Source organism: Andreprevotia sp. IGB-42, assembly GCF_009848685.1.
GTDB lineage: Bacteria > Pseudomonadota > Gammaproteobacteria > Burkholderiales > Chitinibacteraceae > Andreprevotia.
This window is the reverse complement of sequence record NZ_WXTX01000006.1, coordinates 230,686-288,356: the sequence shown is the minus strand read 5'-3', so window position 1 is coordinate 288,356 and position 57,671 is coordinate 230,686. Positions and strand designations below refer to the sequence as shown.

Genomic DNA, 57,671 nt, shown 5'->3' with positions numbered 1-57,671 from the left:
GTTTCTGCAATCCTGATGGGTATGGGCATGATGATGGTGCCACCGGTAACGATTTCGTTACCGTTGAAATTGCTGATGTTCGTCATGATTGATGGATGGAATATCGTAGTTCGTTCGCTTCTTAGCTCATTCCATTAGCCGTTCTTGCTTGGTTCCCTAGCAACGTGCCGACCAAGAATCCCCTGGCGTGGAAAGCCATTGCACCGGAGCGCGAAACAGCGCTCTGGCAAGCACGTGATCAAGCGGATGGCATAGCACGTCAGCAGCTTGCTACGCTCTATCTGCCATTTGCCAAGATGATGGCTGCGCAGATTTATGCCAAACGCATAAATAACGAAATCGAATTCAATGAATATCTGCAATTGGCGTCGTTGGGTTTGCTTGATGCCATCGACCGTTTCAAGGTAGACGCCGGCGCCCAATTCACGACTTATGCCGAATATCGGATCGTTGGCACAATACGGAACGAGCTTGAAGGATACACGGAGCATCGACGTCAGATTGCCGTTCAAAAACGCATCAGGGAGCGCATCTATTCACTCAATGCGGACGGTGCAGCAGTGGAAGGAGAGGCACTCGAACGTTTGGCACGCATCGCTATCGGCATGGCGATGGGAATGCTGCTTGAAGATGAGCGCTTGTGTGCATCTGATGATGAAGCGGCTGCTCCCGTTCTTGCATACAGCTCCCGTGAACTGGCTCAGCTCAGGCAGTGTCTGATGCAGCTACTTGAAAATTTGCCGGAGAACGAGAGGGCGGTTATCCGTTACCACTATCTGCAACAGCTCGAGTTTACAGACATTGCTGCGTTGATGAGCTTGAGCAAAGGACGTATCTCTCAATTGCACCGATCCGCCCTGGAGCACCTGCGCGAATCAGTGGCTCGGCTGAAAACTTCGGATCTGGCTTGGTAATCAATCTGATGGTGGGATGAGCTGAATAATGGCTGATTCAATGTCCGCCTGAAGTGTTGGCTCCCGCATCATTTGCTCACAGATTGTATCTACCATCTGGTGAAAACCTGCATCATTGGCCAGGGTTTCACCCAACTCAGCCAGTAGCGTAGCCTCAATGAAAGCGGCAAAGACTTTTCGCGCCTTCCTTGGATCATCGGGAGTAATGGCATCAAGCCGTGCAACCAGCTTGCGCTCAAGATCCCCCGCTTGCTTGGATGGCGCTTTGAGTTTTTTGTCACGGTTGCGCTGATGACTCGAGGCTTTGCCCGCACTGCCAGCAGATATCTGCTGGCGTAGCAAAGCCAGAATGGCTGGTAAACGACTGACTGGATCAACGCTCATTGGCAGGCCTCTTCCACGGCAGGAACAGGTCTGCCACTTTCACGTTAATGCTTGTATGAGCCATTTGACAGCAAGGCGTTACGGACGATCTGTTGTATTTGCTCTGGATTGCTGGCGTTGAGTGTGGCAAATGCGCGTTGAACAACCTGCTCCACTTCGTGCTGGTTGCCACTGGACTTGGCTTGGAGCAACGCGATGAATTGAGCTGAAAGCCCCTCGGGCGCAAGGCGATACGCACGTTTGAGCAAAGCTTCTGCATCGGCAGTACGCCCTTGCATCGTGGCCACCACAGCCATGCCGCCGTAGCTCTCACCAAAGTTGCGGTCAAGATCCAATGCCTGCTGGAAGCAGTTCTCTGCTTCGGATAGCCGCCCCTCAATTAGATGTAACCATCCGTATGCATGCCATGTGCCGATGTGGCCCGGCATGAACATGACCGCCTGTTCGAAAGCTGCTGCTGCTTTCGTCATATCACGCAGGCTGAAACTGGCAATGGCGAGCCCAGACCATGCGCGGCCATCCCTTGGACGATTGCCAAGCAGCTGTTCGAACCTTGCGCTGGCGGCTGCAGGGTTTTCAGGAATTTCCAGGGTACCCTGCACGACTTGCGCATAAACCTGTTCAGGTTGACTGGCGAGACTCAACTCACTCCAGTGGCGTGCGCCCTCAAGATCATTGTCATCGAGGCACACCAAGGCAAGCAGGCCGGCTACCTCGGCGTTATCCGGTGCTGTTGCGAGCCGCAGTTCTGCATAACTGCGCGCCTGTGCAAGCTCACCTAGTTGATGCAGCGCAAGGATCTGCAAACATGCGGCATAAGGGATATCTCCCCGTTCATTTTCTGGCAATTGCAGCAACTGGTCCAGGCATTGCTGGAACTCGCTGCTAGCGTAGTGAGCATATGCCAGGTTGTAACGCAGGGCAGGGGTGGCTTGCCCTGTTTCCAGCAAGTTCTGAAATAAAACTTTTGCCGTAGCCTCATCGTTTTGGCTCAGCGCAAGCAGCGCGCGCTCGTACATCAGCGCGGCATGTGCAGGCCACCTGGCCAATCCTTCGTCCAGCAATGTCTCCGCCTCTGGTTGCTGCCCTTCGGCCAACTGCAGCTTGACCACGTCCAGCAGCAGATTGATGTTATCCGGGTCTTGGCGGAGATAGCCAAGGTGGCGTGCTATTTTTTCAGATTCAGGAGTCATTGCAATATCAATAAATGGATGAAAATAACATCCAGATCCATGGCTTAGCTGCGGTAGGCGGACAGGAATACATGCTCATCGCTCGCGTCGCTTCCCGAGCCATCTGCAGCCCCATTCGCCTGCGTGGTCAACTGCATCTGAATGACGTTGTTCAGGATGCGCTCCATCTCGGCCTTCAGAGGGACATTGTCCACGGGGGTGGCCAATCCTTGTTTGAGCGCCGCTTCTGCATCGGCCAACGAATTCTGCTCAAGCGCCAGCAAGCCTTGGCGGAAATGTTTTAAGCAATGGTCTGCAGGCAGAAAATCCAGTCCTTGCCATGATGCTCGCGCCGCATCTGCTTTGCCGGATGTAAGTTGCAACAAGCCAAGTTGAAATACCGCGATTTCAAAGCCTGGATCCAGCTCGATGGATTGATGCATGTACTGTTCTGCATCCACATACATGCCAATTTGGGCGTACTGCGTACCCAGCAGGAACGAGGTACGTGATGCCAAATCTCCCGGGTGCGTCAGTGCCTGTTTCAGATAGCCGATCGAGAGATCGTAACGCTCGCGATTGCTCGCCTCTATTGCCAAGTGTAGTAGCTCATCTTCGGTCAACACTTGACTTGGCTGAGATTCATTCACGGTGGTAAGCCTTTTTTAACTAACTGCAAGAAATCAAAACTGCCATCGCTGCTGACAACGTATCCATTGCTAGCGGGCATAGTTTAACGAACACAACACCTAGATGCGCATTATCCACCTTAAATCAGTTCTCATCGAGACCGGGGCAGACCATTTGGGCATCCCAGTCACCTATCGTACTGCCACTACGTATCCATCAACCCGATACCAACCATCAAGCGTGATAATTCTAGATTATCACGCCTTGTTTTTCTTTAAAAATTACCACGCGTTCGGGTTTGTTTGGTATGTAATTACATATTACGTATCATGGTACGAAATTCACCGAAGGAACGAACCATGGCACGTAGCGGCGTCTATAAATCTGAAGTTCAACGGGCAAGGGATAGCCTGGTCGCCCAAGGTAGAAAGCCCTCGATTGATGCTGTGCGCGTGGCTTTGGGTAACACCGGCTCCAAAACCACGATCAGCCGCTATCTGAAAGAGTTGGATGAGGAAGAGGGGCAAGCCCTTGGTGCCACCGTTGCAGTGAATGACGCGCTGCAGGACTTGGTTGGGCGGCTGGCGACGCGCCTGCATGGCGAGGCGGACGCCAGAATCGAGGCTGCAAAAAACGAATTCATGCAGCAGCTTCATGAGCGGGATGCCGCAATCGCGCTTGGAAAGCAGGCCAATCAAGCACTGACCACCCGTTTGAACGCTGCGGAAGCTGAGTTGCAGGCCACGCAATCCGAACTGGAAATCGGCCATCAAGCCCTAATCGAATCGACCGTGCTGGTCAAGCAACTGGAGCAGCAAGTGGCCGGATTGAATGCCCGTCTGGAAGATGGCCAACAGCACCGCGAATCCTTGGAGCAGAAGCACCAACATGCGCGAGACGCCTTGGATCACTACCGCCAGTCGGTTAAAGATCAACGTGAGCAGGATCAGCGCCGGCATGAACAGCAAGTCCAGCAGTTGCACCTGGACAGCCGGCAACTACGCGATACCTTGCTCGGCAAAGGCGAAGAAATCATCGAGCTCAATCGTGAAGCTGCGCGGCTTGCGTCGGAATTGCAGCATGCGAGGGAAGCGATCCGCCAGAGTGAAGTCGCTAAACACAGCATGGCCAAGGAGCTCGATGCCCTTCAAAAACTGGCCCGTGATCGAGACGTGCTGGAAACACAATTGCAGCGATGCCATCAAGACCTGGCGAACGCACTGGAGACCGGCAAGCACCAGCAGGCCGCCATGGAAATTCTGGAAGAGCAGCTGCACGCCAAAGACCTGACGCTTGCCGACATGGGCGGCAAGTTGAGTTTTTTCGAGCGCAGCTTAGAAAAACCAAGCTCAGTTCAACATACGAGTTCTTAGTAGTGAAATTTCATAGCAGTCACAAGCCAGCTTGGTGGCGGACGGTCGGCTAAACATTGGTTGCGCGGGCAAAGCGACCGCGGCGCCGGTTGGAGTTGGAGTAAAGCGTAAAGCTGCGGCTGGCACTTTGCGTGGGCATACATTGCCTACTAGGAACAACATCATGCAAAAAAAAGTAACAACTTTATGCAAACGGACGATAGCCCCCTAAGCTTGCGTAACGCAATAAGCAACTTTACATAATATACATTATGCGAAGTTTAGAAGACGGGTTTGCGTAATCTTTACGGGGGCGCACGCCAACCCAAAGTTGACGACATACTGTTGGTGACGTAACAGGATTTTCGTAACCAAAGCACCGCATGCGTCTTGCTGTTGATGTTTCCGGCCGACCCAAGATGTCAATTTTCCGTAGGTGGGATTCCTACGGTCAATACAGTCACTTCCCCCTAAAAATTGCAATCCGCAGCGTGCAAGGTCGGGTTGATGTCCGGGTAGACCAGATGCGCGTATGTTTGCGCCGTATCGGTCTTCGCCGGTCTGGAACAGGGGAAGCACATGAAAGGTTGTTTGAAGATGATCGGCTGGGGGTTGATTGCGATTGTTGCATGCCAGCAGGTTGCGGCAAGGCCCCTGCCACGCGCTGCAAGTGCGGTGGCAAGCGCGCCAGATGCGCTCACAACAGCAGAAGCCCGTCAGGCGCTGGATGTACTGCAGAATGACAAGAAACGCGCCGAGGTCATCACCACATTGCGTGCAGTGGTCAAGGGCGCACAACTGACGCCCGGAGTGCTGGCGGAAGAAAGTGCCTCTGCTCCGGCAGCCGAAGCTGCCTCCGCGCCCGCTTCGGCACCAGTACATATCGGTGCGCTGACCAAGGACAGCCTGCTTGGCCAGGTTTTCCTGCATGTATCACAATGGCTGGATGCGGCGTCTGTGCGCGCAAAGCGCACGCTCAATACGCTGATCGAGTTGCCGCATGTGGGGCAATGGTGGCGCACCACGCTGGCGTCGCCGGCCGGCCGCCAGCTTTTCATCGATGCGCTGCAGGTCTCGGTACTGGTGTTTGGCGTGGCATGGCTGATCGAATGGCTGACTGGCTGGCTGTTGAAACGCCCCAAACGTAAGCTTGCGCAGCGGGGCCGTGGTACGCGCTATACGCTGGCAACCAGCGATCCGGCTGATCCTGCACATGTGACCGATGCCCGGGCAGCAGGCATTACCTCACTACCGCGGCCGGTGCATGCGCAGGCTACGTTTGCACAGCGCTTGCCCTACGCGCTGGGGGCATTCCTGCTCAATCTCGTACCCGTTGTAGCATTTTTTGCCGCCGGCAGCGTGCTGCTTTACTTCGTTTCGAACAATCAGCCGGCGGTACGGGAATTCGTGTTGGCATTGGGGAACGCATGGATCACGCTGATGATCATCTTTGCGGTGATCTCCCTGCTGGTCGCACCACAAACGCCGAACCTGCGGCTGCTGCATATCGGCGACGAAGGCGCACGCTACGTGCATACTTGGCTGACGCGCATTGCCCTGGTCGTGGTCGTCGGTGGTGGCGCAGTTGTCGCAGCATCAGCACTGGGCTTGGGTGATGATGCCCGTGATGCGCTGCTCAAGCTATGCACGCTGGTCGGCCATGTAATGTTGCTGGTGATGCTGCTGCGTTCGCGCATCGCCGTATCCGGCTATATCCGGGGCGACACCACCCGCCAGGGCGCGCGTGCCCTGCTGCGGGACTGGCTGGCGGATATCTGGCCCGTTGCGGCGACAGCATTGATCACCGGCATCTGGGTGGTAGGTGCGCTGGGAGTGGATAACGGGTTTGAAAAACTGCTGCATTTCCTGGCGGTGACTGCTGCCGTGCTGGTACTGGCCAGAGTCATATCGATCGCCACCATGGCCATGCTGGGGAAGGTATTCCGGGCCGGCCACGCCGAAGATGCGCCATTGCACATTGCCCGTGCCAGCCGCTACTTTCCGTTGGCACAGCGCATTGCCTACGTGATCATCGCTATCGGCACGGTGTTTGCGTTGCTGGAGGTATGGGGCTTCGAAACACTGGCCTGGCTGCATACCGGTACCATCGGACCGCGGGTGCTGTCTGCAAGCATCACCATCATCGTGTCCTTGCTGGTTGCATTGTTCGTGTGGGAAGGCGTCAATCTGATCGCGGAAAGCCGGCTGAAGCGCTGGAGCGATGCCGGTGATCGCACCCGTAGCGTGCGGCTGACCACCCTGCTGCCCATCATCCGTACAGCAGTCTTCATTGCGGTGGTGCTGGTAGTGGGGCTGACCACGCTGAATCAACTGGGCGTAAACACCGCACCTTTGCTGGCCGGGGCATCCATCGTCGGCGTGGCGTTGGGTTTCGGTTCGCAAAAGCTGGTACAGGACTTCATTACCGGCATTTTCCTCATGATGGAAAATGCCATCGAGGTGGGTGACTGGGTGACGGCTGCCAATGTATCGGGCTCGGTTGAAAAGCTGTCCATACGGACTGCCCACTTGCGCTCTGGCGATGGCTCGCTTGCCATCGTGCCATTCAGTGCGGTCACGACCGTGATCAACAACAACCGTGGCCTGGGTAATGCGGCGGTACGGGTATCGGTAGATGCACAGGAAGATCCGGATCGCGTAATCGAAGTGCTGAAGGAAATCGGCGCCGGCATGCGCAACGATGACGCCTTCAAGGATGCCATGCTGGGCGATCTGGACATCTGGGGGGTGGACGCAGCAGATGGTGCAACTTTCACTATTGCCGGGCAGATCCGCTGCCGCGACAGCAGCCGCTGGAGTGTCCAGCGCGAATTCCTGCGCCGTGTGGTGCTGCAGTTCCGGGAACAAGGCATCCAGCTAGCCAACCCCAACCGCAGCTTTATCGTCAACCCGGCTGCGCCTACCTTGCCCCAGCCGGCACCAGTTATCTCCACAGCGCCACCGCCGACGACGGTAGCGCCCTCCTAGACAACAGGCAAAAAAGAGCCGGGCCATGCATCGCATGGACCCGGCAAGTTGCTGCTGCACAACGCTTGACCTCAGTTATCTGCCATCGCCAAGGCAATGAGCAGGTTCAATATCGCTTGCAGCCCATACTGCGACCACGCCGTACGCAGGGTTGCGTCATTTTGCCGAATTAGCTTGCCACGTCCGAAATGGTTAGGGCACTTTCACCATAGTTGTAATTTGTTGGTGTTTTCCAGTAATCAGCAGTTCATTGCCCATATTCACATTTTTTGCCGGAACTATTTGCCAGCCGGCAAGAAATATGCAATCGGTATAAGCCTGTCCGCCCTTCTCCCGCCCAGAAAAAGACACACACCTACAGGCAATGAAAAATGCATGGCGCATGCTTGGACCCATGCAGATCGCAGGAGATAGCCATGCCCAAATGTCATATAAGGAAAGCATTATTTCTGGCTGCAAGCATTTATTGCATTGGCCTGCCTGCTGCCCAAGCCGATAGCCCCGAGCAATTGCGGGAACGCTATACCGCATTGGGTAGCAAACTGCAGAACAATGCTTATGGCAAGCCGATCCACATTGAATCCAGCCAATTGGATAACCGCCTGCGTGGCGATGTGTATGCAGTGCTCAATGCACGCTTCGACACCTTGAAAGAAGCACTCAAAGCGCCCAATACCTGGTGCGAGATCATGATCTTGCCGATCAATGTCAAGTATTGCCATCCTGAATCGGACAGCAACTCGACGGATCTCTCGGTATTTATCGGCAAGAAAGAGACTCAGGATCTGGATGATGCACATGAACTGGCTTTCCATTACCAGCTTGAGCAGGCCACACCCAACTACTTCAACGCGCGACTGAATGCGCCATCCGGCCCCGTCGGCACGCGGGATTACCGCATACAGCTGGAAGGCACTTCACTGCCCGATGGCAGCAGCTTCATCCACCTGTCGTATTCGTATGGCTATGGCACCACGGCCAAGCTGGCGATGAAAACCTACTTGGGCACCGTGGCAAGCAACAAGGTCGGTTTCAGCCGGGATGGCAACGACTATGTTGACGGTGTGCGCGGCCTGATCGAACGCAATACCATGCGCTACTATCTGGCTATCGAAGCTTATTTTTCCGCGCCAGATCGAAACCAGCTTGATCGTCGTCTGGAAAACTGGTTTGCCGCCACGGAAAAATATCCGCGGCAGTTGCACGAAATGGAATGGCGCGAATATCGTGACATGAAGCACGAAGAATATAGTCGCCAGCAGCGGCCCCTTGCAACGGTCAACTGAACAGCAAAGCCGGAGCCGGAGCCGGAGCCGGAGGCAAGCTGCCGCGCTTTAAGCCTGCTGCGGACAATGCTTGAGGGATCCGTCCTACATCCATAAAACTGGCCGCCGCTGATGATGTCGAAGTCTGCAGATTGGTGATAAGCAAGGTCATGTCAACATGGTCTGCGCTTTTGCTATTTTGCTGACAGGCAGCATAGGCTGCGGCCGCGCCAGCAAGCATGCTGGGCGGCCACCCCTTAAACCACAGGTCATGAACTGGCGATGCGTGCCATCGGGCCCATTCTGACGCATTGACCAAGCTGATCAACCTTTCAAGTGACAGGGCTGCAATGACCAACAAAACACTGGGTATCCTCTACGTTGAAGACAGCGAGATCTTGAGCTCCACTATCGTCGAGTACCTGCAGGAACTGGAATTTGATGTGGTTGCCGTATCAAGCGCTGAAGAAGCAACGGCCATGCTGGAGCAGCGATCGTTTGACGTGCTGTTCACCGATGTTGGCTTGCCAGGGCGTTCAGGGGCGGTATTGGCAAAAGAAGTAACTGCCATGTACCCCGGCATGCGTATCATCCTTGCATCTGGCTATGACCTGAGTCAGCAGGCATTCAGTAGTAACGTTGTTTTATTGCCCAAGCCTTTTGATCTGGATGCAATAGAGCGAGCGCTTACCCTGCCCTGCTAAGGCAACGGTTTTCCATATGCTGGCTGCACACGGGTTTTTTGCTGCGTCCTACATCAAGATGGGCATATGTCCTACAAAGAACCACTGATCCGGTAAGCGAAAATCGGTAGCTGATTTTTCATGCTTCCGAAATGGCCCCGTGCCTTTCGCACCTACTGGCACTCATATGACCTCCTCTCCCAGCCATCCAGAGCTGCACCAGAAAGCATTCCAGAACATCCTTGCCCGGAATGTAGGGTTGCCATTGATTATCGCCATGGTCTCGTCCGCGATATTCATAGCGCTGGTTTTCTATCTGATGTCGGTCAGCCGTTGGGTGGATCATGCCGATCAGGTAATAGGCCGCAGCAATCTGGCATTCAAGCTGCTGATTGACGGGGAAACCGGTTTACGCGGTTTCGTAATTACCGGCAAAGAAAACTTTCTGGAGCCATACGATAATTCAACGAAAAACTTCAGCAAAGAAATAAAGGCTTTAAAAGTCCTCGCGGGAGACAATCCTGGCCAAGTCGCACGGCTTTCCCGCGCTGAAGAGACCTATCGCAAATGGCATGTTTATGCCGAAAAACTGATCCAACTTCGCCGGCAGAACGCCGGCATCAGTCCAGCCGCTGAAGTCACGGCCGTCGTCACCTCCGAAGAAGGCAAGATGATGATGGACGAGATGCGCGGCTTTCTTGGCGATGCAATCCGGGTGGAAGAAACGCTGCGCACCCAGCGCAGCGAGCAGGCCAACTCCACCATCGTGATGCTGGTTGGCATCACCATCGCGGTGGGCTTGCTGTCGGGTATTTTCCTGGCGGTCAACGGCCGGCGGCAGATGCGGGCACTCTCCAATGTGTATGGCGAAACGCTGGACAAGCAACGCAGCCATGCGCAGGCGCTGGAGCGGGAAAGCTGGCTGAAAACCGGCGATGCACGTCTTGCAAACGCCATGATGGGTGAGCAGAGCACGCTGCTGCTCGGCGACAACCTGCTCAAGTTCCTGGTGGAATATCTGGGGGCCACCGTGGGCGCGGTGTACGAAAGCCGTGATGGCGACAACTTCGTACGCGTGGCCGACTATGCGTTCTCCGCCCACGCACAGCTGGCCAAGGCCATGTTCCGCCGCAAGGAAGGCATTACCGGGCAGGCGGTGGCGGATCAACGCGTCATCGAGCTCGATCAATTGCCCGCTGATTACATCAAGGTGGGGTCTGCACTCGGCGATACCACGCCGAGCAGCGTGCTGGTGATTCCTGCTGCGGGCACGCGCCACATTACTGCCGTCATCGAGCTCGGCTTTTTGGGCCCCCTGCCACCGCTGGCCGGCGAACTGGCGAGGCTGATCAGTGGCAATGTGGGCATGGCATTCGATTCTGCGCAATACCGCGAACGGCTGCAGGAAATCCTGACCGAAACGCAGCGCCTCAATGAAGAGCTGCAAACGCAGCAGGAAGAGCTCAAGGTTGCCAACGAGGAGCTGGAAGAACAATCGCGTTCGCTCAAGGAATCGCAGGCGCGCATGGAAAGCCAGCAGGCCGAGCTGGAACAGAATAACGACCAGCTCGAAGAGCAAACCCAGGCATTGATGCAACAGCGCGTGGAGCTGGATCAGCGCAACGATGCGCTGCGCGAAGCCCACATGACACTGGAAAGCCGCGCCGAAGAGCTGCAACGCGCCAGCCGCTACAAGAGCGAATTCCTCGCCAACATGTCGCATGAGCTGCGCACACCGCTCAATAGCTCGCTGATCCTGTCCAAGCTGCTGGCCGACAACGACGGCGGCAACCTCACGCAAGAGCAGGTGCAGTTTGCATCGTCGATCTATTCTGCCGGCAATGATCTGCTGACGCTGATCAACGACATCCTCGATCTATCCAAAGTGGAAGCGGGCAAGCTCGATATCTGGCCGGAAGATGTACCGGCAGCACGCTTGGTGGAATCACTGAAGCAGACCTTCCTGCCGCAGGCGCTGGCCAAGCGGATCGCCTTTGAAACCGAGATTGCCCCGGATGCACCGGCCACCATCCATACCGATGTGGCCCGTGCGCAGCAGGTACTGAAGAACCTGCTCTCCAACGCCGTCAAGTTTACCGAACATGGCACGGTGCGCGTGGTGGTCAGCGGCAATCCGGCGGGCGGCTACAGTTTTGCGGTCAGCGATACCGGCATCGGCATTGCGCCGGATCAGCAGGCCACCATATTCGAAGCATTCCACCAGGCCGACAGCGCCGCCAACCGCAAGTACGGCGGCACCGGGCTGGGATTGTCCATTTCCCGCGAGCTATCCACCCTGCTGGGCGGCCACATTACCGTGGAAAGTACGCCCGGCAAGGGCAGTACCTTCACGCTGGCACTGCCAGCCCGTATCGAAGTGCGCGAGCATGACGAGCAGGCGGCGGAGCCCTTGCCCAAGATCGCGGCCGTGCCTGTGGCAACACCGCCGCAGCCAGCGCCCAAGCCAGCCGAGCCGGCGCTGGAAGACGACCGTTCGGACATGAACAAGGATGCCAGAACGCTGCTGATCATCGAGGATGATGTGGCATTCGCACAGGTGCTTTACCAGATCGGCCATGAACGTGGCTTCAATTGCCTGCTGGCGCAAAACGGCACGGACGGCTTCAGGCTGGCGCAGGACTTCGTGCCCGATGCCATCCTGCTGGACATGAAACTGCCCGATCATTCCGGCCTGACGGTCTTGGAACACGCCAAGAACGACCCGCGTATCCGCCATATCCCCATCCATGTCATTTCCAGTGCGGACAGCACCAACGCCGCGATGCAGATGGGCGCGATCGGCTACGCCAGAAAGCCGACTGACCAACAGGCATTGCGCGATATCTTCGCCCGGGTCGAAGCCAAACTCTCGCAAAAGACCAAGCAGGTGCTGGTGGTCGAGGATGATGATCTGCAGCGCGAAAGCATGGTGAAGCTGATCGGCGATGATGACGTGCAGATCACAGCAGTTGCGCTGGCAGAAGACGCGCTGGTCGCGCTGCGCAATACCGTGTTCGATTGCATGGTGGTGGACTTGACCCTGCCGGACATGGCTGGCCACGAATTGCTCAAGCGCATGGCCAGCGATGAGCTGTGCGCGTTCCCGCCGGTGATCGTCTACACCGGGCGAGTGTTATCGCGCGAGGAAGAAATGGAGCTGCGCCGCTACTCGCGCTCCATCATCATCAAGGGCGCCCGCTCGCCGGAGCGCCTGCTCGATGAAGTCACGCTGTTCCTGCACCGGGTGGAAAACCAGCTGGCGCCGGAACGGCAACAGATGCTGCGCGTGGCGCGCAACCGTGATAGTGCTTTCGAAGGTCGCACCATCCTGGTGGTGGATGACGACGTCCGTAACATCTTTGCACTGACCAGCGCATTGGAGCATAAGGGCGCCAAAATCGAGATCGGCCGCAACGGGCGCGAGGCATTGGAAAAACTCGACAGCAATGCCGATATCGACCTGGTGCTGATGGACATCATGATGCCGGAAATGGACGGTTACGAAGCCATGCGCCGCATCCGCGAGCAGGCACGCTTCGTGCGTCTGCCCATCATCGCGGTAACCGCCAAGGCCATGCGTGATGATCAGGAAAAATGCCTGGAAGCGGGTGCCAACGATTACCTGACCAAGCCGATCGATCTGGACAAACTGCTGTCGCTGATCCGGGTCTGGATGCCCAAGATCGGGAGGGGGTGAGCGTGTATCCGGCCAGTGATTTCGACCTGGAAATGCGCCTGCTGATCGAAGCGATCTACGGCAAGTACAACTACGATTTCCGCAATTACTCCGGGGCATCGGTCAAGCGCCGTATCGAGCATGCATTGCTGCAGATGGAATGCCGCACGGTATCGGCGCTGCAGGAACAGATCATCCACCAGCCGGACCGTTTCGGCGTGCTGCTGCAATACCTGACGATACCGGTGAGCGAGATGTTCCGCGATCCGGCCTATTTTCTGGCCATACGGGAAAAGGTGGTGCCGCTGCTGCACACCTATCCGTCAATCAAACTGTGGATTGCAGGATGCAGCACCGGTGAAGAAGTGTATTCGATGGCCATCCTGCTCAAGGAAGAAGGCCTGCTCGAGCGCACCATCATCTACGCGACCGATATCAACCCGCGCAGCCTGCAAAAGGCCGAAGATGGCATCTTTCCGCTCGATACCATCCAGCTGTTCACCAGCAACTACCAGAAGGCGGGGGGCAAGGGTGAGTTTGCCGATTACTATACTGCCGCCTATGGCTCTGCACTATTCGACAAGAACCTGCGTCGCAACATTACTTTTGCCGACCATAGCCTGGCCACGGACAGCGTTTTTTCCGAGATGCATTTCATCTCGTGCCGCAACGTGCTGATTTACTTCAACCGGGAGCTGCAGGACCGCGCATTCGGCCTGTTCAGCAGCTCGTTGGTGCACCGCGGTTTCCTCGGGCTCGGTTCCAAGGAAACCGTGCAGTTCTCCAGTCACGCGGCGAGCTTTGAAGCGTTCGACCGGCAAGAGCGGATTTTCCGGAAAACATGATGCAGCCCGTTCAACACAATCTTCCGCAATTCGTTGTACTGATCGGTGCTTCCGCAGGTGGGCTGGAAGCATTGGGGCGCATCCTGCCGGTGCTGCCCGCGCATTACCCGGCCGCAGTGGTGGTGATGCTGCACCAGGCAGCCGGCAGCCAGAGCCTGCTGCCGGAAATCTTTGCCCACCGTGTTGCCCTGCCGGTGAAAGAGGCCGACGACAAAGAACACCTGCAGGCAGGAACGATCTACTTCGCGCCGCCCTCCTATCACCTGTTGCTGGAAAAAGACGTGAGCTTTTCACTCAGCAAGGATCCACCCGTGCATTTTTGTCGCCCCGCTATCGATATACTGTTTGATTCTGCCGCTGATGCTTTGGGGCCGCTGGCGGTCGGCGTACTGCTATCCGGTGCCAACGAGGACGGCGCTGCCGGGCTGGCCCACATCGCCCGCGAGGGTGGCGTGACCTTGGTGCAACGCCCATCCGACGCACAGATCGACACCATGCCAGCCAGCGCACTGGCCCTGTTCACGCCCGACCACCTGCTTTCCGCTGCCGATATCGGCAAGCAACTTGCCATATGCAATATTGGGGAATGCCGTGGAACCCGTTGAAAAAGTACACCTGCTGCTGGTGGACGACCTGGTAGAAAACCTGATCGCGCTGGAAGCATTGATCAAGCGCAACGATGTCATCATTCACAAGGCGACATCGGGCATCCAGGGGCTGGAACTGATGCTGGAGCACGATTTTGCGTTGGCACTGGTCGACGTGCGCATGCCGGGCATGAATGGCTTCGAGCTGGCCGAGCTGATGCGGGGTACTGAAAAAACCAAGCATATCCCTATCGTGTTCGTCAGTGCGGGTGGCAAGGAACTCAATTACGCGTTCAAGGGCTATGAGAGCGGCGCGGTGGATTTCCTGCACAAGCCGCTGGACGTGCATGCGGTACGCAGCAAAGTGAACGTATTCATCCAGCTGCATTGCCAGAAGCGCGAAATGCGCCAGCAGCTGGAAGCGCTGCAACGCAGCAAGGCCGAACAGGAGCAACTGCTGAAGGAACTGCGCAAGACGCAGGATGAGCTGGAGGAAGCCATCCGCGTGCGCGACAACTTCATGTCGATTGCGTCGCACGAGCTGAAAACGCCGCTCAGCTCGCTCAAGCTGCAGACGCAAATGCGTGCACGCCATGTGGAGCGCGGCAATGACGACGCCTTCAGCATCCCCAAGGTACGCAAGATGGTGGAGACGGACGCCCACCTGATCGACAACATCGTCAACCTGATCGACGACATGCTCGATGTCACCCGCATCCGCGGTGGCAAGCTGTCGATGCAGCCGGTGCGCTTCGATCTGGCCGAGCTGACCAAGACGGTGGTGGAGCGTTTCCATGAGCAACTGGTGTGCGCAAACGGCAGCTACGAGCTGGTGCTGGAAAGTGCCGCGTGGGGCATCTGGGATATCCAGCGTATCGAGCAGGTGATCACCAACCTGCTGACCAATGCCATGCGCTATGGCGCCCATAAACCGGTGCGTATCGAGGTACGCCGACTGCCGGATGGCGTTGCGCAGCTGCTGGTGCAGGACAATGGCATCGGCATTGCCAAAGCCAACCAAGACCGGATATTCCGTGTATTCGAACGTGCCAACAATGACAACACCGCAGGTGGCCTTGGCTTGGGTCTATATATTGTCGGACAGATCGTGGATGGGCATGGCGGCCGGATCCGGGTGGAAAGCGACGAAGGCGCTGGTGCAACCTTTATCGTCGAGCTGCCGGAAATCCCCGCGCAGACCGGGGTGGCCCGGCTATCCTGAGCAGCCTGCGGCACCACGGCGGTGGTCATTGCAGTGGCGACATTCCTGCTGTTCTCGCTGCGCTACTGTTGGGTAGCACTGAACAGAACGTGCAAGCACAAAGGCTCACCAATCTTGCAGATAGCAGGAGGGATTTTCCGGATAATTCATCCTCTGCCCCGGACCGGGGCAGCGGTAATAATGCCGGCTCCCGCAGCTCGACTTGCGATTCCGGCAACAGTTCGGATTCCAGCTGCGATTCGGGTTCATCATCTTCAGATTGGGCGCTGCATGATCCGGCAACGGGCAAACCCACTGCGGGCCTCATCCAGCGCCCGCCCGCCATGCCGGATAAGCAGCTTCTCCGCCTTGCGGCCTTTCACGCTGTCGGCATCTTCTCGAATTTCGGCACCTCCGGATCCAGGTAATCCCAAGCGTGGCCGGCATCGGTCCAGGACACCAGTTGTGGCCGGTAGCGGCCGGGGTCATCAAGACTGGCCGGCGTAACGATGAACACATCCGGCATGGCCGGGAATGTCAGATAAACCGGTGAACCGCATGTCGGGCAAAAAGCGCGCTGCTTCACGGTTCCGCCATCGCCGATGGTCTGCCAGTGGGAAGCCTCGCCTTCGACCTTTATCTGGGCCGCAACAAAAGTCAGGTGTGATTGATGCCCGGTACCGCTATCGCGCTGGCATTGCCTGCACTGGCAATCAACCATGACGGCCGGTTCGCCAGAGATCTCGTAGCGGATCGCGCCACAGGCGCAACCACCGGTATAGGATGTGCTCATGCTCTTCTCCCTGCTCTTCAATGCAACGTTGGTGTAGAAGCTGTTTCGGTAACCACCGTATCGAGTTTGCTGACCACCTTCTTCCAGCCTTCGCTCATGTTGCGATAGGCGGTGTCATTCTTCGGCAGCACAAAACCTTCATGCACCAGACGCAGGCGTGTGCCCGCGTCCGTTTGCGACAGGGTGAAGGTAACCACCGTTTCCAGCTTTGAGCCGTAGCCATCATTGCCTTCGTGACCACCCAGCCACGCATAGGACAAGCGCTCATTCGGCACGACTTCCAGCACCTCACAATGAATGATGCCGTCCCATTGACCCGCTGGCGTGGTCTGAAAAGTGAAATGGCTGCCAACCACAGCTTCGAATCCTTGCGGAGCCATCAACCAGCGCCCGATCAGCTCACCGCTGGTCAATACTTTCCAGATGAGCGCCGGCGCATGCGGAAAAATCTCGTCGACCACGATGGCCTGGGTCTGCGGCGTTACGGCTTGGTTCATGGGTCGATTTCCTTCAGCAGGTTTCTCAGGTTGGCAAAGCGTTCGCGCCAGAAAACACCATAGTGGCTCATCCAGTCAGCCAGCGGCGCCAAGCCATCCGGTTGGGCGCGGTAATAAACATTGCGGCCCTCGGGGCGCTCGCAGACAAGGCCAGCCTGTTTCAATGCCTTCAGGTGCTGCGAGATAGCCCCCTGGGTAACGCTGCTGTTACGGGTTAGCTCGACGACGGTGATTTCGTCCGAATTGACAATGCGCTCGAACACTGCCCGCCGGGTAGGGTCAGCAAGTGCACGCATGACAGCAGTGATGGTCTCTGTTTCACTCATGGAAATACAATAGTAATGACTAATCAATTAGTCAATGCTATTTGATAACTACCCGAGATGAGCCGGAAACATGATTGTCGCTGTTTTGCGTAGCCCTGATGGTTTCGGCAATGTGAATCGCATTCCGCCCTTCGCGGCCCAGTGTCGGCGCATGCCGACATGGCAGCCTGTGATCTGCCTGCACAACTTAGGCTGGTCCCCTTGCTGTTTTGATCATTTGCAGCCCACACACTCTACCCATTGTCCTACCCGGTGGAGCGCCCTATGGCCGATGGCGAACTGACATCCGCTGCATCCTGTAGCACCGTACCAACCATTGAACCCGATTCTTCCTCGCATTCCTCCTACCAGGCGCAGCGGCGCTCGCTGCTGCTGGCAGTCGCGGGGGCGGCTGCGATGACCATGCTGCCACGCTGGCTGGTGCCCATCGCCGGTGCGCAGCCACCGGCTACCGCGGTAACAGATGACCTGAACAAATTCCTCAGCCTGTCGAAACTGCTGACCGGCAGGCCGCAGCTGGATACCACCGTGGGGCAGCGGCTGTATGCGTTGCTGGGCACCACCGATCGCGGTTTTGCGCATAAGGCGGCGCAGCTGTGGCAACAGGCGCGGCTGCTCAAGCCGGCAGATGCAGCGGCACTGCAAATGGCCGTCAAGAATGATCCGGCATTGTCGGCAACGCTGATGAGCATCGTCGGTGCGTGGTATCGCGGTGGCACGCTGGGTACGCAGCCAGGGCAAAGCAGCCGGGTGGTGGCGTACGAGATGGCGCTGGGCAACAACGTGGTGCGCGATGTGGTGACCATCCCCAGCTATTGCCGCGCCGCGCCCGGCTACTGGAAAACCAATCCCGCGCTGAAGCCGGGCCAGGCCGTGGTGGCCTGAGCAACTCATGGAAGCGCATCGTGGCAAATACTGAATCTGCCGATATCGTTGTGGTTGGTTCTGGCGTGGCCGGCGCGCTGATTGCGCATCAGCTGGCCAGCAGTGGCGCATCGGTACTGTTGCTGGAAGCCGGTCCGCGACTGGAGCGCTGGCGCATTGTGGAGAACTATCGCAATACGCCGTTCAAGGATGATTATTCTTCGCCCTACCCGCCTGCCGTGCATGCACCGCACCCGCAATACGCTCCGCCTAACGATTACCTGATCCTCAAGGGCACCCACAAGTACAACTCGCAATACCTGCGGGTGGTGGGCGGTACCACCTGGCACTGGGCGGCGGCCACCTGGCGTTTCCTGCCGGTGGATTTCCGCATGCAGTCCACCTATGGCGTGGGGCGCGACTGGCCGCTGGCGTATCAGGACCTGGAATCCTTCTATGCCAAGGCCGAGATCGAGCTGGGCGTTTCCGGCCCCAACGACGGCACCGATCTGGGCTCGCCGCGCAGCCGCCCTTACCCGATGGATGCATTGCCGCTGTCGTGGAACGACCAGCGTTTTCAGGAGGTGTTGGGCGGTAACGGTTTCCGGGTGGTATCCGAGCCGGTGGCACGCAACAGCCGCCCCTACGACACCCGCCCAACCTGTTGCGGCAACAACAACTGCATGCCCATCTGCCCGATCGGCGCCATGTATGGCGGCATCGTACATGTGGAAAAAGCCGAGCGGGCCGGTGCGCGCGTGCTGGCCAACGCGGTGGTCTACAAGGTGGAGCTGGACGCCAAAGACCATGTGGCGGCTGTTCATTACAAAGACCCGGCCGGGGTATCGCACCGGGTAAGCGGCCGGCAGTTCGTGCTGGCCGCCAATGGCATCGAGATACCCAAGCTGTTGCTGATGTCCACCGACAAGTACAGCGCCGGCGTGGCCAACCGCTCTGACCAGGTGGGGCGCAACCTGATGGATCACCCGGGCACCGGTGTGACCTTCCTTGCCAACGAGGATTTATGGCCTGGCCGTGGCCCGATGGAAATGACTTCTATCGTCAACCTGCGCGATGGCGATTTCCGCAGCGGCTACGCCGGCAAGAAATTGCACCTGAACAACGGCGCGCGCGTGCGCCAAGCCACGGAAACGGCGCTGGGCATGGGCCTGGTGGGGCCGGCGCTGGATGCGGAAATCCGCCGCCGCGCGGCACGCACGGTCAATATCAACAGTTTCCATGACATCCTGCCCAACCCGTACAACCGCATCGTGCCGAGCAGCAGCCAGCGCGATGCGCTGGGCCTGGCCCGCCCCGAAATTACCTACAGCATCGATGACTACGTGCAGAAAAGCGCCGTGCATACGCATGAAGCCTACGCGCAGATTGCCCAGCTGTTTGGCGGTACGGAAATCTATTTCGATGACGAATTTGCCCCCAACAACCACATCATGGGCACCACCATCATGGGAAGCGACGGCAACAATTCGGTGGTGAATGCCGATTGTCGCACCCATGACCACGACAATCTGTGGATAGCCAGCGGCGCCGTCATGGCCAGTGCGGGCACCGTCAACTGCACGCTGACCATTGCCGCGCTGGCATTGCGCATTGCCGATGCCCTGCAGAAGGAGGCCGCATGACATCCCGCCTGCCCACGTTGCTGCTTGCGGCCTTGCTTCCCGCTTTGTCTGGCGCTGCGGCATGCGCAGCGGATGCCGATGTCGAACGGATCAAGCGCGGCGAATACCTGACCCGTGCTGCCGATTGCATTGCCTGCCACACCGCCGAAAAATCCCGCCCGTTTGCCGGTGGCTACGCACTGCAGACGCCGCTGGGCACGATTTATGGATCGAACATCACGCCAGACCAGGAAACCGGGATCGGCAGCTGGAGCGACGATGATTTTTACCGTGCGCTGCATGATGGCATCGGCAAGGACGGACGCCATCTTTATCCGGCCATGCCCTACAGCGCATATACCAAACTGAACCGCGACGATGTACTGGCCATCAAGGCCTACCTGTTCAGCCAGCCTGCGGTGCGCAACCCGGTGGCGCAAACAGGGCTATCGTTTCCATTCAACCAGCGCTGGGCCATTGCCGGGTGGAAAGCCATCAACTTCACCCCCGGCCCGCTGGCCGTACCGGCCGGCAAGGACGTGCAATGGACACGCGGTGCGTATCTGGTAGAAGCGCTGGGCCACTGCCAGGAATGCCATACGCCGCGCACTGCCACCTTCGGGCTATCCGGCAAGAAGCGCTACGCCGGCGGCGAGATCGACGGCTGGCAGGCTTACAACATCAGCAGTGATCCGCTCAGCGGGCTGGGTAGCTGGAGCGATCAGGCGGTACTCGATTACCTGCGTACCGGCAATGCCGCCAACCATGGCCAGGCAGCGGGGCCGATGGCCGAAGTGGTTGAAAACAGCCTGCGCCATCTGGAAGAAGCCGATTTGCGCGCCATGCTGCGCTACCTGCGGGAAATCCCGCCGGTACACGATAGCCGCGACAGCAAGCCGCGCATTGCCTGGGGCAACCCGGCCGGGGATGAAGCCCGCCTGCGTGGTAGCAGCGGCATCAGCCTTGGCAATACCGCAGGCAGTGCCGCCGAGCTCTTCAGCGCCAACTGTGCCAGTTGCCATGGCGCCAGCGGGCAAGGCAGCGAAGATGGCTACTACCCTGCACTGCTGCACAACAGCACTACGGGGGCACGTGACCCGTCCAACCTGATCCAGGTGCTGCTGCATGGGGTAACGCGCGACGATGGCAAGGATGTGCGCTTCATGCCCGGTTTCGGCGATACGCTGGATGATGCCGAGCTGGCGCAGCTGACCAACTATGTACGCAGCCAGTTCGGTAACGCACCGGCAGCGGTCACCGGCAAGGATATCGGCCAGCGGCGCGCCGGTAATGCCGGCAAGCCCTGGCTGCTACAGGCAGTGCTGGTAGGCGCCATCCTGCTGCTGGTGATCGTGCTGGCCTTGCTGCTGCGGCCACGCCGCAGCAAACCGGTGCGCATCGATATCGATGTATGACCTGGCAGTTGCCGCTGAGGCAACGACCGGCCAGCTTCCCCTTTCGACCCGCTCTGCGGGTCGTTTTTTTGTCCTGCGTTATCCCACAACGCCTTCAGCAGCGCGCTGATCTTCCTGCTGGCGTGCATGCCCCACAATGCGCCACTACTCTGCAACAGCGACAAGCAACATTCATGAACCCTATGATCCATTTCGACAAACCCGTACACACAGGCGAAACCGAAGCCTGGCTGCCGCAAAGCCTTGCCACGCTGGAAGCCGCACTTGATTACGTGTACGTGAAGTTCAAATCCGGTGCCAAGGTGCATCGCCCCACCTGGGCCAAGGTGCATACGCAGCTGAACCAGGCTGTAGCCAACCCCAGCACCGCAAATCTGCATGCAGCACGCGCCAGCTTGCAGGAAGCGCTGGCCACCACCGCCATCCGCGCGGAAGCGGAACTGGCGTTTCCGCTGCATGGCATGACACCGCTGTGCGGCCGGGCGATGTATCACACTGCTTGCCGTTGAACGCGGGCAACACGGTGGCCCGGCAATGAAACACCAACTGAGGGCTCACCCGGGGCCTGCAATCAGCGACTGAGATAATTGCAATCCGGGGCGACGCTGCTACGCTGCGGATCTGGCAGCCTCACCGATCCGGGTGGATCCCACATCGCTTGGCTCGCCAGCCTTGCAGGCCGCTTTATGGCCAGCGTTCGAGCGCACGATCACGGTATCCGACACCGAGCAGTTGCAGGCAAGATCCTAATCTATCCCTCCAGTTCGCAAGCGACATGCCGTTCACCAGAATTGGCCTTGTTCATGATGAAACGGCCAGCGCATCGTTTTTCGCCTGGAATCCGACAGCACTGAACCGTTTTTTGATCCGCGCCTTGTAACCTGTGGTGTCGTCCAGATGCAATGATTCGCCTGCAACCATCCAGCGATGGCGGACTGCACAAGGTGGTAACAGGCGCGGGCCGATCTGGCGCCAGTCTTCATTACTTCCGCGGAATCCGTCCGTGCAAACACCAGCATGCGCTGGCGCAAACATCAGCCTTGCACCATCTGAACAGCGCTTCGTGCTTGGGCGTATGGCCAATCGAAAGACTGCTGTGATGCGCTTCGTTGGCAGTCAACGCAATGATGCGTGCCTATGGGGAAACGACAAACTCTGCATCGATATCTGCTGGCCGGGCCACTTGGCGCAATACCCTGACGATTGTGCCTGCCACGGGTAGCCGTTAGCTTTATCCATGAAAAAACCGGACCCTGTGTCCGGTTTTTTCATATGCCCACATCGCGCGGCAGGCAATGCTATCGGGGATGCCCGCGAAGCAGCAAAGGCAACAGGCCATGCATCATTGCTTGATCAACCCGCAACGATCAACGCGCAATCACATCGTGCTCGCGTACCACCGTCACAGCCACAAGCGGCCGGGTGCCTACGAGGCCACCAACCACACCAGCAATGGCGCCCAGCAACATGGCTAGCGCCGTATACAGGGCGGTTTTTGCAGCAGCGGATGCTGCTTCGTCCGATGCCACCTTCAACTTGCCCTGGGCATTGCGATAATCTTGCTCCCATTGTGCAACGCGCTGATCGGCCTGTTGTTCGGTCAGGTGGGTGCGGCCGGCAACCAGCTGCACCAGCGCCTTACGGTCTCGTGCGTATTCGTCGCTGCCCGGTTGATCACCCACCATGCGCGCCACCGCATGGCGGATATCGGCATCCGCGACGATGAAGCGCGCAGCGCGGGTTTCGCTGGCGACATTGGCAGCAGCGATTTCGCTCTCCGATCCATCGGGCGGATTTTGCTTGAGGAACGCCTGCACTTCCCGGTGCACATCCAGCAGCGCTTGCTGCGACGGATCGATCTCGCCATAGCTGCGCCGTTCCAGCCGGCTGGCATCGATGGTGACGCCGGCAAGATTGGCACTGGCCAGCACACTGCGCGCCACGGTGGTGGAGACCGCAATCACCATGCCCACCCCCAGCACCGAAACCAGTGCCCATACCAGGAAACCACGCAGTGCACCATCACGCTTGTCGGTGGTGTGGGACAACTTGGCTGCAGTCCAGCCGCCCAAGATCAGCGCGATCAGGCTGGACAGGCCCCACCACAATGCAGTGCCCAGGCCGATCACTGCTGCGGGCGGTGCATTATTTGGTAACGTGCTGCTGGCAATACTGAACCCCAGCCCTGCGCCCAATACGGTAAAGAAAAGCTGCACGGCAAAGGTGATGATCACGCCGGCAAACACCGCGCCCCATCCGGCACGTGGTGCGCCGCGATTGGCATTGTCGTAGAGGGCTGGGTCGCTGGCGACGTCGAGGGTGATATGGCTCATGGCTGATCCTCATGGTTGGATGACGCCCGCCCTGTGGCGGTTCTGCTGCCATTTCACGCTTTTGCCGGGGATACCAATGCCGGACTGATCAACCGCCGGGTGTGAGCCTGTGACGATACTGCTGCCAGCAGCGGCCTACATGTGCGGCTGTGCTGCTGCAGACTGCTGATGGGCGGAAATGGCAACGTGGCGAATGGTTCCCCATCGGGCTTTGCCATTCGCCACTTTGTGCCACTTTCCTGCCACCGCAGCGCGGGTCAATGCAGGGTTCTGTTGCCGTGCATGATCATTGCGCCGGTGGGGCTGCGCGGTGGCAGCCTGGAAAAGTACGGTGCATCCTGGCCGGGATCTACTGCCGGATCGATGCGCTCGTCTTCACGGCGGCCCGGTGGCCGTGGCGGCACGCCCACCGGCACCGGATCTGGCGCGCCCGGCGGCAACGGGTCGGTGATCGGCGGATCAACGATAACCGGGTCGATTTCCGGTGGGCGCGGGTAACCAGGCTGCGCCGGCGGCTGGGTGGCTGGCGGCGTGGTTTGCGGTGGCGGCAGATCCGCCGGGCCGGGATAGGTACCTGGTTGCATGAACCAGGGAGCAAGGTATGGCTGTCGGGCGCACACCGGATGTTGGGCATTCATGAGGCAGCTCCTGCGTAAACGCATTTGGTGCAGCTATCGTGAACTCCTCGGCACGACGTTACCGTAGGCAGAACACCGATAAGACGGTCGGATGCGGGAGCGTGTGCATGCCCGCAGTGCGACATCCCGCTGCGGCACTGGCAGGGCTTCCGTCGCCTCACACAGAACAGGACAAACACCGGCAACACGATAGCGCCTGCCACTGACAGGCATCGCTGCGCGCCGCAATCACGATGAGATGATTCCCCCGGCATGCATCGCCTGCCGGGGAGGTTTTCAATCGAAGGAGGCGGCAATGGAACAAGGGCGGATGGAAGCGGGAGAAAGCGCATTTGCCTGGTGGCAGCGCGGCATCGTGTACGAGGTATACCCTCGCTCATTCCAGGACAGCAATGGCGACGGCATCGGCGATCTGAACGGCATCCGCCAGCGTTTGCCTTACCTGCAATGGCTGGGCGTGGATGCGTTGTGGATACCCCCGGTGTATACGTCACCGATGGCGGATTTCGGTTACGACGTCAGCAATTACTGCGACATCGAGCCCATGTTCGGCACGCTGGCCGACATGGATGCATTGATCGCAGATGCACACGAGCGCGGTATCCGCATCATTCTGGATTTCGTGCCCAACCATACTTCCGATCAGCATCCGTGGTTCGTGCAATCGCGTAGCAGCCGCGACAATCCCTATCGCGATTGGTATATCTGGCGTGATGCCAAGCCCGATGGCAGCCCGCCCAGCAATTGGTGGGCGCATCTGGGCGGCATTGCCTGGACGCTGGATGAGCCGACCGGCCAGTATTACCTGCATTCCTTCCTGCCCCAGCAGCCGGACCTCAACTGGCGCAATCCCGCCGTATTGCAGGCGCTCAAGCAGCAATTGCGCTTCTGGCTGGAGCGCGGCGTGGACGGCTTCCGCATGGATGCGCTGATGCATCTGTACAAGGATGACCAGTTCCGCGATAACCCACCCAACCCCGACTGGCTGCCGGAAAAACAGGCCGAGCATGATCAGGTGATTCCGCTGCACACGCTGAACCTGCCGGAAAACCTGCAGGCGGTTGCCGCAATGCGCAGCTTGCTGGATGAATTCGACGATGATCGCATGATGCTGGGCGAGCTCTACCTGCAGACCAAGGACCTGGTGGCGTATTACGGCGAGCGCGGCCGTGGTGTGCAGCTACCAACCAACTCCACGCTGATCCTGCATGCATTCGAACCGGCACAGATCAAGGAAGACATCCGCGATTACGAGTTGGCGCTACCCGCCTACGCATGGCCGAACTGGTCGTTCGGCAATCACGACCGGCCACGTTTTGCCACCCGCGCCGGCACCGATCATGCGCGCTTGGGCGCCATGCTGCTGCTGACGCTGCGCGGCACGCCCATCATCTACTATGGCGACGAGCTGGGCATGACCGATGTACCGGTGGCGCCGGAAAACCTGCAGGACCCGTTCGAGAAGCGCTCGCCCGGCAAGGGGTTGGGGCGTGACCCGGTACGCAGCCCCATGCGCTGGGATGATAGCGAGCACGCCGGCTTTTCCACTGCGCAGCCGTGGTTGCCGGTGGGCGACGGCTATCAGGCATTGAACGTGCACCAGGCACAGGCCGATCCGCATTCTCTCCTCAATCTGTACCAGCGGCTGATCGAGTTGCGGCGCACGCATATTGCACTGGCGGTGGGCAGCATCACGCTGCTGGAGGCCCCTGCCGATATCGTGGCTTACGTGCGCGAGCATGCCGGTCAGCGCATTGCCGTGGTGCTCAATTTCTCCCGCAAGGCGCGTGCGTATTCCCATCCGCTGTTTGCGGATACCAAAGTATTGATGACCACGGATGGCATGGAAGACCAGTTTGGCAATGCGCTGAAGCTGTCACCCCTCAATGGGGCCATCCTGCAGTTGCGTGCAGCACCGCCGATTCCGGTCTTGCTGTAGCGGCGGATTTCAGGCTTTGGAAGGCAAAGAAACGGGGTGCGATGGCACCCCGTTTTCATCTGGCCGAACCATGCCGCCAATCTAGGCCAGCCGGAGCCGATCAGAACGCCACTTCGATGATTACCCCTTCATGTGCGCGCAGTGCGAATGCCTGATCCACCTGCTCACCCTTGCGATCAAGGAAGCTGGACAGCAGTACCTTGCCAGAAATCAGGTTGTGGTGCGGCACCGGGATATCGTTTGCCGTGAAATTCAGCAACACCAGCAGGCGGGCATTGTCCTGCTCGCGCAAGAAGCCCAGCACGCCATCGGGCGTGGAGAAACCGCGATAGCTGCCGATGGCCAGCGCCGGTTGCTCGCGCCGCAATGCCAGTAGTGCGCGGTACAAGCCAAGCAGCGAATTACGCTTGGCGGCTTCGCCCGCTACGTTGGTGGAAGGATAATCCGGTGCCACCGGCAGCCACGGCGCTGCCCCGCTGAAGCCAGCATTCGCTTCATCCGACCACTGCATCGGACTGCGCTCCGGATCGCGGCCCAGGCCCTTGCCGGGCTGTTTCTTCTCGAACGGATCCTGCACCAGTTCAGGCGGTACATCGATATCGTGCATGCCGATTTCATCGCCGTAGTACATGGTGGGCGTGCCGCGCAGTGTCAGCAGCAGCATGGCGGCAACGCGTGCCTGGTGCTTGCCGATACGGGTGAGGATGCGATGATTGTCGTGGTTGCCCAGCACCCAGTTGGGCCAGCCGAACGGCGGCAATGCGGTCTCGTAATGATCGACCGCGGCACGGATTTCCTCGGCTTTCCACGGCAAGGCGATGAGCTGGAAATTGAATGGCAGGTTCACGCCATCGCCACCGGTGCCGTAATAGGTGACCAGTTTTTCCACCGGCAGATAGATTTCGCCCACCATCATGCGCTCGTCGTACTCATCCAGCAGCTGGCGCATCTTGCCAATCACCTGATGTACTTCGGGCCGGTCCGTGGTGTAGGTGGTGAGCGTCATGTTCTGCTCACCCATCGATTCGTTGTATTGCGGATTGGGCGGGTTGGCGCGGAAGTCTTCGTCCTTGATCAGGTGCCAGATCACATCCACGCGGAAACCGTCCACGCCGCGATCCAGCCAGAAGCGCATCACTTCCAGCATGGCCTGCTGCACCGCCGGGTTACGCCAGTTGAGGTCGGGCTGCTCTTTCAGGAACGCATGGTAGAAATACTGGCCGCGCTGCGCATCGTATTCCCAGCCGCTGCCGCCAAAACTGGACAGCCAGTTATTGGGTGGGCCGCCATCCGGCGCCGGGTCGCGCCAGATATACCAGTTGGCCTTGTCGTTATCGCGTGATGCACGCGATTCCGTGAACCACGGATGCGCATCCGAGGTGTGATTGGGCACGAAATCGAGCACCAGCTTCATGCCGCGGCCATGCACATCCGCAATCAGCGCATCAAAATCGGCCAAGGTGCCGAACAGCGGGTCGATGTCGATATAGTTGGAGATGTCGTAGCCGAAGTCAGCCATCGGCGACGGGTAGATCGGCGATAGCCACACCGCATCCACGCCCAGCCATTGCAGATAATCCAGCCGCTGACGGATGCCGGCCAGATCGCCGATGCCGTCATTATTGCTATCCTGGAATGATCGCGGGTAGATCTGGTAGATGATGCCTTTCTGCCACCATAGATGTTGGTCTGTCATGGGTTCACCTTGCTGTATTGAAAACGGATACCCCGCCGGCGCCGCAGGCGGGGTGTAAAGGGGGCCGGTTCAATGCACCCGGTTCAATGCACGATATGGGCAAGCCTTTTTGCCCGTCGCATGCGCGGGGCGACGGGCACGAACTGGGCAGAGAGCTGGCGGCTGAAGCGCGATAGCGCATCGCTTTGCATGGTGCTCAGCTTCATCAATCGTGCTTCGAAATCCGCAGCGGACTCGCACCAGCGCGCCAGATTGGTAAGACTGCCGCCGTAACCATCCACCAATTGCTGTGCGCATTGGCGCAGCGCCTGCAACAGTGCCAGTTCGACATGCTGGCCGGTATCCCGGGCCAGCATGGCCTGTACGCGCGCCGGCTCTGGCGTGCACAGCGCGCTGGCGAAGGCCAGACCATGGGCCTTCAACGCGCGGGCAGCCTGCACGCCGTGCTTTTTGCCGCCCTCGCCTTGCAGGAACGCGGCCAGAAAATTTTCGAAGATGGCAGCTTCATCCAGTGGATGGCTGCGCCGGGCATTGCCAGTACGGGTTTGCTGCAGGTGCTGGACGGGCATCGTGCTTCTCCTGGCTGGGCCGAATCACTCCCACTCTATGTGCTTTTGCCACGCGGGTTTGACGGACAAACACCGATAGCCTTGTCACCTTTTTGCCCCTTTTTGCCCGCATGCGTGTCACAGCAAGGCTGACAACACCGCTGTCATACAAGTGCAACGGGCAAGGAATGTCTGACATGGCCTTGAGCGACATCCACGATGGCGGCAGGGCCGCTGCCTACAGGCATCGGGTAGCGCGCTGCCTACACTGGATGCATATGATCTGGTGCACTGGCCTGGCCGCGGTTGCGGCGATGTCACCGCGCCGCAGCTGAAGGAGAACCGCCATGGCAAGCATGTATCCACAATCCCCCAATCCCGCCAACAGCCGCGCTGCGTATGCAGACGAAGTGGCAGAAAATCGCCACCGCAGCGGCGCACGCGTGATCAATGCGCCGGCATTCCAGGCTGGCGGCCCAAGCCCCAACCTGCTGCTGGCCGACGCACTGAAAGGCAACGAAGTGATCAATACCCAAGGCGAACACCTGGGCGAGATCAAAGGCATCATGCTTGACGTGGGCAGTGGTCGCATCGTGTATGCGGTACTCGCCTTCGGCGGGTTCTTTGGCTTGGGCAACAAGCTGTTCGCTGTGCCATTCAGCGCGTTCCAGATCGACATCAGCAACAACCTGCTGGTGCTCGATGAAAGCCGTGATCGGCTGAAAAACGCGCCCGGGTTCGACCAGGATCATTGGCCGAGCCTGGCGGACGAACGCTGGACCAGCGAGGTCGATGCGTTCTACGGCCTGCCCAAGCGTAATCGCTGATTGCGCGCTGGTTGATGGTAGTGAACACGGCGCCTGTGGGCGCCGTTTTGCATGGTGAAACCAGAATCGGCAGCTCGCCCACAGCAGTTGCCGGAGGAATCCGACATAGCGCATTGCCGTAGCTTCCTACAATCGCCACCAGGTCTGCAATTGGCTTACCCGCATCGAACAGAGGAGCTTCATCATGTCCCAGCCCATTGGTACTGAACGTACCGGACAAACCGCTACCCCGCAGCTGGCCCCGCAACAGGTGCGGCTGGAAGTGCTTTACTGCGGCATCTGCCATGCCGGGAACGAACGGCAAACACACGCGCAGGCTTATCCATGCATGCCCGGCCATGAGGTGGTTGGGAGGGTGTTGGCAGTGGGCTCGGCCGTGCGCCGCTTCAAGGTGGGTGATCTGGCCGGGGTGGATGAGGCGGGCATCGACGGTTTCCCGGGCCAGGCCAGCACCCTTGCAGTTGCGGAAGACGCGTTGCTGCATATCCCGGAAACGCTGGATCTGGGCCTGGTGGCCCCGCTGCTGTGCGCTGGCGTCGCCACATACTCACCGCTGCGGCACTGGAAAATCGGTCCGGGCAAAAAAGTAGGTGTGATCGGCATGGACGGGCTGGGCCACATGGCCATCCTGTTTGCCTCTGCAATGGGCGCGCATGTGGTACTGCTGACCGAGGCTGCCAATCAGTTGCAATCCGCCGTGGCACTGGGTGCGGACGAAGTATGCGTGGCCACCGACGAAGCGGCGCTGGCGGCGCACGACAGCAGCTTTGACCTGATCCTGAGCACCATCCCTGCGCGCAATGATGTACGGCCTTACGTGCGCTTGCTCAAGCGCGATGCCACGCTGGTGCTGGTGGGCGGTGGTGCCGGCACGGTGCAACAGGCAGCTGAGGCCGATCTGCAACGCCGGGTGAATGAAACGCAGGCGGTACTCGATTTCTGCGCTGCGCATGATATCGCCGCCAATATCGAGGTAATCCCGGTGCAACGGATCAATGCGGCGTATGAAGGCCTGCATATGGATGACCTGGCATACCGCGCCATCAGCGATATCCCCTCACTCAAGGCACGCCCTGCCGAAATGCTGGCCGCATTGCACACAGCACGGGCATGATCGGGGCTGGCTCCGCAAGCAAAAACGCCGCCCAACCGGGCGGCGTTTTTGTATCAAGAGCTCTTTTGATCGACCGGAATGTGCTGTGTAACTCAGCCGTCAATCTGGCCTTGCTGGGTCAGGGCGTCACCAGGTGGCTTCCTATATGCGCCACCAGCGGCAGGTGATCCGAAGCAATGCGCGCCATGGCGGTGTGATGTGCCCACACCTTGACCAGCCGCTCGCGCGGATGCAGCCAGATGCGGTCGAGCGCAAACACCGGATGGACGGACGGGAAAGTATTGGCCGCCGGGGTTTTCTGGAAACGGTGCACCAGCCAGCGCAGTGGCCGGCCCCAGATCAGCCATTCGTTCAGATCACCGAGCAGCACCACCGGCATCTTGTCGGTATCGAAGTTTTCCAGCAGGCGCTTCACCTGGTTGCGCCGCTCGGCCGGCCGTAGCCCGAGATGGGTGGCCACCACGCGCAGCAAGTGACCATCGCAATCGATATCCGCATCCAGCGCTGCACGTGGCTCCATGCGCCCGAAAGACAGATCCAGGTTGCGGATTGCCCGGACCGGAAAACGGCTGAGCACCGCATTGCCATAGCGGCGGTTGGGCTTGGCGATGGTGGGCCCCGCCACCCCCTGGTATCCGGTATGCGCGGTAAGGATGTCCAGTACATTGGGCAGCCGCAGGTCACCCAGCGGTACCTCCTGCAGCGCGACGATGTCCGCATCGATTTCATGCAGCACCGACAGGATGCGCTCCGGCGCAAAGCGGCTATCGGTGCCGACCGCGCCGTGGATATTGTAGGTGGCGATGGTCAGCGGCCACGGGCCATGGTCAGCGGCTGACGCGGCATCTGACGTCGCTGGCACGGAATCACCTTGATCACCAGATAACAATTCGCCGGTCAGCTCGATGGGTCTGAAATCGTTCATCAAGCCTCCGCAGTTTCAAGGCGGTGCGCGGCGCTGCGGCGCAGATAGCGCCGTGCCAGGAATGCCAGCCCCACCAGCAAGGCGGCAATTGCACCTAGCACCACGAAGGTCATGGTCCCCGGGCGGCGGATGGCCTCGGCAAAGTGGTGGACGAACAGCACGGTGATGATGGAGCCTGGTGCCATGCCGAGCATGGTGCCCAGCATGAAATCACGCATGCGGATATGCGATGCACCGCAAATGATGTTGACCATCACGAACGGCCCAAGCGGTATCTGCCGCAACAGCGCAACGCTGATGATGCCCTGCCTGGATAGCCGCGCACTGAGTTTGTTCATGCGCTGCCCACCCAGCCGGCGTAGCGTATCCCGCCCCAGTTTGCGCCCCATGCCATAGGTAACGGCAGCACTGAGCCCGGTGCCGGACAGCGCATAGAAGATGCCCAGCCATGGCCCGAACACGATGCCGGTTGCTGCCACCAGCACCGCGTGCGGAAACACGAACAAGGCGCCCAGCACGTACACCGCCATCATGATCAACGGCGACAACGGATTGTCGCGGATCTGCTGTGCCAGCACCGATAGGGCTTCCGGGTGCAAGTAGTGCGACAACGGTGTCCAGCGCCACATGGCGGCCAGACCGAAGAACAGCACGGTGATCATGGCAGCAATGGCCAGCCTTTCGCGCAGCGAGCGGCGTGTTTCGCGCGGCACGAATTGCGCGATCAGGTCTTCCGCCGGAACGATTTTTTCGGGGTCCAGCATCGACAATGCCGGCACCAGTGCATCGCTCTCTGCTGATACTTCCGGGTTCAGCTCCGCCAGCGTGCGCCCTTCGGGCTGATGCAGCATGTTGATCATCGTGTGCAGGCGCAGTGCCTTGCCCAGTTCGGCGGCAATTTCTTCTGGTGGCACTCCCAGGTGCTCACCCAGCAGGCGCTCGCGGATGCCGGCAATGGCGCGCTGGATTTGCGGATCGCCATTGGCGGTGATGACGATATTGGCCTCGGTATCCATCACCATCGAACGGTTGTTGAGGTTGGCCGAGCCGATGCTAAGCACATCATCGTCGATGATCATCACCTTGCTGTGTACATTCACGCACTGGTCGCACAGGCCCGGCACCTGCGGGCAATACATGCGGTAGCGGCTGTACTTGTCCAGTGCCTTGAGCTTGGCGTGCTGCCGGGCGCGCTGTACGCCCATGGTCATTTCTTCCAGCCAGCCACTTTCGCTCTGCCGTGATACCACCACGATATCCGGGCCATCGTCGGTTTCCAGGCGCTTGGTCAGCTCCTGGGTGATCAGGCCGGAGGTGAAATACTGGTTTTCGAAATAGATATGGCGCTTGGCGCTGGCAATGGCATCCACGTACAACTGGCGGATTTCCTGCACGCCTTCGTTGCCGTCCATGGTGGGTTCGGTGCGCGCCAGCGCAAGATCGAGATCGGCGAAATCAGGTTCCACATGCTGCGGCCACGGGCAAGGCGGCAGATCGCGCGCGGCATGCAGGTGCTGGCCGGTGGCGATATGCCAGCGCTCGCGCGCTTGGTCACCCAGCATGCGGGCGGCTTCGCCATCGAACATGATCTGCACGTCATGGAACGGCGCGTAGCCCGACCCATCGGCATTGCAGCGCAGCAAGGTGTGATCGGCGTGATCCGGGGTATCCCAGCGGCTGTGGGTAAGGTCCAGCCCCCCGACAAAGGCCAGTGCATCATCGATGACGACGATTTTCTGGTGATGCGAGCCACCGAAAACCGGGTGGCTATCCATGCGGAAATGCAATCTGCGGTGCGTGCGCCAGCCCAGCTTGTAACTGGGCATCCATTCGCGATCGAGCGCAAACAGCACCGTGTAATCCCAATTGAGGATATAGATATTGAGTTTGCGGCGCTTGGAGGCCAGCGCGTGCAGCAGCTCGCCCAAGGGCTCCGGCCAGCCATCGTTGGCCCCCTCGGGGATCAGGTTGAGCCGGCTGTCGATATCCCAACCGATGATGTAGATGGTGTTTCTGGCCTCGACCAGCGCGCGGCGCAACGCCGTGAAATAGGCTTCGCCATCCACCAGCACACTGGCCCGGTCTGCGTGGGCGATGCGCCAGCAATTGCTGCCTGGCTGCAGGCGCATCGATTGTTCGGTTGTCGTTGTTGTCGGCTGCATGATGATTGGGCTGCAGCCAGGCTGCAGCCCTCGGGCTTAGTGCTTGCGGTCCGAATCTGCGCGCTTGGCATCAGCGCGCGCATCGCCTACGGCGGCCTGCACCTTGCCCACGTTCTTCTGGACCTTGCCCTTCAGTTCGGTCGTGGTGTTGCCGGTAACGGCACCTGCCACTTCCTTCACTTTGCCCTTCACCTGTTCGACACGGCCTTTGACTTGATCGCGGTTCATGATCGTTCTCCTTGGTGCTGATGGACCCCTCGGGGCATGCAACCATGGTACGTAGACCAGCCGGGCCTTGCAGTGGGGCAGCTGCGTCATTTGCGGTAGGCTGCTGCTGTCAGCTGGACGCTGTCACAGTTTTGCGCCAGCCGGCCTGCGCCGGGCCTGCATTGGCCCGGCACCCGGCACACATCAGGCCCGCGTATCCATGCCCAGCGACGAGCGCAGCAGCGACGTCTGCACCACCACTTGCGGCACGCTGGTATCGGCAGCCGGAACGGCCTGCACGGCGGTGACCGCATTGACCGCGGGCACTACCGTACTCACCGGAATGGGCGGGGTTTGTATATTGGCCTGGATGCCATTGCCGCCCACCACGTTGGCGGAAGAAACCAGCCGCCCATTGCCACCGGTACTGATACGCACGCCACCCTCTTCGTTCAATGGCTGGGCAGCCTGTACGGCATTGGCCTGGGTGAGAGTTGCCTGGGCAGGGTTCAGCGCGCTTTGCTGGGCGATCTGCGCTGCCGTCAGCGCATTGGCATTGGCTTGCACCAGATTACCTTGTGCATCGACCTGAGCGGCGTTCGGGCTGTTGAGCTCGGCTGCGTTCTGCTGAGCAATCTGCGTGGCAGCGCTGTTACGGTTGGCCAGCGTTTGTGCCTGCAGGTTTTGCGCATTGGTGTTTTGTGCATTGATGAGATCAGCGCCGCGCTGCAGCGGATTCAATGCCTGGTTATTCAAGGTGCTGTTGGGATTCTGTGCCTGATTGAGCGCGGCATTGGTATTCAATTGCGCGTTCAGATCGACATTGGTAAGTACATTGTTGGCCGCTAGCGGGTTATTGACCTGGGCCTGCTGGCTGGCCAGCGTTTGCGCCCGCAGGCTGGCTTGCAGATCGGCCTGTGCCTGGGTTGCCCGCAGATCCGCCTGCGCTTGCGCATCAGCCTGCTGCTGCGCGTTGTTTTGTGCTTGCAGTTGCAAATCTTGCAGGCCTTGTGCCTGCAATGTCTGGTTCTGCTGTTGCACCAGCTGCGCCTGTGCGGCCAAGTCCTGCTGCGACGCCTGGGTTTGCAATGCCTGGTTCTGCCCGGCGAGCTGATCCTGCAGCACCTGGTCCTGCAACGCGGCTTGTGCCTGCTGCGCCTGATTTTGCTGTTGAGTAGCCTGCGCTTGCAACGCCAGGTTCTGCTGTACCGTGGTATTGAGTGGATTGGTGGCATTGAGCGTATTGGCTGCATTGGCCACATTGGCTGGATTCAACGGGCTACCTGGGTTGAGCGGGTTATTGGCAGCCAGCGCATTCTGCTGCGCAATGGTTTGCGCCTGCAGGTTTTGCTGTGCGGGGGTGTTCAGCGGATTGGTCACGTCCAGCGTCAGCGCGTTGGCGGCGAAATTGGCCTGGTTCTGCACGCTTTGCGGGTTCAGCGGGTTGCTGGCGGCGATGGCGTTCTGGCTGGCGAGTTGCTGTGCCTGCAGTGCCTGCTGCGCAGCCGGGCTCAACGGCCTGGCTACATCCAGCACATTGCCGGCGATGTCCGTGGTATCCGATAGTGGGGTATTGTTGTTCAGTTGATCCTGGTTCAACTGATCCTGCTGATTGCCCTGGTTGAGCGCGTTGGCCTGCAGATTGTTGCTGGATCCTGCGTACAGCGGGTTCAACGGATTATTGGGGTCAAGCAGACTGAGTTGGGTATCGTCAGTGGCACCGGCGACGCCCAGGCCATTTGCTGCGCTATCGAGCAGGCTATCGGTCTGATCCGTACCGTTGAGCAGATTGTTGTCGGCATCGTTGTTCAGGTTGAAATCATTCACCAAGTTCTGGCTGACCCGGTTCTGATCGGTAAGCAGCTGCATCGAATTGGCTGCCTGCAGCAGATTGCCGGTTGCATCCGCACCATTGAGCAAGCCATTCTGTGCCAGCGTGCTGACCGTATCGGCAACCGGGTTGAGCAAGGTCTGGCCATTGAGCGGCAACTGCAGCAATACATCACCGGGCGTACCGTCGCTGTTGTAGCTGAGCGTGGTGGTGATAAAAGGCACATTGCCACCCAGCGTAGGCAGGAACTGATTGGCTGTCTGGTTGCTGATCAGCGTATTGATCTGCTCCGGCAGGCCATCAGCGGTGGTGAGCACCGTGCTGCTGCCCTGCAGATCAACCACCGGTGGCGGCAATGCGGTTTGCGATGCGGTATCGATCGGGATGGTGACGACCGGCGTGGTGTTCACGCTGCCAACATCGTTCACGGTGGGGGTAATGACGGGCAGTAATGGCGCAACGGGTTCGATAGCCATGGTGATCTCCCTCCTGATGATTGCGCAATGGGCCGACGCATGGTGCGCTGGCCGCGCGCTGCTGTTGTGTTACAGCTTCGGTTGGTCACCCTCTGACTGGAAAAGGATGGCCTCATTTACTTTGACTGCGATCAACGCGATACGTGCGTCGCCCTCGCCTTCGGGAAACCATTCCCGCACTTCCGGCGTGATCAATGCGTTGATGGATGCACGGTCGCGCACCACGGTGGCATCACCGCGGATGGTCACGTACAGGCCATCGGCAGAGTCGCCATAACTGACCGCTACAGCTGGATGGGCGCGCACCGCTTCTGCCGGATGGCCCTCTACATCCACGAAAAACCACAACACGCCTTCATACGACTTCTGCACCGTGGTCATCGGCCTGGCCTTTACGCCACCCTCTTCCTGGGTGGCGAGGATGGCAACGCGGATGTGGCGGATGGTTTGCCAGAGGGTATCGGCGTCGGGATGGTTATCGGCGGTGCCTGCGGGCATATCGACCTCTCTTTTAACTGGTATTGACGGATTGCGCGATGCGGTTGTTGGCCGGGTTTCCCCTTCACTTTTGAGCCGGGCATCGCGCACGTGTAGTCGCTCAATACTCATTCTTCGCGCACACATGCATTTTGTTGATCGGCCAACCCCGCTTCCCCGTGTAGTCCATCCCCGCTGCGGGCAGCGGAGAGTGCTCCGCCGACGCAACAAGCCGGCACCTGCTGACAGCTGCTTGGCACCGAGGGGAATATAAAGAAAACATCAAAACCCTCAATGGGCGGAGGTCATCATGTCCAACCCAGCAAATGAACACCATGCACACTACGTGCTGCGCCAATGCGGCCCGGCCTGGCTGGCGGTAGATCCGGATAACGCGGATCCGGCGGGCGATCTGGTCACTGATGGCAATGCCGATGCGCACATGACGCTGGATCAGGCAGACACGGTGCCATACGCCAGCGGCAACCAGCGCGTTACCCGTCGCTGGCGGGACTCGCATTAAGCAGCAAACGGGCGCAATGCACTGCGCCCTTTTTTTCAAGCTGCTGTTTCCAGTGCCGTATCACCTACCCAGAGCAAAAGATGGATAAAAGCAGAACCATTCCTCCACTTGCCATGCGGCCACAAGGCACCGGCCATGGCGTGGTGCGGTTCGTCACCACGATAGCCACATCGTTCTACCATGCTGCAGTGGCATGGTCTGATCATCGTGCCGGCAGCAAAGGGGCTGCGCTCGCGTTCTATGTGCTGTTTTCCATGGCGCCATTGCTGGTGGTCGTGATGACGATTGCCGGCCTGTTCTACGATCCGCAGATCGCGCGGGCGGAGATACTCGGCCAGATCGGCCGGCTGGTCGGCGCACAGGGCGCCAGCGCGGTAGAGACGCTGCTAACGAGCTCATCGTCGCGCCACAGCAGTGGTGTGATGGCATGGGTGGCGTCGTTGGCGCTGCTGCTCGGCGCCACTACGGCGTTTGCCGAACTGAAAAGCAGCCTGGACGAAATCTGGGGCATGCCGGAAAAAGCGCGTGCAGGCTGGCTGATCCTGCTGCGCACCCGATTCCTGGCGTTCGGCCTGATCCTGACCCTCACCTTCCTGGCGCTGGTTTCGCTGCTGGTCGATGCGGCACTGGGCATCGTGCAGCGCTTCTGGGCCGATACCTTCCCCATTGCCGCCAATATCCTCGCGCCGCTGTCCACGGTATTCAGCCTGCTGGTCATTACCCTGCTGTTTGCGGTGATCTATAAGTTTTTACCGGAAAAGCGCCTGGCCTGGCGGGAAGTGCTGGCGGGCGCCTGCTTTACCGCCATATTGTTTGCTGCGGGCAAATACGGTATCGGCATTTACCTGGGAAATACCCCTACGCTGAGCGTATATGGTGCTGCCAGCGCAATGGTTGCACTGTTGCTGTGGCTTTATTATTCGGCACAGATTTTCTTTTTCGGGGCGGAACTGACCCGCCAGTATGTGTTGTATACCGATGCCCGTTATGCGCAGCAGAATAAAGTGCGGGAGCAACAGGTGGCGAAAATTCAAGATGCCCGATAGTATGCACAATTGGCGGCAGCGTATATTTCGGTACACTTGCTGTATACCATTTACATGGATCTAGATAAAAAAGAGGGATATCCGGAGATACCCCTCTTTTTTATCCATCGGACATGCTGAAGGCCTCAGCACATCGGCCAGCCGTCCTGGATAGCTGGCAGGTGGATCAACGGCGGCAAGTCAGCAGGCCGAGCAGGAAGCCCACACCGGCAGCCACACCGATGGAGCGCCATGGGTTATCGTGCACGTAGTTATCGGTAGCGGCCGCAGCAGCACGTGCCTTGACGATGATTTTCTGTTCTGTGTCGGCCAGCGTATTTTTCAGCAATTGCAGGTTCAGGCTCAGCTGGTCAGTCACTTCGCGTGTTGCTTCACCACCAAGGGCCAGCGCATTATTGAGCACCCTCTCGGTATCTGCAACGACGGTACGCAAATCGGCAGCCAGGTTGATATCGTTAGCCATGGGTGTTCTCCTTTGTTAAGGGCATATCCCGTGCATGCGGCAATATGCCGATGCAACATGCCCAGTCTACCGTGCGGTTGGCAAGCCATTAACCTGTGCTTATCCCAATATCGTTGCGGATATGTCCGAGGCTGCCGTCGGCATGCGCCGACACTCAACGGTTTTATCGCAGCACCATCAAAAAACCAATTGGAAAATGCCGATCCGGGCATGCTAGCTTGAAAGCTGATTCCCTACACGAGGAGCACGTCATGACCACACCACTTTATATTGCAGAGGTGACTGCGCGTGGCGGCCGGGATGGGCGGATCAAATCCACCGACGGCGTGCTGGATCTGAAGCTGGCATCGCCGGAAGCGCTGGGCGGAGAAGGCGGCGCAGCGACCAACCCCGAGCAGCTGTTTGCCGCCGGCTACGCCGCATGCTTCGAATCGGCAATCCGCTCTGTGGCTTCGCACCATGGGGTGAAGATCACCAACTCGGAAGTGACCGCGCGCGTGGGCATCGGCCGACGGGAGCCCCACGGGTTTGAACTGGCAATCACCTTGCTGGTGGTACTGCCGGGCGTCGACCCGATAAAAATCCGCGAGCTGGCAGATATTGCCCACCGTGATATCTGCCCGTATTCGCACGCCACACGCGGTAATATCGACGTCAAGATCGAAGTGCATTGATCCAAGTGCATTGATCCGCTTGTGCCGTTGATCGATGGCCTTGGCTGGTCTGGCATGCATTCGTCGATGCCTGCTGGACCACCTGCCAAACCGACTTAACTGGCTGCCCGGCACGCACTGAGCAATCCGTTCAACGGTCAGTCGCCAGTTCCCGCAAGTAGCTCAATACCGCCTGTTCCATCACCCGCAGATCATCGCCCGCCTGCGCGATACGGTTACCATCTGCCAGGCCAATCGCATTGCCTGCCAGGTATGCATTGATGATTTCCGGATGGATATAGCACTTCCGGCACACGGCAACGGTATTGCCCAAACGCTCGGCCACCTGTTTGACCGCATCGGCCACCTGCCCTTTGGCGTGGTGGGCGCTTTGCGCCTGTGGCTGCTGGCAAAGCGCAACCGCAGCCAGCACCGTGCCCGCCCAAGTGCGGAAATCCTTGGCGGAGAAATCTTCTCCGCTGATTTCCTTCAGGTATTGGTTGACGTCGCCCGAGGTTACCGGGTGACGGTGACCAGCGTCATCCAGATACTGGAACAGGTCTTGACCCGGCAAATCACGACAGCGCATTACGATGCGCGCAATTCGTGCGTTGTTCAGCTCGATATCGTGATCCTTGCCGCTTTTTCCACGGAAATGAAAACGGATGCGTTTGCCATCGATCGCGACATGCCGGTTACGCAGCGTGGTCAGGCCAAACGATTTGTTCTCGCGTGCATAAACTTCGTTGCCTACACGGATGAAGGTGGATTCCAGCAACAGCACCACCAGCGCCAGTACCTTCTCGCGCGGCATCCCTTGCTTTGCCAGATCACGTGATACCGCAGTGCGGATTTGCGGCAGTGCTTCGCCGAAAGCGATCATCCGGGCAAACTTGCTTTCGTCACGGCGCTCGCGCCAGCGTGCATGATAGCGGTATTGCTTGCGCCCTTTGGCATCGCGGCCGGTGGCTTGCAGATGGCCGTTGGCACGCGGGCAGATCCACACATCGGTCCAGGCGGGCGGGATGACCAGTGCGCGGATGCGCGCCAGGGTGGCCGCATCATCCACCACTTCGTTACCGCGAACGTAAACCAGCTTTCCGCGCCGCGCATGCCGGCTGATGCCAGGCATTGTATCGTTGACATAGCGCAGCCCCGCCTCGCGCGCGGCCTCTGCCGCCTCATCGACTGTTTGCACTTCCACAGCAGACTTACTTGGCACGTTTTACCCTGCCGGCATTTTTGGTGGCCTCGCGGATCATCGCACCGCATGGCGTATCTTCGGCGCCACCCAGCTGGATCAGCGGCAACAATGCCAGCGGCGGCGCCACGAAGCCCAATGCGACGGCGGCCGCCGTGCGACCGGTTGCCTGGGCCAGCGATGGCCGCACGGCCGGCTTCTTGAACGGCCCGGTAATGAGGATGGGACCACGCAATGCCACCAGACTGATGTCCTTGGCCTGGGTCTTGAGGGCGATATCGATCTGCTCGGTCTTGAAGTTGATGTTGCCGCTGCCGTATATCACCTGCTTTTCGGTATCCAGGATCAGCGTACGGATACCGGCGTTGCCGTCCTTCACCGCAAGGTCCGTCACCAGGCAGCGCACCGGCACCGGCTTGTCGCCGGTAAACAGGATGGGAATCAGGTTGGCAACGTCGAGATTGGCCAGACGCAGCAACAGCTTGCTGATTTCACCGCCATTCATGATGATGGCCATGTTGCCGTCGGCACTGCCTAGCATCTGGGCTACCGAATTGCCACGGCCGATGAACTTGGCCTGCGCACCCACCAATCCCACATTAGCCTTGGGGTTTTTCAGTGCCGGCAGCAATTGATCAAGCTGCAGCTTGCGCGCGGCAAGGTCCACGCTGGTCTGGATGGGCGCGACCGTCGTATCCATGGTGATCCGGGCCACCACATTGCCGCCAGCCACGCCCACATCCAGCGGATCCAGGCGGATCTTGCCGTTATCGAGAATCAGGTGGGCTTTCAGGTCATCGAACGGCATTTTTTCCGTCTGGATATGCTGGCCGCGGAAGCGCACATCGGCATTGGCCGCCCGCACTTTTTCCAGATTGTAGGGTGTTTGCGGTAGCACCTTGTCGCCCGGTGGCTGGATGGTTTTACCGCTATCGGCCCGTGCGCCGACAAAACCGGATAGATCCTTCAGATCCAGCGATTTCGAAACCAGATCGGCACGGATGAACTGCGGCTTGGGCGCAAGATCCACCGACCAGTCGCCAGAGAGATCACTGTTACCCACCTTGCCGACAAAGCGCTTGAACGACCACAACTGGTTATCGTGATGCAGAAAGCCGGCCAGCTTGTAGGGCGCGGTGGGCGGCAAGGGGATATGCAGGATGTCGTACAGCTCGGCAAGACTGTTGCCCGCAAGCGTGAAGTTGATGGCAAGCCCGGCCAGCCGTATCGGGTCCGTCACCGTTCCATCAGCGGAAAAACGGGTTTTCCCCACCGTGCCGCTGCCTTTGACGGGATAGGCTGCCTTGGTGTTCTGCAGATCCAGCAATGCACCACCGGTACCGGTCACTTTCAGTGGTAGCGCGCGCATGCTGCCACCGGCGGCAAAGGCAACCGATGCCTGCTGGCCGGTGATGCCGCCTATGGTATCGAGCTTGGCGGTGACGTCGGTCTTGCCCGCAGTATCCAGGTAGTGGATGACGCCTTGGCGGATAGCGACGTTGCCGTAGTGCACCTGCCACTTGCCGGGCTCGGCAGCCTTGTCATCGGCAGTATTGCCAAATTGCCAGTTGCCCTGCCCTTGCGGATTTTTTTCCAGCAGCACTTGCGGATTTTCAGCTACCACATTGAGCAGGCGCACCTCGCGGTGAAACAATGCCTTCAGGTTGAACTGCACCGAAATGCGTTCCAGAGAAGCCATCTCGGGCTTGCTGCCCCAGCTGGCATTACCGAATGAGAGGCGCTCTGCGGTCACTGTTGGATTGCGTGACAGCTGTACGTGCAGATCGCCGTTGATGGCGAATGGCCGCCCGGTGGCAGCAGTGACCCTGCGGCTGATCGGCCCGCGCAGCATATTCCATTCAAACAGATAAATGGCCAGCGCAATGATCAGCAACAGGGCCAGCACGATGATTTTCCAGGCCTGCAGGCGGTGGGTTTTTCGTGTTGTTTTATCAACCATATTTCTGCACCTCGGATTATTTTCTCCCCATTCTGGCCATCCCGGCAGAAACCGGAAGCAGGTGCGGCCTAAAAAATATGTAAGCCATATCTCACGGAATCAGCATTTGCCGGCTGTAGGGCAATACCGACGACCGGAGTGGCCAATTGCGCCATTGCTATCAGCCAATGCCGACATTCTGCCTGGCAACGCGTCAGTTAATCTGTGGAAATGGGGCAGCGGCATCCGGTCCAGCGCCGCAGTCAAAGACTGATTACAACGAGGAGTTAAAACCATGTCACTCGGAATGATATTGCTGATTGTACTGATTCTGGTTGCCATTGGCGCATTGCCAACCTGGCCGCATAGCCGCAGCTGGGGCTATGGCCCAACCGGTATTTCCGGCCTGATAGTTGTGGTGCTGCTGATTCTGCTGCTGACTGGCCGGATATAGCTTTAAAGTTATACTTCCATCCCGTTTTGAGAAAAGGCCGGCTGCAATGCCGGCCTTTTTGCTTGAAAATCAATTACGCATCCAATCAGCAACACTGGCAGCAATGCCGATTCAGTTTCCACGGTTGTGCAGTGATCAATGGCGGGAAATATGCGGAAAAGACCTGCTGGCAGGCCGATAACGCTGGTTGATGCGTTCGTTCAGATTCATCAACGGCGTTGCCGATATCCCGTGGCACAGGATGGACAAGCCCACTACGGTCAGCACTGCCGAAAGGAACGGTTCCTGATAGCGTTGCGGCAAGCCGTGGCCGATGGCATAGCTCACGTAGAACAATGAGCTCACGCCACGGATACCGAACCAGCTGATCAGGCGGCGCTGCGTGCGGGTAACCGGGGTCAGCATCAAACCCACATAGACGGAAACCGGCCGCACGACCAGAAACAGCACCGCAGCCAGCAAAGCGCCGGACCACGACCAGTAGCCTGCCGATAACAACACCCCCACGATGAAGACCATGGCGAACTCTGCCATGTGCTCCAGTTGTTCGTTGATGGCAAGCACCTCCTGCGCCATATATGCCGATGCCTTGTCCGGATGGGTGGCAACCTCTTCTTCCTTGCCGCTTTCCACACTGCCGATCACCTGCGGCGCGGCGCGGCCGCTACTGGAGCGATGCTCGATGCGCCTGACCGCAGCACCGGCAACAAAAACGGCGATGAAGCCATTGCAATGGAGCAAGGTGGCAACACCATAGGTCAGGCAGATGGTGCCCAGCGCAATGAACTCCTCCCGTCCCAACGCCGCATGGTGACTGCGCAGGAACGGTACACCTCGCCCCACCAGCTCACCCAGCAGCCAGCCCAGCACGATCCCGCCCACCACGCCGAACAGCAGGTCCTGCAGCAACCAGGCCTTGCCGAATTCCAGCCCCTGCCCATAGCGGCTGGTCAGCAGGCCCAGCCCCAGCAACACGAAAGGCATGGCTACCCCGTCGTTGAGGCCCGCCTCGCCCGTCAGGCTAAAGCGGACCTGATCCGCATCGCCGGCGTTCTGTACCTGCACATCGGATGCGAGTGCCGGATCGGTAGGTGCCAGCATGCTGGCCAGCAACAGCGCGGGTACGGCGGCCAGCCCCAGCAGCCACTTGCCGGCCAGTGCCAGCAGGACGATGGAAATGGCCAGTGTAGGCAAAGCCAGCCGGAAAGCGATCTGCCAGCGCACGTCACCCATGGGCAGCCGCAGCTTGAGCCCGGCTGAAAACAGCGATAGAACCAGTGCGATTTCGCACAGGAACAACAGGATGTGGTTTTGCCGGATAGGGTCGATACGCACCCAGTCCATCACGCCCGGTCCGGCAGCGTAGCCCAGTACCAGGTAAAGACTGGCAATGCTGATCGGCAGGTATCTGATACGGTGCCCGACCATCACCATCGCCAGCAGGCACGCGCCAATCAACGCCCAGGCGAATGCGCCCGATTCCATATTCACGCGTGGGCACCGTGCCGATTGCTGCGATACATGCTCTGTCCCCTGGATCACTGTTTGGTCAATCACGCGCGGATGGCGCGCCACTGCGGGATTAGAGCGCGAAGCGCCGCACAGCGGTATCCGCAGCGCGCGCGTTGCCCTGTCAGCGCAGAACCTGCTCGCGCGTGTACAGAGTGCTGACAGTGCCGGTTTCTGCGCGGGCGCGCCTGTCGGCAGCGCCTGACAGGGTACGGGGTGAGTGCTGAGCACAAGACCAGCGGCGCACGGATGCAGGGGGCTTGCGCGCTTCCGTAATCTTTGCCATGCGCACCTAGCGGTTGGCCAGGCGCCGGGATAAAGGAGCCGATGATGAAAACATCGAGACGAAATACTGCCGTATGGCGCCCAGTCATAGCCAGTGCTGCACTGGTTTTCAGCGTTGCCATGGCGGTAAAACCTGCTGATCCCCAACTGGCGCAGGCCGCTGCCGCGAAGACCGAAGCACTGGCACCGACCGGCGTGGAAGACTGCACGGACTTGGGGCGCGGCTTGGCCCGTGACAACGCCAGCGTCACCAACGCCGCCATGGGGCGCCGCCCGGTGTATTCGCAGCATATCCCCTGCCGCAAGGATCCGGGTACGCCGCAAGAGAGCAGCGATTCATCAGCGCACCCACTGGCGCCAGGCCACCGGATGATCTGAGTGTGCTGCGCCCAGCGCGCCTTGCACTGATAGAAGGAGCACGAAAATGCCGGAGAACCATATCCCGGGTGCCATTGCGCCCAAAGCAGATGCAGGCAAGCGCACCGATTGCAAGACCATGACAGCCGGGCGTGACAGGATACTTGATCGGGTACCACGTTATCTGGTGATTGCTGGCGCTTTATTGATCGGCACCACCAACTGGAGCAGTAGTGCCATGGCCGCCACCAGTAATGCAGTGGCAGCAGGTGTGACGGCACCGACGGTCAAACCTGGCATCAAACCGATTTCCGATCCGGAGGCGCTGGCTTTCTTCGATACCGCAGCGCGTTCCGACCTCGCGCAAATCCGCATGGCGCGCTATGTGGTGCGCACCGCAAAAGACCCCGGGGTCATCTTCTTTGCCAAGCGCATGCTGCAGGAACATGGCGCAGATTTGCAGCAATTGAGCCAATTGGCGCACAACAAAGGCGTAAAGCTGCCCACCGAACTTGAAACGGAAAGCCTGCAATTCATCACGCGGCTGGAAAAGCTGCAACCGCCGATGCTGGAACACGAATATGCGGCCATAGGCGGGATCAACTTCCACCTGAAAGAGCAGGCCGCCTACAAGAAGCAAGCCGAAGACGGCAAGGACGAAACGCTGAAAAGCCATGCCAGGGATGCGCTGCCCAAGATTGCAGACCACATCCGGATGGCACGGCATCTGATTGCCAATACACAGAGCGAATGATGCGCTGCCCACGCATGAAAAGCGCGCACGGAGCGCGGGTGGCGTCGAGCCGGAAAGCGCCTACAGCGAATACCGCCGTTACCCTCCCCGGCCACCGTGGCGGAGCCTACATTGCCTTTTCATGCTGTCAGATACATTGCTGGTAATGGCTTGCAACGATACCGGCGCAAAGCCTGCTAAAACCCAGGAGCCAAAAATGAGGAAGACATTCCAACTTCTACGCGAAGAAACCTTGAAGCCAGGTGCAAATCTGCAGGACATCCTGCGCCGATGCCACGCACTGGCTGTACGGCTGCAAATGAAGCCGGCTGCCGCGTGGATTGAATTGGAGTTGAACGGTTATCCGTTGTCCGCTCGCCTGCCCGATTATCGTGTCGTCGCCGTGCACTCGTGCATGAAGTTATCCAACCAGCGCATTGAAGTCGAGCGTGTGCTGGTTCCTACGCCATTTGTGCCGGCTGATTTGCAGCATGAAACCGGCCATAGTCATTTGCGCAACGGAATCGCCGATTACCTGCCATTGATGGTGGGGCGTCGCAGCGATGAGTTGTTCGATTACTGGCCCGAGCACCATGTAAAGCGCCTGAACCAGTTGCCCAATCTGCCGGTGGATCTGGTATGCCGGCAAGCATGGAAAGTATTGCCAAGGCAGGCGATACGCGATCTGGTTGAAGGGATACGCGTGCAATTGCTGCGGATGCTGCTGGAAATGGAAACCCGTGCGCCACGTATGGCAATGGCCGATGCAGATTTGCCGCGTGCGGCAAATGGCCATTATCCACTACCGCCACAATCCCGGCTGGGCAGGGTTGGCATGCAGATTGCCAAATAGGTTGACGTTGTCTAACCGGCATGTGCATTTACCCGTAAAGATGCAGTACTCAACAGGAGACGGAATTTTATCCGGAAACCGTCAATAACATCAGTCACAAGGAGAAAACAATGCTCTATTACGCCGTCGTCTTTTTTATCGTTGCCATCGTAGCCGGTCTGTTTGGGTTTACAGGCATTGCAGCAGGTGCGGCAGATATTGCCCGTATTCTTTTCTTCCTGTTTGTGGTCATCTTCCTGGCCAGCCTGGTGCTGGGCTTCCTGCGAGGCTGGTAACGCACCCGTAAAAGCGGATTGATCCATTCAATCCGCTTTTTTTCCATTGAGATTCCGCGATGCGCCAGGGGTGGCGGTACCAACGTCACCCCTAGTTGCCCTCGCAAGGTGTGCTTGCGGATGATCAGCTCGTTACGGGACGCACCAATGACCGATTCCCTGCTCCGCATACTGATCGCAGACGATCATCCCATCGTTTTACAAGGCCTGTTCGACCTGATTGAAGCCGAAGCTGACCTGCTGGTTGCCGGTCAGGCGGAAAGTGGCGATCGCGTGCTGGATCTGCTATCGCAAAACGATTATGACGTCATCCTGCTCGATATCGCCATGCCCGGAAAAAACGGGCTGGATACGCTCGATGCCATCCATCAGTTGAAACCGAGCCAGCCGGTGCTGATCTATAGCCATTACCCCGAGGCCCTGTATGCCGCCATTGCCATGCGTGCTGGCGCCAATGGCTTCATCAGCAAGGGCGCCGCACCGGACGAGTTGCTGGCTGCCGTACGCAACGTGGCCAGGGGCAACCACTACCTGTGCCCATCACTGCTGGAAAGCCTGATCAATGCAGAAGCGGTCAGCGCCGATGGTGAAACACCCTCCTCGCTCACCAATCGCGAGTTCCAGATCTTCTACAAGCTGGCTCGTGGCGAATCGCTGCAGAGCATTGCCGAAACACTGGGCCTGAGCGTGAAGACCATCAGCAGCTATCGCAGCAATATCCTGCAAAAACTGCATCTGGATTCCAATGCCGATCTGATCCGCTACGCGGTCAGCAGCGGCTTGGTCCAATAGACCGCTCCACTACCCCCGCCTGGCCCTCCATGGCGGCGGTTCATGCGCTGTTCATCGCAGCATTATCCCTTTGGCTGCTGGCTCCCTGCTGCAGGTTGCAACCAAATACCCATTTCCCTTCCGCCAAGACGGACTGTAACTGGTAGTACTTTCTTTCCTGCAGATCGCTCGCACTGCAAATGCAAAAAGGCCCCGCAGGGCCTTTTTGACTGGGGCCGAAGTTGCTTAGCTCACCAGCGCCGCCTCCACCCGCGCAGCAAGCTGCTCGGTGGTGCCGGTGGTGCGCATGCGCAGCAGCACCAGCGAGCGGCCGGCGATATCCACATTGTCGCCACTGGCGTATTGCGGCAGCCCGTCCGGTGCCGGGTCTGCGGTATCGATCAGCCGGCTCCAATGCGTACCGCCGTTGACTTCAGGCAATGTGAACACCACTGTTTCATAGTGGGCGTTCAGGATCATCAGCAGGGTGTTGTCGCCGGCGTGACGGGTAATGGCAGTGGCCTGCGCGCGGCCATCCATCAACATGCCGAAGCAGCGCATATTGCCGTCACCCCAATGATCGGCTGTCAGCTCCTGGACATCCGGCGCCAGCCAGGACAAGTCGCGCACTTCCAGTGCCTCGTTCCACTCGCCGGTCAGGAACCGGCTACGGCGCAGGATAGGAAAGGATTGGCGCAACAGCGTGAGCTTGCGCACGAAGGCGGTCAGCGCTTCGTCGGCCTGATCGATGTCATCCCAGTTCAGCCAGCTCAGTTCGTTATCCTGGCAATAAGCATTGTTGTTGCCCTGCTGGGAATTGCCGAATTCGTCCCCGGCCAGCAACATAGGGGTGCCTTGCGACAGCATCAGTGTGGCGAGGAAGTTGCGCTTTTGCTGTTCGCGTAGTGCCAGGATTTCCGCGTCATCGGTATCGCCTTCGGCGCCGCAGTTCCACGAACCGTTGTTGGAGCTGCCATCGTTGTTGTTCTCGCCATTGGCGTCGTTGTGCTTGTCGTTGTAGGAAACCAGATCATTGAGGGTGTAGCCATCATGCGCGGTGATGAAATTGACACTGGCCCACGGCCGGCGACCGCGATGGTTGAAGTGATCAGCCGAAGCAGTTAGCCGCGTGGCCAGTTCACCCACGATGCCTTCATCACCCTTCCAGAATGCCCGCACGGTATCGCGGTAACGGTCATTCCATTCAGCCCAGCCTGGTGGGAAACCACCCACCTGATAGCCACCCGGGCCGCAATCCCATGGCTCGGCAATCAGCTTGCTGTTGGCCAGGATTGGATCCTGACGGCAGCTATCAAGGAAACCACCGCCTTCATCAAAGCCGTGATCTTCTCGGGCCAGGATGGTGGCCAGATCGAAGCGGAAGCCATCCACGCGCATTTCAGTCACCCAGTAACGCAGGCTATCCGTCACCAGCTGCAGCACGCGCGGATGCGACAAGTTCAGCGTATTGCCGGTGCCGGTATCGTTGATGTAGTAACGCGGATCCGGCGCCATGCGGTAGTAGGAAGCATTGTCGATGCCCTTGAAGGACAGCGTGGGCCCCAGTTCGTTGCCTTCGGCGGTGTGGTTGTAGACCACGTCCATCACCACCTCCAAGCCGGCACGGTGCAGACGGTCTACCATGCCTTTGAATTCCGAAATGGAATCGGTGGCGAAGTAACGCGGATCTGCGGCGAAGAAACCGATGGTGTTGTAACCCCAGTAATTGGTCAGGCCGTTGTCCAGCAGATGGCTGTCGTTGACGAACGAGTGGATCGGCATCAGTTCGACGGTGGTCACCCCGAGGCTCTTGATGTAGTCGATCACCTCGCGCTCAGCCAGGCCGGCAAAGGTACCGCGGCGGTTTTCGCTTACATCCGGATGCAGCTTGGTATAGCCACGCACGTGCAACTCGTAGATCACCGTTTTATCCCATGGCACGCGAAAGCCGTTGCCCTGCTCCCAGTTGAAAGTGCTATCCACCACCACGCATTTGGGCACGAACGGTGCGCTGTCGCGCTCATCGAAGCTCAGATCCCCATCAGGGTGCCCGATGGTATAGCCGAACACCTCTTCGCCCCACTTCAGTTGCCCGATGTGGCGCTTGGCGTATGGATCAAGCAGCAGTTTGTTGGGATTGAAACGATGGCCGTTCTCCGGCTCGTACGGGCCATGCACACGGTAACCGTAAACGGTGCCCGGGTGCAGATTGGGCAGGTAGCCGTGCCAGATTTCATCGGTGTATTCGGGCAGGACAATGCGTTCCAGTTCTTTTTCACCCGCATCATCAAAAATGCATAGCTCCACCTTGGTAGCGTGTGCCGAAAACAACGCAAAATTGACGCCATTACCGTCCCAGCTTGCACCGTGTGGTACCGGCGAGCCTTCCTGTATGGTTGACGCAATTGACATGACTTACCCCGCATGAGTGGATGGTTGAGCGATGACTCCACTATCACTTTTCCCTTCCAGCCCCGCTGTCAGACAGTCAAGGCTGCTGCGCCAGCCACAGCCCAAAACGCCGTAGGAATGGTCTGGCAAAGTAGGCGATCGACCAATGAAGAACGCCTGCAGCTGCAGGCGTCTGTTTCAAGGGCAATGCGTTCCTATTGCGTAGAACGACTTGCTGCGCGATTGGCCAGGGCGCGGGAGATTTTGCCCAGCGCAACACCAACCAGAAAGGTATACAGCACACGTTTGAACATATTGATGTCTCCGTTTGCAGCGGCTTGATGCGCTTATTTGGGTTTCACCACCAGCTGGTTGTTGACCGAAGTCACGCCTTCGAGCGCGGTGACGGTATTGACCACTTCCTGCTGTTTGGCCTCGCTGTCGACATTGCCTTCCAGCGTCACGACGCCGCCATTGGTGGTGACATTGAGCTTGAGCGTGGACAGACCGGCATTCTTTGCCAGCGCGGCCTTCACCTTGGTGGTGATGCCGGCATCATCAAGCTTGGCACCTGCCTCTGCGCTTTTTTCCTTCACGCTGTCCTTGATATCTGCCGCGGCAGCGCTGGCATCAGCCTTGGCATTGTCCAGCGTGCTGGAGGTGCTCGGAGTCGGTTCCGGAGTGACATCCGGCACCGCGGTCAAGGTGGCGCTTTCCGTGCTCGGGGCCGTTGTTTCATCCTTGCGATCGCAAGCGGCCAGAGACAGGGCGCCAGCGGCAATCAGTGCCAGTACCGAAACTTTGCGCAAATGGTTCATGGTGTTTCTCCTTGCAGTGGTGAAATGGGTCAGGCTCAAACGATTTCATCAGGCAACAGGTTCGACTGCATCAACCACCGCGGCATGCGTGTGAAACGCGCAATACCGGCACGCAGGCGCTATCTGTTGCACGGATCAGCTGGCGCGCTGCAAACCGTGCTTGTCGCTACGGCGCGCTACGGCATCGCGGCGGCGGCGGTTACTGGTGTCCGGTGCGCTGTCGCGCTCGTACCGGTTGCTGACACGGCGTTGGATCCGCTGGCGTCCGCCCATGTCGTCGTCGTTCCACAGGCGGTCCAGGTCCAGATGATTCAGGGTATTGTTCGAATTCATTACTGTTCTCCAGAGGATTTAACCGGCTTTCACGCCGCTTCAGTAACAGGATATGAAAATGACTGGAACCGGACATGTCGCCAACAACCGATCCTGCTGTAGGGAGACCATCGCGCGAAATGTCGGCCCAGACCTACGCGCCGCCACCGCCGCATAAAAAGAAAAAGCCCGCTGGGGGCGGACAGCGGGCGTTGCCTGAAACCGTTGTTTCAATGAAAGAAGATGTAAACCAGCACCAGGATCGACGCAGGAACCCCAAGCAGCCAGGCCAGCAGATATTTACCCATGATTTTTTCCTCGTCGGCATTGCGATGAACATGGAACCAATCTACCTGCCCTGCCCGCTTCCGGATGTGGCAGCGGGCCGCATTCGATTGTCGGCCTGCACGGGTTTGCCAAGTAGGCAATGGCTGATGCTTAAGCTGGTGCTTCAGTTGGTGGCATTGCGATGATCCAGATGCCAGATGCCCCAAGGCAAGGGGCTGGCAAGGTCTGCCAGTGCACATTTGTCTTCTTCCACCTGCAGCGTCTTTCCGGTCAGCACGTTTTGCCAGGTAGCGTCCGGCAACGCATGAGGCAGCAACAGTGATGTATTGCGCCAGCGTGGTGCAGCCACCTCCAGATGCGGGCCATCACCCAGCGCCAGCGGCCACCGCGGCACCACCACCAGCAAGGTATCCAGGTCACGCTGACGCAGGAAGGCAATGGCGTGGCCGGCACATTCACCATGCAGTTCCAGCGGCTGGTAACCGCCATCAAGGAACAACGCGGGTATCGTGCCGCGCAATTGCAGCAGGCGCTGGATGATCGCCTGCTTGATGCGCCCGTCACGCCAACTATCGAGCAGCGCCAGCACCGGGGCATCGTCGGACCCCAGAATCATGTGCTCAAGTGCATCAAGGCGCTCGGGAAAGTCGACTGCACGCCGGTTATCCGGGTCCACCAGCGAGCCATCCCAGAACTCGGTGCCCTGATAGAAGTCGGGCATGCCTGGCACCGTGAGTTTCAGTACCGTTTGCGTGAGCGAATTACTGGCTCCAGCCGCACCGATCTTGCCCACAAACTGCGCCAGCTCCTGTACGAAGGGGCCGCCCGGCTGCAGCAGGTTTTCGATGAAGTGCTGGCAGGCAGCCTCGTAGACAAGGTCCGGAACCAGCCAGTCAGTGCGAAGCTTGGCTTCCCGCTGCGCTTTCAACTGTCGTGCAACGATGCGGGAACGGAAGTCCGCGAGCCCGACCGCATCGGCGGGGTTAAGCGTCAATGGCCATGCGCCGACCAGTGTCTGGTACAGCATGGCTTCGTAATCCCGCCCCGGCGCTTGCGCGCCAGCACGGATGCAGATTTCGTGATTGAGACGATGCCAGCGCTCGACGAGTTCGATCCAGCGTTGCGGAATTTCGCTCAGCACCGCCAGGCGCATGCGCACGTCCTCACCACGCTTGTGATCGTGCGTGGCGGTGGCAAGCATTGCATGCGGGTAGTGATGTTGCCGTTGCTGGACCAGATGATGGAACGCTTCGACCGACAGCGCGAAGACACCGGGATCGGCACCGACTTCGTTGCGCGAGATCAGCACCCCGTAGCGATAGAACGCGGTGTCTTCGACCGATTTGGCTGCCACGGGCGACGTCAGCTGCAGAAAACGCCGCCGTGCCAGCAGCAGCGCCGCATCTTCTGCCGCATGTGGCTCTGGTTGCGTTGCAGCGCCAAACCCCAGCCAATCGCGGATCGCCGCGAGCACCGGCCGATCGACCCGGCGCAGTGCGTCGTTGGCGGCATCGAAAGCGGTAGCGAAATGCCTGCGGTCCGCCGCGTTTTGCCCGTCGTACACGCGGTAAACCGGAAAATGCACCACCAGCTCGATCAATGCCCTGCGGATGGCGTGAAACGTGATACTGCGTGCATCCAGATCGCGCCGGGCCAGCGCGAGAAAGGCATGGCAACTGGTATCGAGCTCGCTGGAAAAATGCTCGGTCAGCACCTTGCGCCGGGCAGCGAGTGCCACGCTGGCATAATCGGCCAAGGCTTCCCCGGCCCAGTTCTGCCAAGCGTCATGCAACACCAGTTGGCCTTTGTCACGGTGCAACACTGCGCTGACTTCGTTCATGAAGTCATAACCGGTGGTGCCATCCGTTTGCCAATCGTCCCGCAGCACTTCATCGGTACCGAGGATCTTTTCAACCACGATCCATGGCCGCTCCAGTGCGGCTTCTGGCGGCCGGGCAGGCAGTAACGCGGTCAAGCGCTCGCGCAGTTGCCGGCAATAGGCGCCCGGGTCAGCCAGGCCATCGATATGGTCGATACGGATACCATCGATCAGCCCTTCGGCAAACAGTCTGAATGGCAGCGCATGAACTGAATCGAAGACCTGCGGCTGTTCGATGCGCAGCCCGGCCAGCGTGCTGACATCGAAGAAACGCCGCCAGTTCACCTCGTCGTTTGCGGCGGTCCATTGCGACAGCCGATAATGCTGATGTTCCAGCAGCGCGTGCAGCATGGTGCGACCGGCTGCTTCACCAACGTCGAACGCGTGATTGATGGCTGCATGCATGCGTTGCCCGGCCGCCGTGGCCAGCAAGGCTGCTGTTTGCGCATGCAACTGCCCCAGCGCCGCCGTACGTTGCGTGCCGTGGCCGGGCGCTTGCGCCTCTTCCACCAGTGGCAACAATGCTTCCGCCTCCGGCGACCTGGCCGCACGCAGCACGGCGCCGTGGCCGAACAGGTTGAGCGGGAAGCGTTGATCGAAATAGCTGATGAAAAACTGCCCGGCGGCAGCATCGACTGCCAGCTTCAGCTCGCCGGCGGCGAGCGCACCGCCGTATTCCTGCCCCAGCGCGGGCAGCATGATCTTGCCACGCAAGCCCGGCACCGTGGTTTGCCAGTCGATGTCGAAATAGGTGGCGTATTCGCTGGCCTCGCCATGGGCGAGTACATCCTGCCACCATGGGTTACCGGGCCCACCCACGCCCATGTGGTTGGGAACGATATCGGCAATCAACCCCATATGCCGGCGGCGCAGGGCGGCTACCAGCCGCCGCAGCCCTTCTTCGCCACCCAGTTCGGCGCTGACCTGCGTGGGGTCGGCCATGTCATAACCGTGCAGCGAGCCGGCTTGTGCGGTGGTGATCGGTGATGCGTACAGATGGCTGATACCCAATCCGGAAAAATAGTCGAGGTTGGCGAGCGCATCGTCAAAGGTGAAGCCGTGGTGCAATTGCAGTCGATAGCTGGCGAGTGGCGGCATATGCATGGCAGCTCCGATCATGGTTGAACAAGGGGGATTATCGTGGCGACCGGCAGCGGTATGGCTTCCGCAACGACGGCTTGGGCCTCCGGCAGCGGTGGTTTTTGCAGGAAGAACACGCAACTGTCCGCAGCCAGCTCGCCTTCCTGCACGCCGGATGCTGCCTGTGCGGGGGTCTCGAACAACACCTGGTGCAGCGCAATGTCATCGGTTGCGATATTCAGCGCCGCTGGTAGCGCAATGCCGGCGAGCGGCAGTGGCGCAGCGGAAAAATTGGCCCACGCAGTCAGCAGCAGGCCGTTGCCCAGTTGCCACTGCGCAACCACGCCGGTATCGCCCAGCGGCAGGCCATGCAGCGCCTGCGTGCCATGCAGGTACGGCACGATGGCGCGCTCACGCTGGGCCAGCAATTCGCGCGTGAATGACAGCCAGGCGGTATGCTCCGGGTTATCCAGATCCGGCTTGCCGGGGTTGGATGTCTGGAAGGTTTCAATGACATTGGCATCCGGCACCACCTGCCCGGAGCGGGCGGTAAACGCAGCAAATTCGCGGTTGCGGCCAGCCATGATGGCCTGCGCCAATTCGGGCTCATGATCGGTGAAGTACAGGAACGGCGCTTCTGCCCCCCACTCTTCGCCCATGAAGCACAACGGGATCTGCGGGCAGAGCAGCTGCAGCGCCTTGGCGGCGCGCAGCGCTGCCGGCCGGGCCAGCTGCAGCAGGCGCTCGCCCATCACCCGGTTGCCGATCTGATCGTGGTTTTGCAGGAAGAAGATGAAGCTGGCTGGCGGCAGGTGGGCACTGCGCGTGCCGCGTGCCGCACCGGCATGGTTGGCCGATGGCTCGCCTTGGTAGGCAAACCCTTCTGCCAGGCAGCGCGCCAGTTGCGCGGCAGGCTGTTCGGCAAACGCTTGGTAGTAGCCGGTCTGCTCACCTGTCAGCAACACATGCAACGCGTTATGCGCATCGTCGTTCCACTGCGCATCGAACAGGCCATCACCGATGAACTCGGCCTGATTGTCCTCGTTTTCCAGCATCAGGTGGATGTGGCGCTCCGGATCAAGCCGCGCGCGGATCTGCAGAGACAGATTATGCAGCCAGCGCTCGTCCTTGAACGCATGCACCGCATCGAAACGCAGGCCATCAAAGCGGAACTCGTTCAACCAGTACAGCGCATTGTCGATGAAGTAATCGTTGACCGCGGTAGCCCGATAATCGATGGCCGAACCCCATGGGGTGTGGCGGTCATCGCGGAAGAACGATCTGGCGTAGTGGCCCAGGTAATTGCCATCAGGCCCGAAATGGTTGTACACCACGTCCAGAAACACCTGCAGCCCCATGCCGTGGGCGCTGTCGATGAATGCTTTCAACTCATCCGGGGTGCCATAGTTTTCCTGCGGCGCATACGGCAATACGCCGTCGTAGCCCCAGTTGCGTTCACCGGCAAATGCGCCGATCGGCATCAACTGGATGGCGGTATAACCCACGGCCACCCATTCAGGCAGGCAGTGGCGCATTGCTGCAAAGCCGCCCAGCGCGCCAGCGTGCACTTCGCAAATCACGCTTTCCTGCCATGGCCTGCCTCGCCAGAACGGGGTTTGCCATGGATATGCCGGGGGTTCGGTGAGTACGCACCAGCCGTGCGGGCCGCCCTGCAATGCGCGGGCGGCCGGGTCTGGCACCGTATTGCCGTTGACGACGTAGCGGTAATGACTGCCTGGCTGCAACGAAGCCAACAATTCGAACCAGCCGGCCTCGCCATTGGCCTCCACCTCGGCCATTGCCTGGGTAGCATCCGGCGTTGCCAGCAATACACTGCTGGCATCCGGCGCCCATAGCCGGAAGCGCGTGGTGCCATCGGGGAGCGTTTCTGCCCCCCAAGTCAGTGGTTGATGGAAACCGGCATGTGCTGCAGTGCTTTCACCCATGAAGTCATCCTGTGTTTAGTGCCGGTTGTCCTCCCCATGCGCGGCGGCATCGGCAACCAGCAGGGCTATCAGTCTTTCCAGCCTTATCAGCACCTGCTCGCTGGCTTCTGCACCGGTTGCCACCGCATCGAACACTGCGCGTGCTTCCGCAGTCAGCTCGAACAGCGCCAGCAGCGCGGGTGGTACCAAGGCAATTTCATCGCCGCGAGCGGCCAGATAGGCATTGACCACGGTATTGCGCAGCGCGCTGCGTACCGCATCGAGCAACACCTGGCTATCGATCTGCGGTGGCAGATTGCCGTGCAGCAGCTGGGTGGACGCATGATCGACAGCCGCATCCAGCGACTGCAGCAAGCAGGCGATGTCCCATAGTGGGCTGGATTTGGCACGCTGCTGATCAGCCGCCGGATGGCTTTCTTGTCCGCCAAACCCCACAAACATCGGTTGATCCAGCGCAATCAGCACGTGATCCAGCCCCAGCTGACCGTGGATGCGCGTCAAGACCTGTCCATCGGCAGCATGTTTTGCCACGGCAAGCAGCACGTCATCGATACGCGTATTGCATAGCTGTTCCAACCGCTGCTGGCCGGCTTCGGAAAGCTGGCTGCGCATGGCAGCCAACGTATCGGTAGCCTTGCGTAGCGCGGTTGCCGCTGCATCTGCCCATTGCTGCGCGTGTTGCAGCGTGGCTGGCTCGGGCTTGAACGCAGTGTTGTCGGTATCGCGGGCAAAAAGTGCGTGCATGGCTGCGGCAGCACGGCCGGTGGACTCCATGAACGGCGTGATGCCGGACAGGGTTTCGATGAACCAGCCGGCCTGGTCTACTTGGGGCACGGCGGCATGATGGTCCGGCGCGTGGCTACCTGGCTGATCGTTGATTACCAGCTCGCTGAGCGTGCGGCGCAGGTTTTCACTCAGCCAATGGTAGGCAAAGCCCTGGTTGCGCACATAACGATGGATCACCATCAGCGTATGCGTCTGGCCCTGCTGATCGCGCCGCACTACCCTGCCCAGCCAACTGGGCACGTTGGTGAAGCCGCCTGCCGCCAGGTAGCGGATCAGCTCGGTTTCTTCCAGTTCGCCCGGCTGGATATCGCGTATCGGCCGTATCACTGCCTGCGTGCCCACCACGATCAGACCACGCGCTTCGCTGACGGAAATCCAGCGGATGTCCTCTCCCTCGGCAATGGTGAGTTCGTCTGCCGCGGCATCGGGCTGGAATTCGATCACGCTGCCGTTTTCCAGTGGCAGATGCAGGCCGGACTTCAGGCCGTCCATCACCGCACGGCCAAAATCCTCGGTCACCACCGCATCGGTCAGGTAACCCAGCTCGCGGCCACGCCGCACGCGGGATAGCGCAAATTGCTCGGGCAACGCAGATTGGCCCGGCGCATCCCATACCACGCCCAGCGGCAGGAAGTAGCGCTCCGCCACATCACCGGCCAGTTGCAACTCGCCCAGCAGCAGATCGGTGCCATTGCGCGCCCGCCCCAGCTTGACCGTGTAGG

At 59.3% G+C, this 57,671-nt stretch carries 53 protein-coding genes (2 of these 53 only partly in view); 27 read left to right on the top strand and 26 right to left on the bottom strand.

Annotated features, from left to right (window positions below; genetic code table 11):
* Both fliP and IGB42_RS11620 read left to right on the top strand, forming a co-directional pair.
* On the top strand, positions 1-138 hold the 3' portion of the coding sequence (fliP, locus tag IGB42_RS11625) for a flagellar type III secretion system pore protein FliP (RefSeq protein WP_159671692.1). 618 nt of this gene lie to the left of the window's left edge; only the last 138 of its 756 coding nucleotides appear in the window; its start codon lies beyond the left edge, outside the window; it ends in the stop codon at positions 136-138.
* Between the two features lie 26 nt (positions 139-164).
* Positions 165-914 (top strand): sigma-70 family RNA polymerase sigma factor, encoded by a 750-nt coding sequence (locus tag IGB42_RS11620; protein ID WP_159671690.1) that lies wholly within the window; start codon positions 165-167, stop codon positions 912-914.
* Here the strand turns inward: IGB42_RS11620 and IGB42_RS11615 are convergent, their stop codons facing one another.
* The 3 genes from IGB42_RS11615 to IGB42_RS11605 are packed head-to-tail and all read right to left on the bottom strand — an operon-like array spanning position 915 to position 3,120.
* Entirely contained in the window at positions 915-1,298 is a 384-nt protein-coding gene (locus IGB42_RS11615; protein WP_159671688.1) for a hypothetical protein, read from the bottom strand.
* A gap of 44 nt (positions 1,299-1,342) precedes the next feature.
* The gene (locus tag IGB42_RS11610) at positions 1,343-2,491 is read right to left on the bottom strand and encodes a tetratricopeptide repeat protein (RefSeq protein ID WP_159671686.1); all 1,149 of its coding nucleotides are present in this window, start codon (positions 2,489-2,491) and stop codon (positions 1,343-1,345) included.
* A 44-nt stretch (positions 2,492-2,535) separates the two neighbouring features.
* Complete coding sequence (locus IGB42_RS11605; protein ID WP_159671684.1) at positions 2,536-3,120, bottom strand: hypothetical protein; 585 nt, start codon at positions 3,118-3,120, stop codon at positions 2,536-2,538.
* A gap of 339 nt (positions 3,121-3,459) precedes the next feature.
* On the opposite strand from IGB42_RS11605, the gene IGB42_RS11600 reads away from it, so the two are divergent.
* The 8 genes from IGB42_RS11600 (at position 3,460) to IGB42_RS11565 (ending at position 15,718) form a co-directional block, all read left to right on the top strand.
* Entirely contained in the window at positions 3,460-4,473 is a 1,014-nt protein-coding gene (locus IGB42_RS11600; protein WP_159671682.1) for a DNA-binding protein, read from the top strand.
* Positions 4,474-5,031: 558 nt separating this feature from the next.
* On the top strand, positions 5,032-7,440 hold the full coding sequence (locus IGB42_RS11595; protein ID WP_159671680.1) for a mechanosensitive ion channel domain-containing protein: 2,409 nt from the start codon (positions 5,032-5,034) through the stop codon (positions 7,438-7,440).
* A 416-nt stretch (positions 7,441-7,856) separates the two neighbouring features.
* Positions 7,857-8,726 carry a hypothetical protein gene (locus tag IGB42_RS11590; RefSeq protein WP_159671678.1) on the top strand — a complete coding sequence of 290 codons (870 nt, stop codon included), beginning with the start codon at positions 7,857-7,859 and terminating at the stop codon, positions 8,724-8,726.
* A 290-nt stretch (positions 8,727-9,016) separates the two neighbouring features.
* The gene (locus IGB42_RS11585) at positions 9,017-9,409 is read left to right on the top strand and encodes a response regulator (protein WP_159671676.1); all 393 of its coding nucleotides are present in this window, start codon (positions 9,017-9,019) and stop codon (positions 9,407-9,409) included.
* A 166-nt stretch (positions 9,410-9,575) separates the two neighbouring features.
* Complete coding sequence (locus IGB42_RS11580; protein WP_159671674.1) at positions 9,576-13,085, top strand: response regulator; 3,510 nt, start codon at positions 9,576-9,578, stop codon at positions 13,083-13,085.
* On the top strand, positions 13,082-13,909 hold the full coding sequence (locus IGB42_RS11575) for a protein-glutamate O-methyltransferase CheR (protein ID WP_236822553.1): 828 nt from the start codon (positions 13,082-13,084) through the stop codon (positions 13,907-13,909). Before IGB42_RS11580 ends, IGB42_RS11575 begins: the two co-directional genes overlap by 4 nt.
* The gene (locus IGB42_RS11570) at positions 13,906-14,514 is read left to right on the top strand and encodes a chemotaxis protein CheB (protein WP_174764207.1); all 609 of its coding nucleotides are present in this window, start codon (positions 13,906-13,908) and stop codon (positions 14,512-14,514) included. The genes IGB42_RS11575 and IGB42_RS11570 overlap by 4 nt, the downstream gene beginning before the upstream one ends.
* On the top strand, positions 14,501-15,718 hold the full coding sequence (locus tag IGB42_RS11565; protein WP_159671672.1) for a hybrid sensor histidine kinase/response regulator: 1,218 nt from the start codon (positions 14,501-14,503) through the stop codon (positions 15,716-15,718). Before IGB42_RS11570 ends, IGB42_RS11565 begins: the two co-directional genes overlap by 14 nt.
* Before the next feature lie 358 nt (positions 15,719-16,076).
* Here IGB42_RS11565 and IGB42_RS11560 read toward each other — a convergent pair whose 3' ends face one another.
* From IGB42_RS11560 to IGB42_RS11550, 3 genes are read right to left on the bottom strand one after another with little or no spacing between them, the layout of a single operon-like run.
* Complete coding sequence (locus tag IGB42_RS11560) at positions 16,077-16,490, bottom strand: GFA family protein (protein WP_159671670.1); 414 nt, start codon at positions 16,488-16,490, stop codon at positions 16,077-16,079.
* A gap of 17 nt (positions 16,491-16,507) precedes the next feature.
* Entirely contained in the window at positions 16,508-16,987 is a 480-nt protein-coding gene (locus tag IGB42_RS11555) for an SRPBCC domain-containing protein (protein WP_159671668.1), read from the bottom strand.
* Positions 16,984-17,283: a helix-turn-helix transcriptional regulator gene (locus IGB42_RS11550; protein ID WP_201799909.1), complete on the bottom strand. Its 300-nt coding sequence runs from the start codon at positions 17,281-17,283 to the stop codon at positions 16,984-16,986. The genes IGB42_RS11555 and IGB42_RS11550 overlap by 4 nt, the downstream gene beginning before the upstream one ends.
* Before the next feature lie 294 nt (positions 17,284-17,577).
* Between IGB42_RS11550 and IGB42_RS11545 the strand changes: the two genes are divergently transcribed.
* From IGB42_RS11545 to IGB42_RS11530, 4 genes are all read left to right on the top strand, one after another.
* Positions 17,578-18,198 (top strand): sugar dehydrogenase complex small subunit, encoded by a 621-nt coding sequence (locus IGB42_RS11545; RefSeq protein WP_159671664.1) that lies wholly within the window; start codon positions 17,578-17,580, stop codon positions 18,196-18,198.
* A 20-nt stretch (positions 18,199-18,218) separates the two neighbouring features.
* Positions 18,219-19,820 (top strand): GMC family oxidoreductase, encoded by a 1,602-nt coding sequence (locus IGB42_RS11540; protein ID WP_159671662.1) that lies wholly within the window; start codon positions 18,219-18,221, stop codon positions 19,818-19,820.
* 764 nt (positions 19,821-20,584) lie between these two features.
* The gene (locus IGB42_RS22665) at positions 20,585-21,214 is read left to right on the top strand and encodes a cytochrome c (RefSeq protein ID WP_374705051.1); all 630 of its coding nucleotides are present in this window, start codon (positions 20,585-20,587) and stop codon (positions 21,212-21,214) included.
* A gap of 173 nt (positions 21,215-21,387) precedes the next feature.
* Positions 21,388-21,723 carry a hypothetical protein gene (locus IGB42_RS11530; RefSeq protein WP_159671658.1) on the top strand — a complete coding sequence of 112 codons (336 nt, stop codon included), beginning with the start codon at positions 21,388-21,390 and terminating at the stop codon, positions 21,721-21,723.
* A 292-nt stretch (positions 21,724-22,015) separates the two neighbouring features.
* On the opposite strand, the gene IGB42_RS11525 is transcribed toward IGB42_RS11530, so the two are convergent.
* The 3 genes from IGB42_RS11525 to IGB42_RS11515 form a co-directional block, all read right to left on the bottom strand.
* A complete protein-coding gene (locus IGB42_RS11525; RefSeq protein ID WP_159671656.1) occupies positions 22,016-22,249 on the bottom strand; it encodes a hypothetical protein in 234 nt (77 codons plus the stop codon).
* A 332-nt stretch (positions 22,250-22,581) separates the two neighbouring features.
* Entirely contained in the window at positions 22,582-23,547 is a 966-nt protein-coding gene (locus IGB42_RS11520) for a hypothetical protein (RefSeq protein WP_159671654.1), read from the bottom strand.
* A 257-nt stretch (positions 23,548-23,804) separates the two neighbouring features.
* On the bottom strand, positions 23,805-24,185 hold the full coding sequence (locus tag IGB42_RS11515) for a hypothetical protein (protein WP_159671652.1): 381 nt from the start codon (positions 24,183-24,185) through the stop codon (positions 23,805-23,807).
* Positions 24,186-24,480: 295 nt separating this feature from the next.
* Here IGB42_RS11515 and IGB42_RS11510 point away from each other — a divergent pair, with 295 nt between their 5' ends.
* The gene (locus IGB42_RS11510) at positions 24,481-26,124 is read left to right on the top strand and encodes an alpha-amylase family glycosyl hydrolase (protein ID WP_159671650.1); all 1,644 of its coding nucleotides are present in this window, start codon (positions 24,481-24,483) and stop codon (positions 26,122-26,124) included.
* A gap of 100 nt (positions 26,125-26,224) precedes the next feature.
* Here the strand turns inward: IGB42_RS11510 and IGB42_RS11505 are convergent, their stop codons facing one another.
* A complete protein-coding gene (locus tag IGB42_RS11505; protein ID WP_159671648.1) occupies positions 26,225-27,820 on the bottom strand; it encodes an alpha-amylase family glycosyl hydrolase in 1,596 nt (531 codons plus the stop codon).
* Positions 27,821-27,903: 83 nt separating this feature from the next.
* Complete coding sequence (locus IGB42_RS11500) at positions 27,904-28,389, bottom strand: hypothetical protein (protein ID WP_159671646.1); 486 nt, start codon at positions 28,387-28,389, stop codon at positions 27,904-27,906.
* 326 nt (positions 28,390-28,715) lie between these two features.
* Between IGB42_RS11500 and IGB42_RS11495 the strand changes: the two genes are divergently transcribed.
* Both IGB42_RS11495 and IGB42_RS11490 read left to right on the top strand, forming a co-directional pair.
* Entirely contained in the window at positions 28,716-29,195 is a 480-nt protein-coding gene (locus tag IGB42_RS11495) for a PRC-barrel domain-containing protein (protein ID WP_236822552.1), read from the top strand.
* Positions 29,196-29,379: 184 nt separating this feature from the next.
* Positions 29,380-30,309 (top strand): zinc-binding dehydrogenase, encoded by a 930-nt coding sequence (locus IGB42_RS11490; protein ID WP_159671644.1) that lies wholly within the window; start codon positions 29,380-29,382, stop codon positions 30,307-30,309.
* A gap of 118 nt (positions 30,310-30,427) precedes the next feature.
* Here IGB42_RS11490 and IGB42_RS11485 read toward each other — a convergent pair whose 3' ends face one another.
* The 5 genes from IGB42_RS11485 to IGB42_RS11465 form a co-directional block, all read right to left on the bottom strand.
* A complete protein-coding gene (locus IGB42_RS11485; protein ID WP_159671642.1) occupies positions 30,428-31,234 on the bottom strand; it encodes an endonuclease/exonuclease/phosphatase family protein in 807 nt (268 codons plus the stop codon).
* A complete protein-coding gene (locus IGB42_RS11480; protein ID WP_159671640.1) occupies positions 31,234-33,396 on the bottom strand; it encodes a VTT domain-containing protein in 2,163 nt (720 codons plus the stop codon). Before IGB42_RS11480 ends, IGB42_RS11485 begins: the two co-directional genes overlap by 1 nt.
* A 36-nt stretch (positions 33,397-33,432) precedes the next feature.
* Positions 33,433-33,624 (bottom strand): CsbD family protein, encoded by a 192-nt coding sequence (locus IGB42_RS11475; RefSeq protein ID WP_159671638.1) that lies wholly within the window; start codon positions 33,622-33,624, stop codon positions 33,433-33,435.
* A 183-nt stretch (positions 33,625-33,807) separates the two neighbouring features.
* The gene (locus IGB42_RS11470; protein ID WP_159671636.1) at positions 33,808-35,910 is read right to left on the bottom strand and encodes a hypothetical protein; all 2,103 of its coding nucleotides are present in this window, start codon (positions 35,908-35,910) and stop codon (positions 33,808-33,810) included.
* Between the two features lie 69 nt (positions 35,911-35,979).
* On the bottom strand, positions 35,980-36,408 hold the full coding sequence (locus IGB42_RS11465; protein ID WP_159671634.1) for a pyridoxamine 5'-phosphate oxidase family protein: 429 nt from the start codon (positions 36,406-36,408) through the stop codon (positions 35,980-35,982).
* A gap of 289 nt (positions 36,409-36,697) precedes the next feature.
* Here IGB42_RS11465 and IGB42_RS11460 point away from each other — a divergent pair, with 289 nt between their 5' ends.
* Both IGB42_RS11460 and IGB42_RS11455 read left to right on the top strand, forming a co-directional pair.
* Positions 36,698-36,910: a hypothetical protein gene (locus tag IGB42_RS11460; RefSeq protein WP_159671632.1), complete on the top strand. Its 213-nt coding sequence runs from the start codon at positions 36,698-36,700 to the stop codon at positions 36,908-36,910.
* An 80-nt stretch (positions 36,911-36,990) separates the two neighbouring features.
* Positions 36,991-37,956, top strand: a complete 966-nt coding sequence (locus IGB42_RS11455; RefSeq protein ID WP_201799908.1) for a YihY/virulence factor BrkB family protein — start codon at positions 36,991-36,993, stop codon at positions 37,954-37,956.
* A 166-nt stretch (positions 37,957-38,122) separates the two neighbouring features.
* On the opposite strand, the gene IGB42_RS11450 is transcribed toward IGB42_RS11455, so the two are convergent.
* Positions 38,123-38,419, bottom strand: a complete 297-nt coding sequence (locus tag IGB42_RS11450; RefSeq protein WP_159671630.1) for a YqjD family protein — start codon at positions 38,417-38,419, stop codon at positions 38,123-38,125.
* 251 nt (positions 38,420-38,670) lie between these two features.
* Between IGB42_RS11450 and IGB42_RS11445 the strand changes: the two genes are divergently transcribed.
* Complete coding sequence (locus IGB42_RS11445) at positions 38,671-39,093, top strand: organic hydroperoxide resistance protein (protein WP_159671628.1); 423 nt, start codon at positions 38,671-38,673, stop codon at positions 39,091-39,093.
* 130 nt (positions 39,094-39,223) lie between these two features.
* Here the strand turns inward: IGB42_RS11445 and IGB42_RS11440 are convergent, their stop codons facing one another.
* Complete coding sequence (locus IGB42_RS11440) at positions 39,224-40,270, bottom strand: DNA topoisomerase IB (RefSeq protein ID WP_236822551.1); 1,047 nt, start codon at positions 40,268-40,270, stop codon at positions 39,224-39,226.
* A 13-nt stretch (positions 40,271-40,283) separates the two neighbouring features.
* A complete protein-coding gene (locus tag IGB42_RS11435) occupies positions 40,284-42,233 on the bottom strand; it encodes an AsmA family protein (RefSeq protein ID WP_159671626.1) in 1,950 nt (649 codons plus the stop codon).
* 274 nt (positions 42,234-42,507) lie between these two features.
* Between IGB42_RS11435 and IGB42_RS11430 the strand changes: the two genes are divergently transcribed.
* Positions 42,508-42,666: a DUF3309 domain-containing protein gene (locus IGB42_RS11430; RefSeq protein WP_159671624.1), complete on the top strand. Its 159-nt coding sequence runs from the start codon at positions 42,508-42,510 to the stop codon at positions 42,664-42,666.
* Between the two features lie 135 nt (positions 42,667-42,801).
* Here the strand turns inward: IGB42_RS11430 and IGB42_RS11425 are convergent, their stop codons facing one another.
* Complete coding sequence (locus IGB42_RS11425; protein ID WP_236822558.1) at positions 42,802-44,151, bottom strand: sodium:proton antiporter; 1,350 nt, start codon at positions 44,149-44,151, stop codon at positions 42,802-42,804.
* Between the two features lie 429 nt (positions 44,152-44,580).
* Here IGB42_RS11425 and IGB42_RS11420 point away from each other — a divergent pair, with 429 nt between their 5' ends.
* The 5 genes from IGB42_RS11420 to IGB42_RS11400 all read left to right on the top strand — a co-directional run bounded on the left by IGB42_RS11420 (position 44,581) and on the right by IGB42_RS11400 (position 47,470).
* Entirely contained in the window at positions 44,581-44,838 is a 258-nt protein-coding gene (locus tag IGB42_RS11420; protein WP_159671620.1) for a hypothetical protein, read from the top strand.
* Positions 44,839-44,884: 46 nt separating this feature from the next.
* On the top strand, positions 44,885-45,571 hold the full coding sequence (locus IGB42_RS11415; protein ID WP_159671618.1) for a DUF4142 domain-containing protein: 687 nt from the start codon (positions 44,885-44,887) through the stop codon (positions 45,569-45,571).
* A 196-nt stretch (positions 45,572-45,767) separates the two neighbouring features.
* On the top strand, positions 45,768-46,403 hold the full coding sequence (locus IGB42_RS11410) for a hypothetical protein (protein WP_159671615.1): 636 nt from the start codon (positions 45,768-45,770) through the stop codon (positions 46,401-46,403).
* Positions 46,404-46,513: 110 nt separating this feature from the next.
* A complete protein-coding gene (locus tag IGB42_RS11405; protein WP_159671613.1) occupies positions 46,514-46,678 on the top strand; it encodes a DUF1328 domain-containing protein in 165 nt (54 codons plus the stop codon).
* Positions 46,679-46,825: 147 nt separating this feature from the next.
* Positions 46,826-47,470, top strand: a complete 645-nt coding sequence (locus IGB42_RS11400; RefSeq protein ID WP_159671611.1) for a response regulator transcription factor — start codon at positions 46,826-46,828, stop codon at positions 47,468-47,470.
* Between the two features lie 225 nt (positions 47,471-47,695).
* On the opposite strand, the gene glgX is transcribed toward IGB42_RS11400, so the two are convergent.
* The 3 genes from glgX to IGB42_RS11385 all read right to left on the bottom strand — a co-directional run bounded on the left by glgX (position 47,696) and on the right by IGB42_RS11385 (position 50,991).
* Positions 47,696-49,861: a glycogen debranching protein GlgX gene (gene glgX, locus IGB42_RS11395; protein WP_159671609.1), complete on the bottom strand. Its 2,166-nt coding sequence runs from the start codon at positions 49,859-49,861 to the stop codon at positions 47,696-47,698.
* 326 nt (positions 49,862-50,187) lie between these two features.
* Positions 50,188-50,658 (bottom strand): BON domain-containing protein, encoded by a 471-nt coding sequence (locus IGB42_RS11390; RefSeq protein ID WP_159671607.1) that lies wholly within the window; start codon positions 50,656-50,658, stop codon positions 50,188-50,190.
* Between the two features lie 135 nt (positions 50,659-50,793).
* The gene (locus tag IGB42_RS11385; RefSeq protein ID WP_159671605.1) at positions 50,794-50,991 is read right to left on the bottom strand and encodes a hypothetical protein; all 198 of its coding nucleotides are present in this window, start codon (positions 50,989-50,991) and stop codon (positions 50,794-50,796) included.
* Positions 50,992-51,065: 74 nt separating this feature from the next.
* Between IGB42_RS11385 and IGB42_RS11380 the strand changes: the two genes are divergently transcribed.
* Positions 51,066-51,443, top strand: a complete 378-nt coding sequence (locus IGB42_RS11380; RefSeq protein ID WP_159671603.1) for a hypothetical protein — start codon at positions 51,066-51,068, stop codon at positions 51,441-51,443.
* On the opposite strand, the gene treY is transcribed toward IGB42_RS11380, so the two are convergent.
* The 3 genes in view from treY to treS are tightly spaced (at most 15 nt apart) and all read right to left on the bottom strand, a layout consistent with a single transcriptional unit that may run on beyond the window.
* Positions 51,422-54,241 (bottom strand): malto-oligosyltrehalose synthase, encoded by a 2,820-nt coding sequence (treY, locus tag IGB42_RS11375; RefSeq protein ID WP_201799907.1) that lies wholly within the window; start codon positions 54,239-54,241, stop codon positions 51,422-51,424. The genes IGB42_RS11380 and treY overlap by 22 nt on opposite strands.
* An 11-nt stretch (positions 54,242-54,252) precedes the next feature.
* Positions 54,253-56,163: a malto-oligosyltrehalose trehalohydrolase gene (gene treZ, locus IGB42_RS11370; RefSeq protein WP_159671599.1), complete on the bottom strand. Its 1,911-nt coding sequence runs from the start codon at positions 56,161-56,163 to the stop codon at positions 54,253-54,255.
* 15 nt (positions 56,164-56,178) lie between these two features.
* Positions 56,179-57,671 carry the end of a maltose alpha-D-glucosyltransferase gene (treS, locus tag IGB42_RS11365; protein ID WP_159671597.1) on the bottom strand. 1,888 nt of this gene lie beyond the right edge of the window, so the window shows 1,493 of its 3,381 coding nt (coding positions 1,889-3,381); the start codon falls outside the window, past its right edge — the gene reads right to left on this strand; it ends in the stop codon at positions 56,179-56,181.

Excerpts from the sequence above, each read along its gene's own strand:
- IGB42_RS11615 (WP_159671688.1), bottom strand. The coding sequence starts at position 1,298 with ATGAGCGTTGATCCAGTCAGTCGTTTACCAGCCATTCTGGCTTTGCTA.
- IGB42_RS11610 (WP_159671686.1), bottom strand. The coding sequence starts at position 2,491 with ATGACTCCTGAATCTGAAAAAATAGCACGCCACCTTGGCTATCTCCGC.
- IGB42_RS11600 (WP_159671682.1), top strand. The coding sequence starts at position 3,460 with ATGGCACGTAGCGGCGTCTATAAATCTGAAGTTCAACGGGCAAGGGAT.
- IGB42_RS11595 (WP_159671680.1), top strand. The coding sequence starts at position 5,032 with ATGAAAGGTTGTTTGAAGATGATCGGCTGGGGGTTGATTGCGATTGTT.
- IGB42_RS11590 (WP_159671678.1), top strand. The coding sequence starts at position 7,857 with ATGCCCAAATGTCATATAAGGAAAGCATTATTTCTGGCTGCAAGCATT.
- IGB42_RS11580 (WP_159671674.1), top strand. The coding sequence starts at position 9,576 with ATGACCTCCTCTCCCAGCCATCCAGAGCTGCACCAGAAAGCATTCCAG.
- IGB42_RS11570 (WP_174764207.1), top strand. The coding sequence starts at position 13,906 with ATGATGCAGCCCGTTCAACACAATCTTCCGCAATTCGTTGTACTGATC.
- IGB42_RS11560 (WP_159671670.1), bottom strand. The coding sequence starts at position 16,490 with ATGAGCACATCCTATACCGGTGGTTGCGCCTGTGGCGCGATCCGCTAC.
- IGB42_RS11555 (WP_159671668.1), bottom strand. The coding sequence starts at position 16,987 with ATGAACCAAGCCGTAACGCCGCAGACCCAGGCCATCGTGGTCGACGAG.
- IGB42_RS11550 (WP_201799909.1), bottom strand. The coding sequence starts at position 17,283 with ATGCGTGCACTTGCTGACCCTACCCGGCGGGCAGTGTTCGAGCGCATT.
- IGB42_RS11545 (WP_159671664.1), top strand. The coding sequence starts at position 17,578 with ATGGCCGATGGCGAACTGACATCCGCTGCATCCTGTAGCACCGTACCA.
- IGB42_RS22665 (WP_374705051.1), top strand. The coding sequence starts at position 20,585 with ATGGCCGAAGTGGTTGAAAACAGCCTGCGCCATCTGGAAGAAGCCGAT.
- IGB42_RS11530 (WP_159671658.1), top strand. The coding sequence starts at position 21,388 with ATGAACCCTATGATCCATTTCGACAAACCCGTACACACAGGCGAAACC.
- IGB42_RS11525 (WP_159671656.1), bottom strand. The coding sequence starts at position 22,249 with ATGTTTGCGCCAGCGCATGCTGGTGTTTGCACGGACGGATTCCGCGGA.
- IGB42_RS11520 (WP_159671654.1), bottom strand. The coding sequence starts at position 23,547 with ATGAGCCATATCACCCTCGACGTCGCCAGCGACCCAGCCCTCTACGAC.
- IGB42_RS11515 (WP_159671652.1), bottom strand. The coding sequence starts at position 24,185 with ATGAATGCCCAACATCCGGTGTGCGCCCGACAGCCATACCTTGCTCCC.
- IGB42_RS11510 (WP_159671650.1), top strand. The coding sequence starts at position 24,481 with ATGGAACAAGGGCGGATGGAAGCGGGAGAAAGCGCATTTGCCTGGTGG.
- IGB42_RS11505 (WP_159671648.1), bottom strand. The coding sequence starts at position 27,820 with ATGACAGACCAACATCTATGGTGGCAGAAAGGCATCATCTACCAGATC.
- IGB42_RS11500 (WP_159671646.1), bottom strand. The coding sequence starts at position 28,389 with ATGCCCGTCCAGCACCTGCAGCAAACCCGTACTGGCAATGCCCGGCGC.
- IGB42_RS11495 (WP_236822552.1), top strand. The coding sequence starts at position 28,716 with ATGGCAAGCATGTATCCACAATCCCCCAATCCCGCCAACAGCCGCGCT.
- IGB42_RS11490 (WP_159671644.1), top strand. The coding sequence starts at position 29,380 with ATGTCCCAGCCCATTGGTACTGAACGTACCGGACAAACCGCTACCCCG.
- IGB42_RS11485 (WP_159671642.1), bottom strand. The coding sequence starts at position 31,234 with ATGAACGATTTCAGACCCATCGAGCTGACCGGCGAATTGTTATCTGGT.
- IGB42_RS11480 (WP_159671640.1), bottom strand. The coding sequence starts at position 33,396 with ATGCAGCCGACAACAACGACAACCGAACAATCGATGCGCCTGCAGCCA.
- IGB42_RS11475 (WP_159671638.1), bottom strand. The coding sequence starts at position 33,624 with ATGAACCGCGATCAAGTCAAAGGCCGTGTCGAACAGGTGAAGGGCAAA.
- IGB42_RS11470 (WP_159671636.1), bottom strand. The coding sequence starts at position 35,910 with ATGGCTATCGAACCCGTTGCGCCATTACTGCCCGTCATTACCCCCACC.
- IGB42_RS11465 (WP_159671634.1), bottom strand. The coding sequence starts at position 36,408 with ATGCCCGCAGGCACCGCCGATAACCATCCCGACGCCGATACCCTCTGG.
- IGB42_RS11460 (WP_159671632.1), top strand. The coding sequence starts at position 36,698 with ATGTCCAACCCAGCAAATGAACACCATGCACACTACGTGCTGCGCCAA.
- IGB42_RS11455 (WP_201799908.1), top strand. The coding sequence starts at position 36,991 with ATGGATAAAAGCAGAACCATTCCTCCACTTGCCATGCGGCCACAAGGC.
- IGB42_RS11450 (WP_159671630.1), bottom strand. The coding sequence starts at position 38,419 with ATGGCTAACGATATCAACCTGGCTGCCGATTTGCGTACCGTCGTTGCA.
- IGB42_RS11445 (WP_159671628.1), top strand. The coding sequence starts at position 38,671 with ATGACCACACCACTTTATATTGCAGAGGTGACTGCGCGTGGCGGCCGG.
- IGB42_RS11435 (WP_159671626.1), bottom strand. The coding sequence starts at position 42,233 with ATGGTTGATAAAACAACACGAAAAACCCACCGCCTGCAGGCCTGGAAA.
- IGB42_RS11430 (WP_159671624.1), top strand. The coding sequence starts at position 42,508 with ATGTCACTCGGAATGATATTGCTGATTGTACTGATTCTGGTTGCCATT.
- IGB42_RS11425 (WP_236822558.1), bottom strand. The coding sequence starts at position 44,151 with ATGGAATCGGGCGCATTCGCCTGGGCGTTGATTGGCGCGTGCCTGCTG.
- IGB42_RS11420 (WP_159671620.1), top strand. The coding sequence starts at position 44,581 with ATGGCGGTAAAACCTGCTGATCCCCAACTGGCGCAGGCCGCTGCCGCG.
- IGB42_RS11415 (WP_159671618.1), top strand. The coding sequence starts at position 44,885 with ATGCCGGAGAACCATATCCCGGGTGCCATTGCGCCCAAAGCAGATGCA.
- IGB42_RS11410 (WP_159671615.1), top strand. The coding sequence starts at position 45,768 with ATGAGGAAGACATTCCAACTTCTACGCGAAGAAACCTTGAAGCCAGGT.
- IGB42_RS11405 (WP_159671613.1), top strand. The coding sequence starts at position 46,514 with ATGCTCTATTACGCCGTCGTCTTTTTTATCGTTGCCATCGTAGCCGGT.
- IGB42_RS11400 (WP_159671611.1), top strand. The coding sequence starts at position 46,826 with ATGACCGATTCCCTGCTCCGCATACTGATCGCAGACGATCATCCCATC.
- glgX (WP_159671609.1), bottom strand. The coding sequence starts at position 49,861 with ATGTCAATTGCGTCAACCATACAGGAAGGCTCGCCGGTACCACACGGT.
- IGB42_RS11390 (WP_159671607.1), bottom strand. The coding sequence starts at position 50,658 with ATGAACCATTTGCGCAAAGTTTCGGTACTGGCACTGATTGCCGCTGGC.
- IGB42_RS11385 (WP_159671605.1), bottom strand. The coding sequence starts at position 50,991 with ATGAATTCGAACAATACCCTGAATCATCTGGACCTGGACCGCCTGTGG.
- IGB42_RS11380 (WP_159671603.1), top strand. The coding sequence starts at position 51,066 with ATGTCGCCAACAACCGATCCTGCTGTAGGGAGACCATCGCGCGAAATG.
- treY (WP_201799907.1), bottom strand. The coding sequence starts at position 54,241 with ATGCATATGCCGCCACTCGCCAGCTATCGACTGCAATTGCACCACGGC.
- treZ (WP_159671599.1), bottom strand. The coding sequence starts at position 56,163 with ATGGGTGAAAGCACTGCAGCACATGCCGGTTTCCATCAACCACTGACT.